Origin of the sequence: Blautia glucerasea, from assembly GCF_013304385.1 — a bacterium.
GTDB classification, from domain to species: Bacteria; Bacillota; Clostridia; order Lachnospirales; family Lachnospiraceae; genus Blautia_A; species Blautia_A ammoniilytica.
The window spans coordinates 1-51,364 of record NZ_JAAITU010000032.1 but is presented as its reverse complement, the minus strand read 5'-3'; the positions used below and the strand labels follow the sequence as shown (position 1 = coordinate 51,364).

Genomic DNA, 51,364 nt, shown 5'->3' with positions numbered 1-51,364 from the left:
ATAAATATGGGGTATTTCAAAAGTTAATCAGCATAATAATTTACTCCGCATTAGATTGTATGCCGAGCTTAGGCATGATAACCATCAATGCTCTGGCGGCGGCTGACAGCGTGATTATCCCGACACAGCCCCACTATCTCTCGGCTAAAGGTCTGGAGCTTTTGCTTCGCTCCGTATCAATGGTCAAGCGGCAAATCAACCCAAAGCTGCGGATAGACGGTATCTTAATGACTATGGTAATGCCCCGTACCAACATTTCTAAGGAAATTACGGCAACGGTCAAAAGTGCATACGGTAAGAAAATCAAGGTATTTGATACCGAGATACCTCATTCTATCCGTGCGGTGGAAGCTACCGCAGAAGGCAAAAGTATTTTTGCTTACGACAAAAGCGGCAAGGTTGCCGCAGCCTATGAGCAGTTAGGAAAGGAGGTGGCAGAGATTGGCGAGAAGCAGAGAAACCAAAATCGAGCTGACCGCATACGATGACCTTTTTCAGACGGACGAAAGCCGTGAGGAAGCAAAGCTAAGCAAGATACGGGATATTCCCATATCGGAGATTGACGAGTTTCCAGACCACCCGTTCAAGGTTTTGATGGACGAAGATATGGAACAACTTGTTGAGAGTATCAAGCGAAACGGTGTAATGACCCCTGCGACAGTTCGCTTAAAAGAGGACGGACGGTATGAGCTTATCAGTGGTCACAGGCGAAAAAAGGCTTGTGAACTTGCAGGACTTGAAACGCTGAAATGCGAGGTCAAAGAGCTTACCCGTGATGAAGCCATTATTGTTATGGTGGAAAGTAATCTCCAACGCTCTGTTATTTTGCCGAGTGAGAAAGCGTTTGCGTATAAAATGCGGTTGGAAGCTATGAAACGACAGGCAGGCAGACCCCCAAAAGAAAATGCGTCGCCATTGGCGACTAATTTATCAAAAGGGCGTTCTGATGAGGAATTAGGAGAACTTGTTGGAGAAAGCAAAGACCAGATACGCCGCTATATCCGTCTAACGGAGCTTGTTCCCGAAATCCTGCAAATGGTAGATGAAAGGCAGATTGCTTTTCGTCCTGCGGTTGAGGTTTCTTATCTGACCGAGGAACAGCAATACACCCTGCTTGAAGCAATGGAGTACAACGATGCTACCCCGTCATTGGCACAGGCTATCAAAATGAAGAAGTATAACCAAGATGGCAAGCTCACTTCCGAGGTTATCCAGTCCATTATGGAGGAAGAAAAGCCCAATCAGAAGGAAAAACCTGCTTTCCGTGACGAGAGGATAACCAAGCTCATTCCAAAGACTGTTCCCAGAGGGCAGGAAACGGATTTTGTTGTCAAGGCGTTGGAGTTTTATAACCGACACTTGCAGCGGAACAAGGCTCACGAGAGATAGCCACACACCGAGGGCGAGGTCTGCCCATTTGAGTGGATAGCCATCATTTTGGATTCCCCCTCTCCACACCTCACCCCCTAACTACTGCCAGTAACTATCCGAGAAAAGAAATACTTTAAGCTGTCCATAACGGGCAGCTTTTTTCGGTCAGTAAGGCAAAATATTCAATCCAAATTACAGGAGGTAACTATGAAAATCCCTAAATTGTTCAAAAAGGCTGCGGCTTTTGTAATGGCTGCGGTCACGGCATTATCCATAATGCCTGCGACGGCGTTTGCTGCGGGTGACATCGGGACGATTTCCTTTTCCCACACCTATGACAGCAACGGTAATGCGATGAGGTACAATTCCAGTGCGAATATCGGCGGCTATACCGCAGGCGGAACGGGAAATTATAAGTACCGTATGTTTGTGGACGGTGAGAATGCGTTTTGTATTCAGCCGGGAGTACCGCTGAAAACAGGAAACACCTTGAAAAAGGCTTCCTCTGATACTTGGAACGCCCTTTCAGCCAACCAGAAAAAGGCGGTTGGGCTTGCCCTGCTCTATGGGTATCAGGGCAACCGAAATAATCTGTCAGGAAGTGATGATGAAAAATGGCTTGCCACGCAGACCCTCGTATGGGAGTTTGTCACAGGTTGCCGTGAAGCCACAGGTTCATATAACCAGACAAGCACCACCGTTTACAGCCTACACTTCGGTTCAAATTATGCCAACAGCGGAGCAAGGGCAGTGTATGACCAGATTGTTGCGATGCTGCGTGAGCATAACACCATTCCGAGCTTTATGTCGGGTGGTAAGAATGACATCACAAAGGAGCTTGCCTACAAGGACGGAAAGTACAGCATCACATTGAATGACAGCAACGGCGTGCTTTCTGATTACAGCTTTTTAAGCTCTGACAGTAATGTGAGTGTATCGAAGTCTGGAAATAAGCTGACAATCAGCTCCACTGTAGCTATCAGCGGTTCTGTCCGCATTACGGCAAAGAGGAACAATGTGCCGACTGTCAGCAGCAGTGCAAAGCTCATTGCCTATGGCGACCCGAACTTGCAGGATTTGGTAACAGGTGTGGAGAATGCTGATACCGTGTCTGCATATATCAATATCGAAACGCCGACAGGCACGATTGCCCTCAAAAAGACTTCTGAGGACGGAGTTGTGGAGGGCATCTCTTTTACAATCAAAGGTGATAACTTCAATAAAACAGTTAAGACAGGAAAGGACGGCTCTGTCTCCGTGGAGGGATTATTCCCTGGCACTTATACGGTCACAGAACAGTCTATTGACCGTTATGAGCCGCAGAAAACCCAGACCGTCACACTTATCGGAGGAAAAACCTCTACTGTGACCTTCAGCAATACTTTGAAGCGTGGCAGTCTGGAAATCGTCAAGACTTCCGAGGACAATCTGGTGGAGGGAATGAAATTCCACCTTTATGGCACATCTTTAAGCGGCTTGCCTGTTGACGAGTATGCCGTGACTGATAAAAACGGACTGGCTAAGTTTGAAAATGTCCTTATCAGTGGCGATACCCCGTATGTGGTTGAGGAAGTGGATACCGCAGTCCGCTATGTCGTTCCTGCTTCCCAGACAGCTCCGATTGAATGGAACAAGGTCACAAAACGCAGCTTCGACAATGTGTTGAAGAAATTCCAAGTGACTGTGACAAAGACCGATGCAGAAACAGGTTCTCCGCAGGGCAATGCTTCCCTTGCAGGTGCGGTTTACGGCATCTATAAAGGTGAGGAACTGATTGACACCTACACGACTGATGAAAACGGTCAGTTTACGACCAAGTATTATATCTGTGATAATGATTGGACTGTCCGTGAAATCAGCCCGTCCGAGGGGTATCTTCTGGATACCGCAATCCACAAGGTAGGTGCAGAACCAGAGCTATACACGGTAGAGCTGAACAGTACCGCAAACGATGTGAATGAACAGGTCATCAAAGGCAATATCGCACTCATCAAGCATACGGATAACGGGGAAACCCAGATTGAAACACCCGAAGAAGGTGCGGTATTTGAAGTGTTCCTCAAATCCGCAGGCAGCTATGAAAATGCAAAGGAAACCGAGCGTGATGTGCTGACATGTGACGAGAACGGTTTTGCCCAGACAAAGGATATGCCGTATGGCATTTATACCGTCCGCCAGACCTCTGGTTGGGAGGGGCCTGAACTGATGAAAGACTTTGATGTGTTTATCAGCAAGGACGGTCAGACCTACCGCTACCTTATCAACAACGCTAACTTTGAGAGCTATATCAAAATCGTAAAGAAAGATGCAGAAACAGGCAATACAATCCCGTATGCAGGTGCAGGCTTCCAGATTTACGACCCGAATGGAAATCTTGTGACTATGACTTTCACTTATCCCGAAGTGACGACCATTGACACCTTCTATACTACGGCAGACGGCGACCTTATCACACCGCAGACATTGGAATACGGCAAAGGCTATTCCCTTGTGGAAGTACAAGCCCCGTATGGGTATGTCTTAAATTCCGAGCCTGTTTATTTTGATGTGGTGCAGGAAAATTCCGAGGAAGAAAGCGGCATTACCGTTATTGAGGTAGTACGTTCCAATATGGCACAGAAAGGCACAATTACCGTAGAAAAGTCTGGCGAGGTATTCAGCTCCGTTGCAGGCGATAAGGGATTGTATCAGCCGATTTTCTCTGTCAGCGGTCTTGAGGGTGCAGTCTATGAAATTACCGCAGCCGAGGATATTGTCACTCTGGACGGGACGGTCAGAGCAAACAAGGGCGAGGTTGTAGATACCGTTACGACAGGAAAAGACGGTACAGTAAAATCCAAAGAACTGTATCTCGGAAAATATGAGGTTAAGGAAATCACAGCTCCGTATGGAATGGTGCTGAATGAGGAAGTCCGTTCTGTTGAGCTTGTGTATGCAGGACAGAATGTTGATGTAACGGAAACGGCTACTTCTTTCTATAATGAAAGACAGCGTGTTGAAATCGACCTCATCAAGAGCCTTGCCATTGATGAAGCCTACGGCATTGGCAAGAATGGAGAAATCTTTGATGTGACCTTTGGCTTGTATGCGGCGGAGGAACTCACAGCCGCAGATGGAAAGACCATTCCTGCGGACGGTCTGATTGAGGTCATTTCCCTTGATGAAAGCGGTCACGGGAAAGCTATCAGCGACCTGCCGATGGGCAGCTATTATGTGCAGGAAATCTCGACCAACTCCGCATATATTGTCAGCGATGCAAAATACCCTGTTACTTTTGAATACGCAGGACAGGATGCCGAAACTGTCCGCATCACAGCCAATGAGGGCGAAGCTATCACAAATGACATTATTTACGGCTCTGTAAGCGGTAAGAAATCTGATGAGGACGGAAAGGCTCTGGGAGGTGCAGTTATCGGTATCTTTACGACAGGAACTACCGAGTTTACAAAGGAAAATGCGATTGCAGCTACCACATCAAAAGATGATGGTAGTTTTTCTTTTGCCAAAGTGCCGTATGGAACTTGGATAATCCGTGAAATCGAAAGCCCGAAGGGATATGTACTCTCCGAGGAAGAAATCGCCGTGACAATCGGCAAGGTGGACGAAGTTGTGGAAATCGAACTTGTCAACTACTTCATTAAGGGCAATATCGCTTTGACAAAGGTTGATGAGGATTATCCCGACAACAAGCTGTCTGGTGCGGTATTTGAGGTTTACTCCGATACTAATGGCGATGGGAAACTGGATAAAGACGATACGCTGCTTGGCGAAATGAAAGAACTTGACGGCGGCGTTTACCAGATGAGTGAACTCCGCTACGGCAAATATCTGGTAAAGGAAACCAAAGCTCCGACAGGCTTTGTGCTTGATGAAAATGTGTATTCCGTATCCGTTGAGGAGAACGGCAAGACCTACACCGTGGAAAATAAGGCGGGTGTAGGATTTATCAATGCAGCACAGAAAGGCTCTCTTAAAATCGTAAAGACTTCCTCTGACGGTAAGGTGGAGGGCTTCTCTTTCCGTGTGACAGGCGTGGACTATGACCAGACCTTTAAGACAGATAAGAACGGAGAAATCGTGATTGAGGGCTTGCGGATTGGCGACTATACCGTATCCGAAGTAAGCGACAAGGCTTCCGCAGGATATATCCTGCCTGCCGATAAACAGGCAACGGTCAAGGTGGACGCTACGGCTATCGTGCAGATGCACAATGAGTTCAGGGATACCCCGAAAACAGGCGATGACTTCAATCTGGGCTTATGGGTAAGCCTTGCAGCTCTGTCTGTTGTCGGTGCGGGCGTTCTCGGATTTGTCGGCTATAAGAACAGAAAGAAGAAAAAGGAGGACTAATTGATGGACGCTAAAACTATTATCGCAATCGTGCTTGTCGTGTTCATTGTGGGTGCGGCGGTATGGCTGAATATCCGTAACAGAAAGAATAAGTAAGTGGTTTGGGCGGCTGAAAGATGCCGCCCTTTCCTTTATGGAGGTAACAATGAGAAACCTTAAAACCATTGAAAAGAAAGTCAGGGCTGTTCTGGAAAAGAATGAGGATGCCAGAAATGACGATATGGTGCTGTATCTTGCACTTTGTAATGCCTGTCTGAAGGATGCAGGGGCAATGCCGCTTGCGGAGATAATGACGCAGCACAAATATCTCGGTCTGCCGAGCTTTGAGAGCGTCAGCAGGACACGCCGCAAGCTGCAGGCACGGTATCCAGAGCTTGCAGGGAGCCGCCCTGTTCAGAAAATGAGAGCCACGGGCGAGAAAGCTTATCGGCGTTATGCCAAAGAATAGAGAGGTGCTTATGGACGAAGAAAAACGCTCTAATCAGAACTATGAAATCATCGAGAGCTGTACTATCGGGAGTACAGAGCTTGTCATCGGTCACAATCCCAACGCACCCAACCCTTATGTGTGTTGGTACTGCAAGGGCGGCTCAAATTATTTCTGGGGTTATTACACGAATGAGCTTGATGATGCACGGCAAAAGCTGAATGAACGATACCAGTCAGAGTGCCGTATGCCCTATAATCAGCCTGCCCAGAAGCAGAAAAACGGTGATGACCGTGAGCGATAAAATAAAATATGACTGCACGACCTGTCCTTATCCCCGATATAAGGATGGGTCAGTTATTTTCTGCGATGTCTGTATCCGCAAGATTTTAGACGAGCAGAAGGAGAAAAAGGAAAGAAAGGAGCAGCCGAATGAGTAATGAAATAAAGACAAGACCTTTAACCCCGACAGAACAGAAATACACCTATGCCCAGAGCATGCAGCTTGAGGGGCAGACAGGCACTATCGGGCATCTGCGTGGTGACTTTGCCACAACGGGCTATGGCTTTTACACCACTTGGTTTGATACCAGACCCCAATGGAAATCTGACGAATTTAAGGCAGAGCTTGATACGGTCATCAATGCTTTACGGGAGGATAAAGGGCTTTTGCATAACCGCTATGATATGAGTGCGTTTGCAAGGCATTTTCCCGAAAGTGCTATCAAGGGTAACTATTGTATGGAGTACGGTTTCCGTGTGGATACGGAGAAACACGCTTTTCTGCTTCGGTGCAATCCCACCAAAGGCGACTATAATTTTTATTGCTATTGCTATGTGAAGGAATGGCTTGATAAGCATATCCAGAAAGCAGAACAAGGTATCCGATTTATTGACCCTCAATATAAAGAACTGTTCCGTATCCCCGACGGCGGAAAGGTCATTGTCACGACTTCTTGGGGAGAAAAACGGGAGTATCCCTGCCGCTTCATTGATGAATACCATACCGAAGTCGGCAGCAATCTGTACCACATCTGCGAGTTTGCCGAGCGTATGCAGAAAAACGGGGCGACCTATGAGCCGAAACCCGCGGAGCAAACGCCGCAGAAAGAACCGAAGCACAAGGATTTAGAACGATAAGGAGGATTTAGAATATGGCTGTTAATCAGAAAGCCGTCAAGGTCTTGAATAAGGTCTTGGAAGCAGGCTTTACCGATGAAAAAGCGATTGCCGCTATGACTATGGACGATATTCTTTCTATGCAGGGCATCACGGTTGGGGATATTACTCTCATCAATGACCTGCAAAAGAGCATTAAATCGAACAAGGTCATTTCTTTTCTTGGCGGTGGTGCGGAGTGAGCAAACAGGAATATTTGAAACAAAAACGATAAGGAGGTGTAGGTTGAATGGCTGCGAAGTATCAGCTAATCACAGAGCTGTATCGGCGTACAGGCGTTGCGGTTGCAAAAAATCCGCAGGCGTGGCAGGGCTTTCTGTCCTCTGCCTGCCGCAACTATAAATGCCGTTATGACGAACAGCTTTTAATATACGCCCAACGCCCCGATGCTGTCGCCGTTGCGAAGCTCGAAACTTGGAACAGGCAGTTCAAGCGTTGGGTCAATAAGGACAGCAAGGGTATTGCCGTATTTGACCCGAAAGGTCGCAGGAATACGCTGAAATACTATTTTGATGTGTCCGACACCCACGAGGGCTATTATGGCAGCCGCCCTGTTCCGATATGGCAGATGGATGAGCGATACGAGCAGGCTGTTATGGAAAGGCTCTCGGACAGGTTTGGAGATGTGGAAAGCACTGACCTTGCTTCTGCCTTAATGGAAACGGCAAAGAACGCCGTGGAGGACAATCTGCAAGACTATTTTTCTCAGTTAAAGGACTGCACGAAAGACAGCTTTTTGGAAGAACTGGACGACTTTAATATAGAAGTCATTTACAGGCGGCTGGCAGCAAACAGCGTTGCTTTTATGCTGATCAGCCGCTGCGGTCTGGATACGAATGAGTTTTTTGACCGAGAGGATTTTGCGGATATTGTAAATTTCAATACCCCTGCAATGATAAACGCCATCGGCGTTGCCACGAGCGATATTGCGGAAATGGCGTTACGGGAAATCTCACAGTCTATCCGAAATGTGCAAATGGCGGAAAAAGACCAGAATCGCACCTTTGCACAAAGAACGCAGGCTCAGTATGATAAAGGCAGACAACAACCCGAAAGGAGCGAATACAATGAGCGAAATCACTTACAGCAGACAGGGGGATTATCTTATTCCCGACCTAACATTACCGACAGAGCCAGAGCTTCCGCTTGGCAGGTACGCTTTGATGCACAGGGATTATCTGGAGAAGCACAAACGAGTGACCTATCTCAACCTGCTGACATCGGGCAGGCTGAACGGGCATCTGCACGAGGTAGAGCAGACAGCACTCCAGAGGTTGGAGCTTCTGACGAAGCAGCTCTCAGCCGAGCAGGGCGTGACAGAGGAACTGAAAGAGAAAGCTCCGATGCAGTGGGTCGGACTGATGAACAACATCCGCAGCCAAGCGGAGGAAGTGATACTGACCGAACTGATTTACAAGTAAGCGTTGCCAAAGAGGATGAGGTCAGGGTCAATCTTCCAACCGTAGATGAACAAATCGAAATGATAGCAAAAGCAGAGGACGAAAAAGCCTCTGCTTTTGCTATTTCCAAAGAAGATATTGACTCCGTACTTCAGAAAGGCAGTGGCGTTGCGGACGGAAAATACCGCATCTACCGCCAATTTCAAAAGGGCGAGGACAGACAGAAAAATATTGAGTTCCTTAAAAATGAGTATGGAACGGGCGGCGGTACGCACATCTTCCCCGATGGTTTCAGCGGTCATTCTTGGCATGACAGCAAAGGTCTTGCCATTGACCGAAACGGCACTTATACCAATCACGACCTTGTGTTGAAATGGTCACAGGTTGAAAAGCGTCTGCGTGAGCTGATTAAGGATAACCGCTATCTCAATCCGAAAGAAAAAGAGCATTATGCCGATTATCTGGAGAGCGTGTCAGCCCCTCAATATGAGATTGACACCCAGAGGAAAATAGCAAGGCAGCGTTTTATCGACGCCCACCGTGACCTGCCGCCTGCCGACAAACGGGATACCCTTGCTTTGCGGCTATCTGACTTTATCCGTGACTTGGACAGGTACGAAAAAGACCTGTTATCTGTTGTGGAACGAAGCGACCTTGCAGATGTTACCGCCGAGCAAATGGAACAGCACTTATCCGACCCCTCAACCGTTCAACAGCTCATAGACTTTCTTGCACAGGTACAATGGAAAACGACCTCAGTTTTCAGCCGCAGTAATGGGTGGAAGTTTACCGAGGAATTAAGGGAGCTGCACCCACTCCGCTACCTCTACAATGAGGGCGATGTGGTGTATATCGGTGCGGATAAATATGAGATTGCAACACTTACCGAGGAAAAGGTTTATCTGCAAAATGCCGAGTTTCCTATCTTGGGACAGGAATACAGCCGAGCCGACTTTGAAGAAAAGCTAACGGAAAATCCTGCAAATGACCATCTGAAAGTGGTCGTAACCGAGAAACAGAGGACAGAAACACCGTCCGAGAAAAAGCAGGACGGAATACAGTTTTCTATCGGTTTTTCCGAACACCCTGCCTTTTATGACAGACAGCTTAATGACCGCTATACAGATTTGAGCTTTGCTCTGGGTAATAAGCTGCTTGGTATTTTGGACGAGAAACAGCACCGTGAGCGTGAGGGCGATAAAAATATCGGGTGGTATCACAAGACCGATTTTGTTATCAAGGCTGTTATCGGCGGCGAGGAATTTAACTATGAAGGGCGGTTTGATATTGGCGATGGTGAGGGCGATTTAATTGCCCACATTAAGAATTTTTACGATTATGCCTTATCGCCAAAGGGCGAACAGCTATATGGAGATGACCGAGAAAGCCTGCTCCGTGGCAGAGATGAGTTTATCCCATTCTTGGAACAGCACACCGAGCTGATCCAAGAGGAGGAAAAGCTCCTTGATGAGATTATGGCTACCGAAAGTGATTGGTACAGGACAGCCGAGGAAGCCGAAGAAAAACCACAGGCGAATGCCGATAAAGTGAATGGCTCAGAAGCTCCTGTCATTGAAATGGAGCAATCCACAGATGACCTCATAGGCAGGGAAATCATCATAGATAACCGTAAATATCTCATTGAGAGCATTGGGAAAATCAGCGGTGATGTGTCCCTGCGTGACATCACATTCCAGAACAATGTGGGCTTTCCGATAAACCGAGTGGAGAAAATCGGCTATATCCAAAAGCTATTGGAACAGGAAAAAACCGTACCACCCGAAGAAAAAACGGAAACTCTTGCCACAGACCGTCATAATTTCCGTATTAACGATGACGCCATCGGTGTCGGCGGAGCAAAAGAAAAGTTCCGAAACAATATGGCGGCAATCAACCTGCTGCACGAGCTTGAAATCGAAAACCGCCTTGCCACACCCGAAGAACAGGAAGTCCTATCTCGATATGTCGGTTGGGGCGGTCTTTCTAAGGCATTTGATGAACACAATGCGGCGTGGGCGGAGGAATTTAAGGAGCTATATGCCAGCCTATCCCCAGAGGAATACCGTGCCGCTATGGAGTCAACGCTGACCGCTTTTTATACGCCGCCTGTTGTTATCAAGGCGATGTATGACGCACTTGACCGCCTGGGCTTTTCACAGGGCAATATCTTGGAGCCGTCCTGCGGTACAGGCAATTTCTTTGGTCTGCTTCCCGAAAGTATGCAAAACAGCAAGCTCCACGGCGTGGAAATCGACTCTCTCACAGGCAGGATTGCAAAGCAGCTCTACCAAAAAGCGAACATTGCCATTGAGGGCTTTGAGAAAACAAATCTCCCAGACGACCATTTTGATGTAGTCCTCGGTAATGTGCCTTTTGGGGAGATAAGGGTCAATGACAGCCGATACAACGCCCAGAAATTTCTCATACACGACTACTTTTTCGCAAAGGCTCTGGATAAAGTCTGTGCCGGCGGCGTTGTGATGTTCATTACCTCAAAGGGTACGATGGATAAAGCAAGTCCAGAGGTACGCAAGTATATTGCCCAGAGAGCCGAGCTTTTAGGTGCTATCCGTCTGCCAGACAACACCTTTAAGGCAAACGCAGGCACGGAGGTCACGAGCGATATTCTTATCCTGCAAAAGCGTGACCGAGTGATGGATATAGAGCCAGACTGGGTACACCTTGATACGGACGAAAACGGTGTTACGATGAACAGATATTTTGTCGAACACCCCGAAATGGTGTTGGGCGAGATAAAGATGGAAAACACACGCTTTGGTACTTTCGAGCCTGTCTGTAAAGCCCGTAAGGATATACCACTTTCCGAGCTTCTGTCTAATGCAGTTCAGAGGATAAACGGCGAAATCCCAGAGCTTGATAATAGGGTTGATGAAATCTCCGATGAGCAGGAGCTTTCCGTTCCTGCTGACCCGAATGTGCGTAACTTCTCTTTTACTCTGGTGGACGGCAGGGTTTACTTCCGAGAGAATGACCGTATGCAACCTGCTTCTGTGTCGATGACCGCAGAAAACCGTATTAAGGGACTTATCCAAATTCGTGACTGTGTGCGTAAGCTCATAGAGTATCAGACCGATGATTACCCAGAGGAAATGATACGCACCGAGCAGGAAAACCTCAACCGTCTGTATGATGTTTATACCGCAAAATACGGTCTAATCAACAGCCGAGGAAACTATCTTGCTTTTGCTTCAGATGAGAGCTACTTCCTTCTATGTTCTCTGGAGGTGCTTGATGATGAGGGCAACTTCAAACGGAAGGCAGATATGTTCACAAAGCGGACTATCAAACCCCACCGAGAAGTAACTTCGGTTGAAACTGCAAGCGAAGCCCTTGCCCTCTCTATCGGAGAGAAAGCCCGTGTTGATTTGCCTTATATGGAGCAGCTCACAGGCAAAACGCAGGCTGAGCTTGTACAGAATTTACAAGGTATTATCTTCAAAGTACCGAACTGTGAGCCTGTTTCCTATGTAGCCGCAGACGAGTATCTGTCAGGAAATGTCCGAAACAAGCTGACGGTTGCGGAGCTTGCTGCGAAGAATGACCCAGAGCTTGCAGTTAATGTGGAAGCCTTGGAAAAGGTCATTCCCAAAGACCTCTCGGCGGCGGAAATCTCTGTCCGTCTGGGTGCAACTTGGATACCGCAGGAAGATATACAGTGGTTTGTGATGGAGCTTTTAACTCCGTCAAGTTATGCTGCAGGCAGATTAAAGGTACGATACACCCCGATAAACGGAGACTGGTTCATAGAGAATAAAAGCTCCGATATGGGGAATGTAAAGGCGGACAGCACCTATGGTACGAAAAGAGCTTCCGCCTATCGCATTATTGAGGACACCTTAAATCTGCGTGACACCCGTATCTTTGATTATGTGTATGACGAACACGGCAATAAAAAAGCGGTGTTCAATGCAAAGGAAACTACGGCGGCACAGGCGAAGCAGGAAGTCATCAAGCAGGCATTTCAGGATTGGATATGGAAAGACCCAGAACGGCGAAACCGTCTTGTCCGTTATTACAACGACACTTTTAACTCTGTGCGACCCCGTGAATATGACGGAAGCCATATCACTTTCGGAGGTATCAGTCCAGAAATCACACTAAGAGCACATCAAGTCAACGCCATCGCCCATATCCTTTATGGCGGCAATACGCTCCTTGCCCATAAGGTGGGAGCAGGCAAAACCTTTGAAATGGTAGCCGCCGCACAGGAAAGCAAACGGCTCGGTTTATGTCAGAAATCTATGTTTGTTGTGCCGAATCATCTTGTCGGTCAGTGGGCTTCTGAGTATCTGCGGCTCTATCCGAGTGCAAATATCCTTGTTACAACAAAGCAGGATTTTGAAACAGGAAACCGCAAGAAGTTCTGCGGTAGGATTGCCACAGGCGACTATGATGCAGTCATTATTGGGCATTCTCAGTTTGAAAAAATTCCGATGAGCATAGAACGACAGCGGGAACAGTTGGAGAAGCAGCTTGATGATATTGAGCGTGGCATTGATGATGTGCAGGCTTCCAAAGGCGAGCAGTTCACGGTCAAACAGCTAATGAAAACCCGAAAGGCAATCAAGACGAAGCTCGAAAAGCTTAACGACACCAAGCGTAAGGATACGGTTATCGACTTTGAACAGCTCGGCGTTGACAGGCTTTTCATTGATGAGAGCCATTTTTATAAGAATTTGTACCTCTACACCAAGATGCGAAATGTAGGCGGTATCGCCCAGACCGAAGCCCAGAAATCAAGCGACCTCTTTATGAAATGCCGCTATCTGGACGAAATCACGGGCAACCGTGGCACGGTTTTCGCAACGGGTACGCCTGTCAGCAATTCAATGGTTGAGCTGTACTCCGTTCAGAGGTACTTGCAGTATGACACCCTTGCACAGAATGGTTTGCAGCATTTTGACAGTTGGGCTTCTACCTTTGGAGAAACGGTTACAGCTCTGGAATTAGCACCCGAAGGCACGAATTACCGAGCCAAGACGAGGTTTGCCAAGTTCTATAACCTGCCAGAGCTGATGCAGATGTTCCGTGAGGTGGCGGATATACAGACCGCCGATATGCTAAAGCTCCCCGTGCCAAAGGTCAATTACCACAATATTAAGACCAAGCCGAGCGAGATACAGACTGAGATGGTAGCTTCCCTTGCGAAGCGGGCTGAGAAAGTCAGGGCAAGGCTTGTCGAGCCGAACATCGACAATATGCTCAAGATAACCAATGACGGGCGGAAACTGGCTCTTGACCAGAGAATGATTGACCCGATGCTGCCAGACGACCCAGAAAGTAAAGTCAATGCCTGCGTGGATAATGTGTACCGTATCTGGGAGGAACACGCCGATACCAAAGCGACACAGCTTGTGTTCTGCGACCTGTCCACCCCGAAAAATGACGGTACTTTCAATGTTTATGACGATATGAGGGAGAAGCTGATAGCCCTTGGTATCCCTGCGGAGCAGATACGCTTTATCCACGAAGCGACCACCGATGCACAGAAAAAAGAGTTGTTCGGTAAGGTCAGAAGCGGAGAAGTCCGTGTGCTGTTCGGCTCTACTCCGAAGATGGGAGCAGGTACGAATGTGCAGGACAGGCTCATAGCAATCCATAACCTTGATTGTCCGTGGCGTCCTTCCGACCTTGAACAAAGGCAGGGACGTATTGAACGGCAGGGCAATATGTTCCCAGAGGTGGAGGTTTACCGTTATGTGACCGAGCAGACTTTTGATGCCTATCTCTATCAGTTGGTGGAGAGTAAGCAGAAATTTATCAGCCAGATAATGACGAGCAAAAGCCCTATCCGTTCTGCCGAAGATGTGGACGAGGTTGCCCTGTCCTTTGCGGAGGTTAAAATGCTTGCCACAGGCGATGCCCGTTTTAAGGAAAAGATGGATTTGGATATACAGGTTTCCAAGCTCCGAGTGTTAAAGCAGAGTTACCTTTCCGAGCATTACGACCTTGAGGACAGAGTGCTGAAATACTATCCCCAGACCATTAAGGAGTATGAGGAACGCATTGCAGGCTATGAAAATGATGTAGCTCTTGCCGAACAGCACAAGCCGCAGGGCGAGGATAAGTTCTGCCCGATGACCCTAAAAGGCGTGACCTACACCGAAAAGGCAGACGCAGGCGAAATGCTTCTTGCAATCTGCAAGGATTATCCGATGTCCGCACCTACCGAAATCGGCAGCTATCGAGGTATCCGAATGGAGATTTATTATGATACCGTCAACGCACATTACTGTATGAACCTTTGTGGAAGGGCAAAGCATAAGGTGGATTTAGGCTCCGATGCTCTCGGAAATCTGACCCGAATTGAAAACGAGCTGTCAAAGCTCCCTGCCAGACTGGAAGCTGCCAAGACCAAAAAGGCGGAAACTATCGTACAGCTTGAAACCGCAAAGGAGGAAATCAAGAAGCCTTTTGCCTTTGAAGATGAGCTGAAAGAAAAAACAGAACGGCTGAACGCTCTTAACATTGAGCTGAATCTAAATGAAAAAGATACTTCCGTTATGGATACCGAGCCAGAGCAGACAGAAGAACAGCCCGAAAGAAAATGTGCAAGTCGGGAGAGATAATGCGGTTTGCATATTTGTATTGCTGATTTCTGGGAAGTATAATAGGTGTAGATTAGTAAATGTCGGAGGTGAAAGGTGTGCTTGATAATTTCAGATTTGAAACCTTTGTTGATGTGCATAGCAACATTTTTGCTGAATATCTAAGCTCCGTTATCGCAAAGTTGCCCAAAGAAAATCCAGAATACCGTTCCATAGAGGAGAGGATAGAGGAACTCTACAAGGAGTATCCAAAAGTGATGGCAGTTTTGGATACGGAAAAGCCGAGTGATTTATCCGAGCAGGAGTGTAAGGCTTTGATAGAAGTTTTGGAGCTTCGGAACAGGCTCAGCGATATGCAGCAGGAAGCAATCTATTTCAGAGGATGCTATGACAGCGTTGGGTATCTCAAAAAGGCAGGAATTTTATAACCGAGAACGGCGGCATTGGCGTGGAGCTGATGCCGCTTTTACATAGCCGCAGAGGTGGAAAAATTCATAAAAATGTGGTATGATTTTTAAATCAGTAAGGAGGTGACAGTTTGTGAGTGTTATCTTTGGAATAAAAGAAAATAACCGTATAATTATTGCAGGCGATAAGCGAGGGTCAAGTATTGACGGGAAAACTTTGTCAGATGATTTAGACAAAGTCCTTATGATAAATGACCATTTAGCTTTTTCAAGTGCAGGTAACGCAGCTATTGAAAAGGCTATTTCAATAGATTTGAACAAGGCGACAAATAAAGATTGCCTAACTACCGATGATTTACTTGATATTATAAAAGCATTTTATAAGCGAGTAGCCGATACAAATTGTGATGCTATATTAGCCTTGCCGTTCTATTTTCTCATAGCAGGTAAAGGGCGTGACGGTAATGCAAGCCTAATATCGGGAGGTAATATCAAGGGTCGTTTAGATGCAAAAGATGTTCCAATGGCTCTTTTTCCACCTGCCGATGCAAAAATGCAGGAGTGCTGCGATTGCTTTGCAAAAAATTATAAGTTGCATAATTCAGAGTTTGTAGAAAAAACAATTAAGGAAATTGCGAATATTAGTAATTTGGTAAGCCCTACGGGTAACAAATGGATTTATAATATCGCAACAGAAAAAGGGATGCTTTTTTCATTCTAAAAGAACTATATTTTACATAGCCGAGAGGTTTTCATTTAACGAAAGCCCCTCGGCTTTTTCTATTTTTGGAGGTGATTTTATCCATTGAGAACTAACCGACCCTATGTGCAGATTGACCCAGATGTGCTTGAACGGGTACGGCAGATTGATTTGTTATCCTATCTGCGTGAGTTTGAGCCGAGCAATCTCGTTAAGGTCAAAGGCACAAGCAATGTGTACTGTACAGCAGAACACGACAGCTTAAAGATTTCCAACGGCAAATGGTATTGGTGGTCGAGAGGTTTCGGCGGCTATTCTGCCCTCGACTATCTCATCAAGGTCAAGGAATATGACTTCGTAGAAGCCGTGGAAATTCTCACGGGACAGACGATGGCGGACTGGAAGCCACCCCCTGCTCCCAAGAAAGATAAACCGAAAGTCCTGCTCCTGCCGCCAAAAAATAAGGATTGTAACCGAGTGATACAGTATCTTTTCGGGCGTGGTATTGACTATCAGCTCATACAGGAGTGTATCTCAGACGGCACGCTTTATGAGAGTGCCGATTATCACAATGCTGTTTTTATCGGCAAAGATGAAAGCGGAACACCGAAATATGCTGCCCTGCGAGGCACTCTCGGCAGCACTTTCAAGCAGGACGCATCGGGCAGCGACAAGCAGTATTCGTTCCGACTTCTGGCAAAGAAGCCTGCGGATACCGTGCATTTATTTGAAGCCGCCATTGATTTACTGTCCTACGCCACCTATCTAAAGTGTGAGGGAAAGGACTATAAATCGGAAAATCTGCTTTCTTTATCGGGCGTGTATCAGCCAAAGAAAGAGATGAAGGACAGCAAAATCCCCATAGCTCTCACAACTTTTTTGAGTGCCAATCCACAAATTAAGACCATAGTTCTGCATCTGGATAATGATAAGGTAGGCAGGCTTTGTACCGCTACTTTGAAGGAACTGTTGCAGAAAGACTACAAAATCGTTGATGATCCTCCGCCTGTCGGCAAGGACTTCAACGATTTTTTGTTGTCCTATCTGAAAATTGCAAGACCAAAGCTTAAGCGTGAAAGGAGTGATGTCCGTTGATTGTGTAGCAGTTTTTGCCCAGAAAGACACCGAAACCAAATCAAAATTTAATGCTGAGCGAGGAATGAACTATTGAAAAAGTATGATGTAACCCTTACTGCCCATTACCGAAAGACCGTTTCCGTCTATGCGGAAAGCCCCGAACAGGCAAAGGAAAAGACAAAAATTATCCTGTTCGATACCGACCTTATCAACTTTACCGATGATGGTTTTGTTTGCGGCGAAGCCGATATTACCGAGCAGAGCGAGGACGGTCTTGACGGTGCGGGCGAGAATACACTACAGGAAAATACGGATTGTTCGGACTGTCCGTACTTCTGCCCCGTGTGCGGTGAGTGTATGTATGAGGAGGACTGCGAAGAATGAGATGTCTTACCAAGCACTGAATTTGGTTAGCCAAATTCGCTTGTTAGGGGGCAGCCCCCTAATACCCCGTGAGAACAGAAAGGAGTTCAAGAATGAGTGAGTTCTTATTTTTCATTATCGGCACAATGCTCGGCGGTCTGTTCGGCGTTGTGTGTATATGCTGCTTGCAGATAAACAGACTTTCCGAGAGAAAGGAAGAGGACAATGCGAAAAAGAAATGTGCAGATACTTTTCCGTCTGACTGAGGAGGAAGCCGAACACCTTAATGAGCTTGTGCGGAAATCGGGTCGCTCAAAAGAAGCCTTTTTAAGAGAAATGGTAAGGGGCTATCAGCTCTGCGAAAAGCCCGACCCAGAGTTCTATAAAATGATGCGTGAGCTGTCCGCTATTGGCAACCGTATCAATCAGCTTGCGGTTAAGGCAAACGCCCTCGGCTTTGTGGATACCCCGATACTCCGTGAGGAAGCAAGGAAGTGGCACGAATTTCAGATTGAAATTCGCAAAAGGTATCTGCTTCCACGCAGGTCATCGTAATGGCGGTCTGCGAAATATGGGATGTGCGTGGCAGGCTCGACCACCCAATCGACTATGCCGAAAATCCCGAAAAAACCGCCAACCCTAAATACACCGAAGCCGACCTGCAGGCGATGGTCGATGTAATGGAGTACGCTACCAATAAAGAAAAGACAGAGCAGCGTTTCTTTGTCACAGGCGTAAACTGTGACCCGACCACCGCCAGAGATGAAATGATGATTACCAAAGCGGGATGGAGCGACACGAGTGAGATTGTCTGCTATCACGGCTTCCAGAGCTTCAAGCACGGTGAGGTTACGCCAGAGCAGGCACACGAGGTCGGCGTTAAACTTGCCGAGCGAATGTGGGGCGACAGGTTTCAGGTCATTGTCGCCACCCACCTAAATACCGACTGCCTGCATAATCACTTTGTCGTGAACTCTGTTTCTTTTGCGGACGGTATGCACTACCACGATAACAAAGCAAATCTGCGGCTGCTCCGTCAGCGTTCCGATGAGCTTTGCCGTGAGTATGCCCTGTCTGTCATCGAACACCCAAGCGGCAAGAAAAAGCCCTACGCCCTTTACCAAGCCGAAAAGCAGGGGCGACCCACGAGGGATAATGTTGCCAGACAGGCGGTGGATGAAGCTATCAGCAAATCATTTACGCTGAAAGACTTTGACTGCCAGTTGGCAGAAATGGGCTACCGCATAAACTTTGACCCCAACCGCAAGTATTGGACGATTATCGGCAAGGGCTGGAAAAGACCCAAGCGGCTTTATAAGCTCGGAGAGGAATACACCAATGACAGGATTATGGAGCGTATCAGCGAAAATTCCTATGCGGTCAAATTCCAGAGCTTCTCAGAGTCACAGCCACAGGTCAAGGTCTATCGGGTCAAAGGCTCATTGAAGAATGCCAGGAAAATCGGCGGCTTGCGTGGGCTGTATCTCCATTACTGCTACAAGCTCGGTATCCTTCCAAAAGGCAGAAAACAAAATTATGCACGGCTTCATTATCTTTTAAAGGACGACCTTATGAAGATGGAAGCCATCACACAGGAAACAAGGCTGCTTTGCCGCAATCACATTGATACGGCGGAGCAGCTTTGTTCATATAAAGGCTCTCTGGAAATGGAGATGTCTGCCCTGCTTCAGAAACGAAAGGAGCTTTACTCTAAATCCCGCAGAACAAGCGGCGAAGAAAAGGAAGCAGTCAAGGCAGAGCTTTCCGATATTTCGGGGCGGCTGAAAATTATCCGAAAGGAGGTCAGACTGTGCGAGGGCATTTCCGCCCGTAGTGATACCCTCAAGGAAAAATTGCAGACGATACGGGCAGACGAACACGAACAGCAAAGAAAGGAGCTGATGAAGAATGAACACAGGCGGCGAAGCGGCAGAACAAATCGTCCGAATGAGCTTGGAGGGCTTTGAGGTCGCTGCCAAAATTACAGGTGCAGGTGCGAAGAACATCACTATCCTGTTGTATTCCATTCTTAAAGAAGAAAAGAAAACCAAAGGCAAAGCAAGGCTGACAAGTATGCTCCGTTCTGGTAAGGAACTGAAAGTCTTTACCGTCAAAAGCGGCGACTTGAAAAAGTTCACTCAGGAAGCGAAAAAATACGGTGTGCTTTACTGCGTCCTCACGGACAGGAAAAACAAAGACCCCAATGCAGAGGTCGATGTCATCGCCCGTGCCGAAGACGCATCGAAAATCAGTCGTATCGTGGAACGCTTTAATCTTGCTTCGGTGGATACCGCTTCTATTGTGACGGAAGCCGAGAAATCTAAAGATGCAAAGGACGGTCAGTCAGAGCCAGATATTGGTGTGCAGGAAAAGGCGGAGAAAGACAAGCTGCTTGACGAGCTTATGGGCAAGCCCGTCCAAAAGGAGGAAAACGCCCCAAACCCCTCGGTGGCAAAGACAGAAAAATCCCCTCAGTCCGAGCCTACCTCAGAGCAGCCAAAGAAGTTCGCAGAGGGGGCTACTATGACTAAGGAGAAACCTTCTGTCAGAGAGGAACTGCGGAAAATCAAGGAGAGCCGCAAGGAGCAGGAAGCAGAGATTGGCACTTCCGCCCTGGACAAAAGCGGAGCTTCCGACAGGGCGAAAAGTGCTAACGGGAAAACGGAGCATAAACAGCCCCAGAGAAAGAAAAAGAAACCAAAATCCAAAGAAACGAGGTAAACAGCTATGAGTATTTATGATGTATTCAGCGGCGGCAACAGACCTTTTGATAAAGAGGAATGGGCTGCCGCAAAGCAGGCACAGCGGAAAGAAACCTATGAGCTGATTGACAATACCTGCTCTGAAATGATGGCAAGCGGCGACAGCTTCCGTCAGTATCTTAATGTGCAGGGTCGCTTTGACCGCTACTCCGTGGCTAACGCTATTCTGGTGTCAGCACAGATGCCCGAAGCAATGCAGCTTAAAGAGTACAGCAAATGGAAAGCGAACCGTGTCTATGTGAACAAGGACGCACAGAAAATTATTATCCTTGAGCCGAGCAAGGAATACACCCGTGAGGACGGGACAAAGGGCATCTCCTACAATGCCAAAGTGGTTTATGATATTTCCGAAACCTCGGCAAAGGACAGGCAGCAGGAACAGGAGCCGAAATCCATGCGTGAGCTTGTGTCGGCTCTGATTGATGCAAGCCCTGTACCCTGTGTACCCATCGGTGAGCTTGAACTGCCTGCCTATTATGACAGCTCTCAGCAGACCATTTTTGTTAAGAAGGGGCTTTCCGAGGAAGTGCTGTTCGTGAGTATGGCAAAAGAGGTATCGGCAGCAGTCTATGACTTTAAGCACAACGAGAGCCGTGATGCTTCCGATTTCAAATCCTTCTGCGTTGCCTATATGGTAAGCTCCCGTTACGGCGTGGATACCAGAGGGTTTGACTTTTCCAGACTTCCCAGAGAGTATGCGGAAATGGATACGCAGGCATTCAAGGGAGAGCTTGGCACGATGCGTGATGTTCTGGGCGAAATCCAGAGCGATATGTATAAGAGTATGGAAAAGAACAAGCCTGCAAAGAGCAAAGAGCAGGAACGCTAATCGGAGGTGAAGACTATGAGAGAGGAACGATACCATATCGCACTTGACAAGTACGATAAGAATATCGTCATCAACGCCTTAAACACCCTGCGTACACGGCAGTTACAGGAGGAACGCCCCACCGAGCCTGTTGACGAGCTGATAAGCAAGGTGGCACACGCTCCGACAAAAAAGGTTAAGGTCGTGCATTGCAGGTGCAATGAGGAACGATGACCAGAAAACGAGCCTAATCCTTTCTGTCTGCGGTATACTTCCTGTCGTATGGCTTGCCCTGCTGACAGCACCCTATGTCAGCGGCGGTCTTGTAGAGATTATCCGAGGTCTGCCTGTGGCGATGGGCAATCCGTTTGAAATAATGGTATGTGAGGACAGCGTAAAGACTGTCCTTATTTTTTTACTTGCCTACGCTATGGGCATCGGCGTTTATTTCTCTACACGCAGGAATTACCGCAGGCGTGAGGAACACGGCTCTGCGAAATGGGGCAACGCAGGTGCTTTGAATAAGAAGTACCGAGATAAAGACCCGTCAGCTAATAAGCTCTTGACCCAGAATGTCCGTATCGGGTTGGACGGGAAAAAGCACCGCAGGAATCTGAACATTTTAGTATGCGGTGGCTCTGGTGCGGGTAAAACAAGGTTTTTCTGCAAGCCAAATGCTATGCAGTGCAACACATCTTTTGTAATACTCGACCCAAAGGGCGAAATCGTCCGTGACATCGGCGGTCTGTTGGAAAATAAAGGCTATGAGGTGCGTGTGCTTGACCTTATCAATATGCACCGCAGCCATTGTTACAATCCTTTTGTCTATCTGCGGAATGATAACGATGTTCAGAGGTTGGTAACAAACTTGTTTAAGGCGACCACACCGAAAGGCTCACAGTCGCAAGACCCGTTCTGGGATACGGCAGCGAGTATGCTTCTTCTGGCTCTGGTGTTCTATCTGAAATATGAAGCACCGCCAGACGAGCAGAATTTCCCGATGGTTATGGAGCTGCTCCGTGCAGGCGAAGTCCGAGAGGACGATGACAGCTATGTAAGCCCTCTGGATGAGCTGTTTGACCGTCTGGAAATGGTAAACCCAGAGCATATCGCCCTTAAGTATTACAGGGATTACCACTCTGGTAGTGCAAAGACCTTAAAGAGTATCCAGATAACCCTTGCCGCAAGGCTTGAAAAATTCAATCTGGAGAGCCTTGCAGGACTGACCGCCACCGATGAGCTTGACCTGCCAAGTCTGGGAGAAAAGAAGGTCGCTCTGTTCGCTCTGATACCCGACAACGACACGAGCTTTAACTTCCTTGTCAGTATCCTTTATACCCAGCTCTTTCAACAGCTTTTTTATCTGGCAGACCACAAGTACGGCGGAAGCCTGCCTGTGCATTGCCATTTCATAATGGACGAATTTGCGAATGTTTCATTGCCTGATGACTTTGATAAAATCCTGTCTGTTATGCGTTCCAGAGGGGTATCGGTATCCATTATTCTGCAAAATCTGGCACAGCTCAAAGCCCTTTTTGAAAAGCAATGGGAAAGCATTGTCGGCAACTGCGATGAGTTTCTGTATCTGGGCGGCAACGAGCAAAGCACCCATAAATATGTGTCAGAGCTTTTGGGCAAGGAAACCATTGATACCAACACCTACGGGAAAAGCTCTGGGCGGAGTGGTAACTATTCAACAAATTATCAGATTTCGGGGCGTGAGCTGATGACCCCAGACGAAGTGCGTATGCTTGATAACCGTTACGCACTTCTTTTTGTGCGTGGAGAACGCCCCGTTATGGACTTCAAGTATGACATCTTGAAGCACCCGAATGTGAAGCTGACGGCTGACGGAGGGCAACCACCGTATATCCACGGAGAGCCTACGCAGGCTGTCGCAACCCTTGTGTTTGACAGTGATATTCCAGATAACGCCGTGAGCGTGAAAGCTGTCAGCACTTCCTATGAGCTTCTGTCCGATGAGGACTTGGAAGAAATATTCAATTTATAAGGAGGATTTACCCTATGAAACTTTTTAAGAAGAACGAGAACAAGAAAACCACGAAGCTGCCGATGACTAAAAAGGTTAAGAAAGGCTTCCGCTATTATTGTATGGCTGTTATGGCAATGACCTTTGTGCTTGGTACTTCCGTAACCGCCTTTGCTGCCAATGACCCCATTCAGGTAGTCAACAATCTGTCCGATTTCATTTTCGGTCTGGTGAGGGCTGTCGGTATGATTATGCTCGGCTTTGGTATCGTGCAGATTGGTCTTTCTCTCAAATCTCACGACCCGTCCCAGAGAGCTAACGGCTTTTTGACCCTTGCAGGCGGCGTTGTCATTACCTTTGCAAAAGAAATCTTGACTCTTATCACAGGCTAAGATAACAGACTGACACAAGACGAAAGATAACGGGAGCAGATCCGCCGAGTGCGGAACTCGCTCCCGTTATCTAATATCATCAAGGAGGTGGTCAAATGTCTGATAACTGGGTGGTACAGAATTTAGAGAACGCCCTAAACACTTGGAATGAGAAATTAGCCGAGATATGGCAGCTCGTTACCCAATCCCCAGAGAACTTTAAGGGCGGCACGATATGGAATGTCATCGTGGATATTCACGGTGCGGTGCAGGCTATCGGACTTGCCCTGCTCGTGCTGTTCTTTGTTGTGGGTGTAATGCGTACCTGCGGAAATTTTGCAGAAGTCAAGCGACCAGAGCAGGCGTTGAAGCTGTTTATCCGCTTTGCCATTGCCAAAGGTGCAGTGACCTACGGATTGGAACTGATGATGGCACTGTTTAAGATTGTGCAGGGTATGATTTCCACGATTATGAATGCCGCAGGATTTGGCTCGGCACAGCAGACGGTGTTGCCGCAGGAAATCGTGACAGCCGTTGAAGACTGCGGATTTTTTGAGAGTATCCCGCTATGGGCGGTCACGCTGATAGGCGGACTGTTTATTACGGTGCTGTCATTCATAATGATTATGTCGGTATACGGCAGGTTTTTCAAGCTGTATATCTATACTGCCATAGCACCCGTACCCCTTTCCGCTTTTGCGGGAGAGCCGAGCCAAAGCGTTGGCAAGAGTTTCATTAAGAGCTATGCCGCTGTATGCCTTGAAGGTGCGGTTATCGTGCTTGCCTGCATTATCTTTTCCCTGTTTGCTTCTTCTCCGCCCGTAGTCAATCCCGATGCGGCTGCGGTATCTATGGTGTGGAGCTATATCGGGGAGCTTGTGTTCAATATGCTCGTCCTTGTCGGTGCGGTCAAAATGGCAGACCGTGTTGTAAGAGAAATGATGGGCTTGTAAGGGAGGTGCTATGATTGGAAGTCAAGATAAATAAGGAAATCCGTAATTATACGGAGAGTATGTTTTTTGGACTGTCCCTCAGACAGTTCATTTTTTCTGTCCTCGCCTGCGGCGTGGCGGTGGGTTTGTATTTTCTTCTCCGTCCACGGTTTGGAACGGAAACGCTCAGTTGGGTTTGTATCTTAGGTGCATTCCCCTTTGCGGCTATGGGCTTTATCAAATACAACGGTATGACCGCAGAGCAGTTTGTCTGGGCGTGGATTAAATCGGAATTTCTGATGCCGAAAAAGCTAATGTTCCTGCCAGATAATCTCTATTACGAAACGATGAAGCCGACTATTGAAGCCTATGAAAAAGGATTGGCGACAGTACGGAAAAAGCAGAAAGGCAGGACATCAAAACAAAAGAAATCGAAAAAGAAAAATGCGAAACGCAGCAAGGAGGTAAACAATGCTGAGAACTCTTAAAAATCTGTTCAAGCAGGACAGGGAAAAGTTTGTTGTGCCGAAGTCGGTACAGAATGTTATCCCGATTAAGACAATCTGGGAGGACGGCATATTCCTTGTCGGCAGGAACAAGTACGCAAAGACCTTTAAATTTGAGGATATAAACTATGCCGTGGCAAGCCGTGAGGATAAGGAAGCAATGTTCCTTGAATACTCGGAGCTTCTTAATTCCCTTGACAGCGGTGCGACCACGAAAATCACTATCAACAACCGTCGCTTGAACAAAGCTGATTTTGAACAGACCATTTTAATCCCAATGGCTGATGATGGTTTAGATAAGTACCGCAAGGAATACAACAAAATGCTTCTGGATAAGGCGACAGGGGCTAGTTCCATCGTACAGGATAAGTATGTAACCGTATCTGTCTGCAAGAAGAATATCGAGGAAGCCCGAAACTACTTCGCCCGTGTGGGTGCTGACCTTATCGCCCACTTTAACCGTCTGGGGTCGAAATGTGTGGAACTGGACGCAGGCGACAAGCTGCGTATCTTCCACGACTTCTACCGAACAGGAGAAGAAACAGCGTTCCACTTCGATATTACCCAGACGATGCGGAAAGGTCACGATTTCAAGGATTTTATCTGTCCCGATACCTTTGAATTTGAGAGCGACTGCTTCAGAATGGGTGACAGATATGGGCGTGTGATTTTTCTCAGAGAGTATGCGGCATATATCAAGGACAGTATGGTGGCGGAGCTTTGTGAGTTGAACAGAAATATGATGCTGTCCGTTGACATTATCCCCGTTCCCACAGATGAAGCCGTGCGGGAGGTGGAAAACCGTCTGCTTGGTGTGGAAACCAATATCACGAATTGGCAGAGGAAGCAGAACCAGAACAACAATTTTTCTGCCGTTATTCCCTATGACTTGGAACAGCAGCGAAAGGAAAGCAAGGAATTTCTGGACGATTTGACAACCCGTGACCAGAGAATGATGTTTGCCGTGCTGACGATGGTGCATACGGCAGATTCCAAAGAGCAGCTCGACAATGATACAGAAGCTCTCTTGACTACTGCAAGAAAGCATTTGTGCCAGTTTGCGGTGCTGAAATATCAGCAGATGGACGGATTAAATACAGCTCTGCCATTTGGTGTACGGAAGATAGATGCCCTGCGTACCCTCACAACAGAGAGCCTTGCAGTGTTTATCCCGTTCCGTGTGCAGGAAATCTACCATGAAAACGGTGTGTATTACGGTCAGAATGTCATCAGCAAAAATATGATTATCGCCAACCGCAGGCAGCTCCTTAACGGCAATTCCTTTATTCTTGGTGTGTCAGGTGCAGGAAAATCCTTTACTGCAAAGGAAGAAATGACGAATATCATTCTGACCGACCCTAATGCCGATATAATCATCATTGACCCAGAGCGTGAATATTCCCCGCTTGTGAAAGCAATGCAGGGAGAGGTCATTCATATCTCTGCGACAAGCGAAAATCACATCAATGCTATGGATATGAACTCTGATTACGGTGACGGTGCAAACCCTGTCATTCTGAAATCGGAGTTTATTTTATCCCTTTGCGAACAGCTCATCGGCGGCACGAACTTGGGAGCAAAGCAGAAATCCATTATTGACCGATGTACGGCAAGCGTGTACCGCTATTATCAGCAGGGCAACTATATGGGAACGCCGCCCACCTTGCAGGACTTCCGTGAGGAGCTGTTAAAGCAGAATGAGCCAGAAGCACAGGAAATCGCCCTTGCGATTGAGCTGTTTACGGACGGTTCGCTCAACACCTTTGCAAAGCACACGAATGTTGATACCCACAGCCGCCTTATCTGCTATGACATTCTGGATTTGGGCAAGCAGTTACAGCCTATCGGTATGCTTGTGGTGCTTGACAGCATCTTAAACCGTATCACTCAGAACAGAGCCAAAGGCAGAAACACCTTTATTTTCATTGATGAAATCTATCTGCTCTTTCAGCACGAATACTCTGCCAACTTCCTCTTTACCCTCTGGAAGCGTGTGCGTAAATACGGTGCGTACTGTACGGGTATTACGCAGAATGTAGACGACCTTTTGCAGAGCCATACCGCAAGGACGATGCTTGCCAACAGCGAATTTATCATTATGCTTAACCAAGCGTCCACGGACAGACTTGAGCTTGCCAAGCTCCTTAATATCTCCGACCTTCAGATGAGTTATATCACGAATGTCGGTGCAGGGCAGGGATTACTCAAAGTTGGCAGCTCCCTTGTACCGTTTGTAAACAAGTTTCCACGCAATACCGAGCTTTACAAACTGATGACAACCAAGTTCGGTGAGGTCTAAGAAAGGAGGTCTTTTATGGCTGATATTAAATTTCGTGATACGGCTCACCGTGATTTCTTTCTGGAAAATATGATGAAATGCAGAGTGAACGACTGTTATCATAGGGCGTTTTTCTATGTGATGGGTATCGCTTCGGAAACGAGGGCGAACATCAACCAGATGTTCAATTTCAAGGAGGACTGCATCGAGCCAGAGGGTATGCACGGCGGCTGGCAGACAAGCGGAACAGTCAAGGTCTGCCATCTTGCTTTTAACCTTTGGAACGGGTATGCAGAGGAAGGGCGGGAACGGTATTTCACGCCAGAGGAGTTGTTCTGCTGTGAGTTTGCTCCCTACTTTATGGAGGGTATCAAGGTCAGATACCCCGAATATTGCAGGGAGCTTCCTGCTCCCAGAAAACAGACGGAAATTTCAAGATAAGAAAGGAAAAGCCTATGAAGAATTATAAGTCTATTATCTGTGTTGTAGCCGCCGTGTGCCTGTTAGGTACGGCGGCTTTTTGTGGCTTCCGCATTTATCATTACTATGCAGAGGTGGACGAGCAGACGGAAGCCTTTGAGGAGATTGCCGAGATGGTAGAGCAGGCTCCCACGGATGAAACCGTGCCAGACGATGCCCCTGTCAGCGAGGGGGAAGATGTGCTTGCCAAGTATCAGGAATTGTATTTACAGAATGAGGATATGGTCGGTTGGATTTCCATTGCCGGCACGACAATCAATTATCCTGTGATGCAGAGCAGGAACAATCCGAATTTTTATCTGAAGCACAATTTTGAAAAAGATTACAGCGACTTAGGTACGCCTTATGTGCAGGAGAATTGTGATATTGCCGAAAGTGACAATCTGGTTATCTACGGTCATCACATCAAGGGTGGCAAGATGTTTGGAGCGTTGGAGGATTACAAGTCCAAGAGCTTCTATGAGGAACACAAAACTATTCAGTTTGATACCCTCACAGAGCAGACAGAGTATGAAATCGTCGCTGTATTTAAGACTGTGGCGTATAGCTCCGAGGGCTTCCGATACTACGACTTTGTTGATGCGGAGAATGAGGAAGAATTTAATTCCTATGTCGGGAAGTGCAAGGAGCTTGCTTTGTATGATACAGGTGTGACCGCTGAATACGGCGACAGGCTCATTACCCTTTCCACCTGCGAATACTCCGCACAGAACGGCAGACTCGTTGTAGTGGCAAAAAAGGTTGGCTGATTTGAACGCAAATCCTCTGGGAAAGGAGGTTTTCTATGGCTGATATTAAAACCAGAGATGCGGTTAAAGGCACGATAAAGACCATAGATAAAGCCGCCATAGCCAGTGAGCGTATGAAGTCTGCCTATGTGGGGATAAAGGAAAAAGCGGAACAGGGATATTACTCTGATGAAAACTCTGCCACAGAATATGCTACGGACAGGATTTCTTTTGCGGCAGACCGTGTAAAGGACGAAGGTATCCACCAGTTCAATAAGCAGGGGCAAAAGGTAGTCAAGACAACGCAGGATAATATCGGTAAGGCAAAAGATAAAATAACAGATTTCAAGCAAAGTCGGGCTGTCAAAGCAGCGGAACAGAAAGCAGCACAGAATATGTCAGAACAACACGGCTTGCAGATCCGTCATGGGGCTGCAAGCCGTTCCGCTGCCCCCGATGTTTCCCAGACAGCAAAATCGCAGTTGATAAAGACCCGACAGCAGGGGCAAAAAATGATTAAGACCACAGCCCGAAATACAGAAAAAGCGGTGAAAGCAACTGCTAAGAGAACGGTCAAGACAACCGAAAAGGGAATTAAAACCGCACAGGCAACTTCTAAGGCGGCAATCAAAACGACGGAAACCTCAGTAAAAACAGCACAGGTAGCGGCAAAGGCTTCTGCGAAAACTGCCCAAAAGGCGGCACAGGCGGCAAAAGTCACCGCAAAGGCAACCGCCGAAGCAACGAAAGCGACGGTCAGAGCCACCATAGCTGCGGTCAAGGCGATTATTGCAGGAACAAAAGCTCTGATTTCCGCTTTAATTGCAGGTGGTTGGATTGCAGTTGTGATTATTCTCATTGTTGTCCTGCTCGGCTGTGCCGTTTCCCTGTTTGGCGGCGGAAGCGGGAGCAACGCCTATACCCCTGTCAGTGTAGAGGTGGAAGCCTATGAGCCTTTGATACAGAAATATGCCAAACAATACGGCATTCCCGAATATGTGGAGCTTATCAAGGCGGTTATGATGCAGGAGTCTGGCGGGCGTGGACTTGACCCGATGCAGGCGGCGGAAGGCAGCTTTAACACAAGGTATCCACACGAGCCGAATGGGATTAAAGACCCAGAATATTCGATTGAGTGCGGGGTACAGGAGCTGAAAGCCGCCCTTCTCTCTGCCGAGGTGGAAAACCCGATTGACATGGAGCGTATCAAGCTCGCCTTGCAGGGTTACAATTTCGGCAATGGCTATATCTCGTGGGCTAAGACCAACTATGGCGGCTATTCCTATGCCAATGCGGTGGAGTTTTCCACCATGCAGGCGGCACGGTTAGGTTGGGACAGCTATGGAGACACGCAGTATCCCGCCCATGTGCTGCGGTATTATCCATACGGGCGGGCGTTTACAAGCGGCGGTAACCAGGCGATTGTGGAGGTCGCTTTGACACAGCTCGGCAATGAGGGCGGTCAGCCTTATTGGAGTTGGTATGGCTTTGATGGGCGTGTAGAATGGTGTGCCTGCTTCGTATCGTGGTGTGCCGACCAGTGTGGTTATATCGAAAGCGGGATTATCCCGAAATTCGCAGGCTGCGTGGACGGCTCAAATTGGTTTAAGGGTAACGGACAATGGAAAGACAGAAACTACGAGCCGCAGGCAGGCGATATTATTTTCTTTGATTGGGAAGGCGACGGAGAAACCGACCATGTAGGCATTGTGGAGAAATGCGAAAACGGTGTCGTTTACACCGTGGAGGGTAATTCTGGCGATGCTTGCAGACAAAAGCAATATACGGTTGGAAGCAGCTCCATCTATGGTTACGGTGTTCCTGCCTATTAAAAATGGGCAAAAGAAAAACCAGAGGTTTATTCCTCTGGCTCTTTTGCCTTACATAGTCCGCTGACAGTTGCTTCAACTATGGACAGCTCTTTATCGTTTAGTTTGTCGAGTTCTGCGTCTAAGCGTCTGCGGACGGAACTTCTTTTGACCTCATTATCTGGGAATATGTATTCATCAACCGATACACCGAACATTGTCACAAGCTGAATGAACAGCTCCAGACTTGGCTTTTGTCCTTCATTTTCAATCGCTTGAAGATGTCTTGGGTCATAATCTAGAATACGAGCAAGCTGCTCTCTGGTCATACCTTTTGCTGTCCTTGCTTTCTTGATTGCCTGTCCTATCGGTGTAAAATCGAAGTCAAAATCATTGTTTCTTGTGTCCATAAACTCACCACCTTGTATCTGCAAAATGCTACTATTATATTTTACAGAAATGTGAGTTCTTGTAGAACGGTTTGAAATCTCTGATATTAGGATATAAAATCTCTTATTACAGGCGGTCAAAGTTCATAATTGCACACTTGATACTGTTCGTTTAAACGGCTATAATATATACAGTACACCTTAGGAGGTCAGATATGTTTGAATATATGACAGCACAGGAAGCCGCTGAAAAGTGGAATGTATCGTTAAGATGGGTACAAAGACTTTGTAAAGGAAACCGTATTGAGGGGGTTATGAATATTAACCGTGTGTGGCTTATTCCGAAAAATGCTGAAAAGCCTGCTGATGCAAGAAAAAAGTTGATGAAAAATTGAAAATTTTTCGTTAGTGTTTATTATGGAGGTGTTATATGTGAGGTACAGGATTTTAATTTCCGATGATGAAGTTGATATAGTTGAAATGCTTACAGGATTTTTTAGAAGCAAGGGCTATGAGGTCTTTTCTGCTTATAATGGAGTAGAAACCCTCAAATTAGCAGAATTACAACCAGATATAATCTTATTAGATATAAATATGCCGAAGCTTGATGGGATTGAAGTCTGCAAGAAAATTAGGGATTATGTTTCTTGCCCTATACTCTTTTTAACTGCCCGTATTGAAGAAAATGATAAGGTACAAGGATTTTCCGTAGGTGGTGATGATTATATTGTTAAGCCGTTTTCTCTTGTTGAACTTGAAGCCAGAGTGCAAGCACATTTAAGAAGAGAAGAACGACATCAAACGAATACAAAAGTTAAGTTTTCAGGAGAACTTTTAATTGACTACTCTGAAAGAACTGTTTATATACAGAACCAACCTATTGGTCTTGTAAAAAAAGAATTTGACATTGTTGAGTTATTATCTCAAAACGCAGGACAAGTTTTTGATAAAGAGAGAATTTATGAAAGAGTTTGGGGATATGACAGTGAGGGAGATAGTAGTGTTGTTGCCGAGCATATTCGCAGAATACGAACAAAAATTGCAGCATACACAAATAAATCTTATATTGAAACAGTTTGGGGGTGTGGATATAAGTGGATAAGATAAAGAAAATGTGGTGTAACCTGTCATTGCGAAAAAGTATAATACTTTATATCTCAGCGTTTGTAATTCTTGCCATTCTATTAAGTGCAGGAACAGCTACTTTGTGCAATAATGCTACAAAAACGATTGAAAGCAAATATCCCCCAACAGGAGAAAAATATTATTTAACAAATGAAAATGGAGAAAGACTCGGTGATGGCAATTATATTGGAGTTGCACCTGTTGCAATGTCTGAAAAAGACCAACGGTTACTTTCAATATGTGAAGTTGCCCCAATAATTGCAACTCCAATTTATTCAGCGTTATGTATCATTACGGCGACCTTGTTATTCTATAGAAACAAGTTAAAAAAACCACTTACAGAATTAAAAGCCGCTTCTGAAATGATTTCTAATAATAATTTAGACTTCTCAATTAAATATGACAGCAAAGATGAATTAGGAGAATTGTGTTCATCATTTGAAACAATGCGTTTTACCCTTGCTAATAATTTCTCTGAAATGTGGCGGCAAATGGAAGAACGAAAACAACTCAATGCTGCGTTTGCTCACGATTTACGTACTCCACTTACCGTATTAAAAGGGTATAATGAAATTTTACAGTCCAACCATGACCCAATAACCAAAAGCACCGCTGCAACAATGGGAAAACATATTTTCCGTTTGGAAAGATATGTTGATAGTATGAGCCACTTGCGTCGTTTAGAAGATGCTCAACCCATAAGTGACAAGTCTAATATAAGCGGTTATGTGACCGCAATAGCTGATAGTGCAAGAATTTTGTGTGAGCAAAGTGGAAAAACTCTTTCTATTCAAAATAACATTTCCGATATTCCTATTGGCATTGATTATACTTTTGTTTCACAAGTGAATAATAATTTGATTTCAAACGCAATCCGATACGCAACATCAAAGGTAAACATCACTTACACAAGTAATAATGATGGCTTTTATCTCTCTGTTTCAGACAATGGATGTGGCTTTTCAAAAAATATTTTAAGCAAAGCAACCAATCCATATTTTACGGAAGAAGAAAATCACTCTGAGCATTTCGGACTTGGGCTGTATATCTGTAAAATTTTATGCGAACATCACGGTGGTTATCTGAAAATTGAAAATTGCTCAATCGGAGCAAAAGTGACTGCTTTTTTCAAATCTCTCGATTAGTAGATAAAAAGTAGAAAATTGCATTCTATACTCTCTATGTAAACACATGGAGAGTATTTTTTTGCTCCCTAAGACGAAAGGAGTTTTTGATATGGAACTTAAAGCAATTCAACTAACAAAGCAATATGGCTCAAAAACAGCCGTAAACCATTTGAACCTCTCATTATCAAATGGCGTTTACGGTTTGCTTGGTGCAAATGGTGCGGGAAAAACTACCCTTATGCGGTTACTCTGCGATATTCAGACACCGACCTCTGGGAAAATTACTTTGGACGGGAAAAACATATCTGTACTCGGGGAGAAGTACCGTAATTTATTGGGATATTTACCGCAACAGTTTGGATATTATCCAGACTTTACAGCTTGGGATTTCCTTATGTATGTTGCGGCATTAAAAGGACTGAGTGAAAAACAAGCTCATAAGAAAGCAACAGAATTGTTGGAAGCTGTTGACTTAGCAGAGAAAAGAAACCTCAAAATCAAAACTTTCTCTGGTGGTATGAAACAACGTTTAGGTATTGCACAGGCGATGTTGAATAATCCACGCATCTTAATTTTAGATGAGCCGACAGCAGGTCTTGATCCAAAAGAGCGTGTCCGTTTTCGTAATCTGATTAGTGCATTTTCTAAAGATAGAATAGTTATTCTCTCTACGCACATTGTTTCTGATGTCGAGTTTATTGCTGAGGACATTATTATGATGAAAGACGGTCAGATTCTCCATTTTGGAAAAACGCAGGAAATTACCACAGAAATTGACGGACAGGTATGGGAATGTACAGTTCCGACCAGTCGTGCGGAGCAATATTCTGAAACTCTGAATATAAGCAATTTGCGAAACATTGAAAATAATTGTACGGTTCTGCGTGTGATTTCTGAACAGTCGCCTATGGAAAATGCGATAAAGGTAGAACCTACATTAGAGGATTTGTATCTATTCTATTTTAAAGGAGTGAACGAATAATGAAAAATCTAATCAAGTTTGAATTACGAAAAATATTGACAAAACGCTTTGCGGTTATTTCTGTTGCTGCCATATTACTATTGTCCTTGATACTGTCTTTTTCCACGCTTCACAGTATGTACGCATTTGACGGAAACGGTACAGAGGAAACTGGAAAAGCTGCGGTTGAAATTGATAAGCAAATTGCATTGAAGTATGAGGGAAAGTTAACTGACAATAAAGTACAGCAGATGATGTCTGAGTTTAAGCCTACTCAAGATTTACATGGAATGAACGCAAAATACATTTATCAAAATGCTTTGCAGTCTTCTGTATTCTCCCATTTTGCTGATATAGATGGTAGTTGGAACGGGTTAAGCGTAGCTGATGTATTTGGCGATAAAGAAATAAAAGTTGGGTATGTAAACGGTTGGCTTAGTACAAGCCAAAATATGGCGAAGATTTTTATTGTCCTTTCATTAGTAATTATTTTGCTAATTGCTCCTGTTTTCTCTGGCGAGTATGGTGGAGTGGATAACATTATTTTGACAAGTAAATACGGAAAGACAAAATGTGCCACGGCAAAAGTATTAGCAAGTTTACTTTCAGCCGTTTTCATAACGACTTTGGTTGTTATTTTCAATTTGCTTATTGCGGTTGCTATTTATGGAACAGAGGGGCTGGACTGCTCTATCCTTTTTGCTCCAATAGATTTTTTAGAAGGGTATATTCCATTTAATATTACTTGCGGAACAGTATTAAAGTATCAAATCCTGTTGGCGTTTATGAGTGCAATCAGTGTAACAGGAATAGTTTTAATTCTGTCTGCTGTTTGTAAAAGTCAAATGATAGCGTTTGTAATTTCAGCAGCTATTTATGTGATACCGATAATGCTTCCTATCTCTGAAACAAGTGCATTATATCGAATTATTGTGCTGATGCCCCTTTTCTATTCACAGTATATTTCCATAATGTCTGTTGAACAAATGCACAATGGTATGCTTTATGCAGTATGGTCTATTCCTGTTGCGATTGCTTTAGTAGTAATAGGTTCAATCATTTCCCATAAGGCATTTTCAAAACATCAAGTAAGATAAGCTTTAAAATCAATATGAAGCAAGCCCATCAAATAAAAAAACGGTGCTTTGGTGGGCAGTATAAACATGCCCAGATGAAAATTTAACTTCCCTCTGAACCCGTTTTCGAGTTTGGAGGGATTTTTTATGCGATGGTCGCATATGACCGCAATGCTGCTCATCAGAAGCAGCTACTATTTACGGAGTGTCACAGTGGAGTGAAGATTATCTTTTAGAAAAAATCATCACTTACTCGTGGCACTCTTACATTTTACAAGCAGAGATTACATCTCTTGATTATAGATATGTTTACGCTCATTGCCGTAGAGGTCTTAGTACCTTTGCGGCTTTTTGTTTGTCGAAAAATGTCTTAACACAAAACAAGGCTATTTCTTGCGTTGGTTGCCGTTCACCGCCTGCCAATCTGGATTTTAAAAAAAATTCAGATTGGAGGAAACAATATGGCATACAACAAAGCCAAAGAAGAAAAGAAATGGCGGCTCTGGAAAGAAGCCGAGGAAAAGCAGTTGCGGAACTTAGGCGTTACTGAGGACGATATAGAACAGCTCCGTATTCACGATTGGGCGATTTTTAATTCAGACAGACGGTATTATCAGCGAGTGCAGGAAACAGGTACATATCTTGACGAGCTTGCTGAAGATACTACACAGCCCGAAGTCAAAACGGTTGAGGATTTTCTGGACAGCATCGAAAATCAGCACCTCTATCAAGTTTTGATTAAGGTGGACAGGCTTACATTGCAGATTGCTTTGATGAAGATACAAGGATATTCAACCCGTGAAATTGCGGTGTATCTGGATATTACTGAAAAAGCTGTTTACAGAAGAATGGATAGGCTCAAAGAAAAATTAAAAAAGTTTTTTGAGTAGAGGGGAAAATTGAATATTCCCACGGGCTACAGGGTGAGAGGACAAAAAACTCTTGCCCTGTTTTCCTTTGTGTGGCGAAAACGGGATTGCTCCTTGACAAATGAATACCCATTCGCCAAATACTTTCTCTTTGTGATTGTGATGAGCATAAGCGTGTGCAGCGGTACGCCACGACCTGCCAAGCGGCAGCGAGCGATTGAAAGGTGGTGAGCCTATCTTTACCGACTCAAAATATCGGGCAGCTCCCGATTTCGCCATAACCCACAAAGAGGATAATGATACTCCCGTCCAGTCACAGCCCGAGCGTGAAAAAACCGTCGCAGGCAATGAGGGCGGCTCTGTCAGAACGACAGTTGGGGTGGAACTCCCGTGGTGTCAGTTCGCTGCTGACCATTTGGCGACTTCCCATATCATTTCGGGGTGTCGAGGACAAATTGAAATGCTTCTATCATATCAGCCAAACGAAAGGAGGTCATAAGAACAGAGATATTGTTAATATTCTTCCGACCTTAAATACTTCCTTTTGTTTGGCTGCCTACATAGGCAGAACTAATCTGCCTGAATCCAGATGGGAGGTCAAACACAATGGAAAGAATTATTAAGCGTGGCGACATTTACTACGCAGAGCTTAACCCCGTTATCGGCTCAGAACAAGGCGGCACAAGACCTGTACTTATCATTTCCAATGATATAGGAAACAAGCACAGTCCGACGGTAATCATTGCAGCAATTACGAGCCGAGTACACACAAAAGCAAAGTTGCCCACACATACCGCAGTAAGTAATTATGAAGGGCTTGACAAGGACTCTATTATCCTGCTTGAGCAGATACGGACGATTGATAAGCAGAGGTTAAAACAGTATATGGGAATGATGCCCGATAACATAATGGCAAGAGTTGACAAGGCTCTTGCCATTAGTGTTGCACTTAAAAAAATATGAAAAAATGTGTAAAGCAGGTATGAGGGATATATTTGCACATTGGTAAAATGGCGGCTGTATTTTTATAATTTAGAGGTACAGCCGTTTTAGCTTTAGCGGAGGTATTCGTTTATGGGAAATGAAAATTTTATTCAAAATACAGAACTGAAAAACGAACAGTTGAAAGATGAAACCGAAATATTCAATTCTTTTATCAATGTTATGGTGCAGATAGTTGAAAAATACGGAAAGACTGTTTTGCAGGAGTTGGATTGTGCTGCGTAGGTTACGCAGCCATACATATCACATTTCCCTATAAATTTATGGAGGTGGTACGATGAACAGAGAAGGAAAGAAATGTGTCCTATATCCGAGAGTAAGTACTGAAATGCAGGTGGACGGATATAGCCTTGAAGGGCAGAAGAATAGCCTGAAACGATTTGCTGACAGGGAGGAAATGGAGATTGTTGGTATATATGAAGATGCGGGGAAATCGGGAAAATCTATTGAGGGGAGACCTGCTTTTAAGAAGATGCTTTCCGATATAAAGAACGGATTGGAGATAGATTATATTCTGGTCTATAAACTTTCACGATTTGGAAGAAACGCAGCAGATATTCTAAATTCATTGGAGTTTGTGCAGTCGTATGGAATAAATCTTATTTGTATTGAGGAAGGTATTGACTCATCACAGACAAGCGGAAAACTTTTAATTTCTGTATTATCTGCGGTTGCAGAAATTGAAAGAGAAAATATCATTGAACAGACAATGAATGGACGGAGAGAAAAAGCACGACAAGGTGGGTGGAATGGTGGATTTGCACCATACGGATATTATCTGAAAGACAATCAGCTCTTGATAGAAGAAACGGAAGCTGAAGCAATCAGAATTATATTTGATAAATTTGCTAATTCTGATATAGGACTTGGCGGAGTAGCAAAATATCTTAATCTTCAAGGTATAAAGAAGATACCCCGTCAGAATGGCACATTGGAAACTTGGAGCAGTCATTTTATACGGTTGATATTAGACAATCCTGTTTATTGTGGAAAGATTGCTTATGGCAGAAGAACACGAGAAAAGGTAAAAGGTACAAAAAATGAATATAAGCAGGTTCATGCAGAGGATTACATTCTAGAAGATGGACAACACGAGGGAATTATCAGCGAGGAATTGTGGCAAAAGGTTCACGCAAAGCGTATGGCAACAGGAATTAAACAGCCATCCAAAATCGGTAAGGATAGGTCACACCTTTTGACGGGGATATTAAAGTGTCCCCTTTGTGGAAGTTCAATGTATACGAACAAACACGCTTGGACAAATAAAGACGGCACATACAAAGAGGTTTACTATTATATTTGTGGTAGAAATAAGCAGGAGCGAGGACATCATTGTGATTATAAAGCATCGCTAAGAAAAACAGATATTGAGCCACTTGTAATTGAAGCTGTTAAGGAATTGGTAAGCGATAAGTATTTTGCAAAAGAGATTGAAAAGCGTATTGGCGTACAGACCGATACAACAGCTATTGATAAGGAACTTGCCAATTACGAGAGTAAGCTGAAAGAAGTAGATTTGAATAAAGCCCGTCTGGAACGAGAGATTGATAATCTGCCTATTGATGCTCGTTTCAGAGAAAGAAAAATTCACGATATGACTTTAAGACTTGATGCCTTGTATGATACGATTGTAGAGTTGGAAGAACGGATTGAAGATGCAAAGCTGAGAAAAAGTTCTATCGAAATGGAAACAATCACTCTGGACAATATTTACAAGCTTATGCTGAATTTCGGAAAGCTCTATGATATAATAAGTGACGAGGAAAAGAAAAGCCTTATTACTTATCTCATAAAAGAAATTCAGATATATCCAAATGGGGAGTCAGAGCAGCCTTTGAAGTCGATAGAGTTTAATTTCCCAATATATCGGGATGGTCAAGAGGTAAGGCGGCTCTTGTGGGAAAAAGGTAATACCGTTGAAACGGTTGTTCTTTTGTCCCAACAAAAAACCAGATGATTATATTAATGTCACGATTGAACTTGATGATGTGGATATAACATCTGCAGAGACTAAGTCAACATACGATGAGATAAAGAAAGTGCAATTGTGGAGGCATTGAAGCATTTTAAGATGAATAGTTAATAAAGAGAGGTGCAGATGCTATGCCAGGTATACTCGTGGTTGAAGATGATGAAAATTTAAATCGTGGAATTACATTTTCACTGAAAAAATCCGGATATGAGGTTTTTTCAGCAGAATCAGTGAAAAAAGCGAAAAGAATTGCAAGTGATAATAATGTGGATGTTACCATTTGTGATGTGAATCTTCCGGATGGGAATGGACTGGAATTTGTAAGGTGGATGAGATGCAATTATAATACATACATTATTTGTCTTACAGCACTAGACCAGGAGATGGATCAGGTCATGGGATATGAAGCAGGGGCAGATGATTATATTACAAAGCCGTTTAGTCTTTCGGTACTTCTTTTGAAAATAGAAGCACATTTCCGCCGCAGACAGGAGAAAACGGAAGCCGGAAAGATGATTTCGGGAGATATCGTATTTATCGCAGGAGAAATGAAAGTCCTGATAAAGTGTCGTGAAATCAGTCTGACAAAAACGGAGTTGAAAATGCTGACTTTTTTTCTTCAGAATCCGAAACAGATTCTTTCAAAAACACAAATATTGGAAAATGTGTTTGATCTGGAAGGGGATTTTGTGGATGAAAATACAATCGCTGTCAATATCAGAAGACTCCGTGAGAAAATCGAAGACAATCCGGCTGCACCGGTCTATATAAAGAATATCAGAGGTCTTGGGTATATATGGAATCAGGAGGTAAGGCAGTGACAAAGAGATATCGCAAGAAGATTACAGTAGTGCTCTCCTTGGTATTACCTGTCATATTATTGTTTGCAATATTAAATTGCTTTACCACGTATGTGTTTTATGAAGATTATAAATATAAAATGAATCTTATGACAGAGATTGCTGCAAAGGAAGAATTTTCCGGGCTGGATGCTGTTTCGGAATTGCTTAAGGATAAGGATATTGAAACTAACGAACAGGGAAGGCGATTATTGGAGCAATATGGATACTGGGGGAATAAAGGGAATGCATTTTATTCGCAATTCCGGCATCAGGTTATGGTGACCGGTGCTGTAAGCACTGTGATATGCGTGCTTCTTTTGACTTTTTTACTTTATTGGAAGAAAAAAGAAGATGCGTGTCATCAGAAAATTTTAGACCAGTTGGAAGAAATTCTGATCAGATTCCGTGAAAATAAATTTGATGATTTACTGAAAACGGAAAATCATGCAGAACTGGAAAAATTGAATGACCAGCTTGAAGCAATCGGACATCATATTCAGTTGATAAAGGAAGAAGCAAGGGCAGAAAAGGAGAACACGAAAGAAATGGTTTCTGATATTTCTCACCAGTTAAAGACACCGGTTGCAGCTTTGGATACATGTTTTAGTGTGCTGATGCAGAATGACTTAAGTGCCACAGAACAGGAGGAGTTTCGTATCCGTTGTCGGAGTGCTCTGGATGGACTGGAGACATTATTGCAGTCGCTTCTTGAAATATCCAAGATGGAAACTGGACTGATTCAGATTAATAAGAAAAAACTTCCGCTTATGGATACTGTCATATCTGCTGTGAACCGCACTTATCCTAAAGCGGATGAGAAAGAAATTGAATTCGTTTTTGACTATGAAAAAGAGCTGGAAACATGCACGATTATGCAGGATAAAAGGTGGCTTGGTGAAGCTGTGATCAACGTTCTGGATAATGCGGTCAAGTACAGTCCGTGTGGTTCAAAAATATTTATCCGGTTACAAAAAAGAAACGATCTTGTAAGAATGGAAATTGAGGATCAGGGAATTGGTATTCCGCAGAATGAGTATCACAAAATTTTTCAACGATTTTACAGAGGAAGTTCCAAGGAGGTCATGGAAAAGAGTGGTACAGGAATCGGACTTTTTCTATCGAGAGAAATTATCGAAAAACACGCAGGTACGATTACGGTAACCTCCGGCAAAAAGAAAAAAGGAAGCACGTTTGTGATTCAATTACCATATGTTGGTTAAATTTTAAGTGAGCAGAAATCTTACAATTTTGTAAGACTTCTGCTCGTTTTTTGAAAGTGAAATGAAAGATTATCCTGCTACAATCAGCATGTAGGTTGAAAAATAATATATAAACAGGCGGAGAAAGTGTATTTAAATGTACGCCTTACAGAATTAAAAAAGGAGACAACACATGAGTGTGATATTAAAAACCAATCAGCTTTGTAAGTTTTATGGCGCGGGTGAGAATCAGGTCAAAGCGGTCAATCAGGTGGACATTCAGATTGAGCAGGGAGAATTTGTCGCAATTGTTGGAAAGTCAGGTTCCGGTAAAAGTACATTACTTCATATGCTTGGAGGGCTAGACACCCCGACAAAAGGCAGTGTTACTTTAGCAGGGAAAGATTTATACAGGATGAAGGAAGATGCCCTTGCTGTTTTCCGCAGAAGAAAAATCGGATTTGTTTTTCAGGCATTTAATCTGGTTTCATCTGTTAATGTCTGGGAAAATATTGTACTGCCACTGGGGCTGGATGGAAGAAAAGTGGATGAAGCGTATGTAAATGATATTATTGCAACTCTGGGGATTGAAAACCGGATTTATAATCTGCCAAATCAGTTATCCGGAGGACAGCAGCAGAGAGTAGCAATTGCAAGAGCACTGGTGAATCGTCCGGAAATTATATTTGCAGATGAGCCGACAGGAAATCTTGATTCTAAGACCAGTGATGAGGTAATCGCTCTGCTTAAGATGACAGCAAAAAAATATGGACAGACAATTGTAATGATTACCCATGATGACGAAATTGCACAGGTCGCTGACCGTATTCTGGTGATTGAGGACGGACAGGTGGTGGATTTCAGATGAAGACAATAAGCAGGATTGCATATAGCAATGACAAAAGGAACAGGACAAGAAGTATACTGATCATGATGGCAATCTGTCTGACCACGATGTTGCTTGTTATCATCAGTACTGTGGGAAATGGGGTAATTCATTTACAGAAAAGTCAGGCGGCAGGATCATATGGAAGCAATTATGGTCTATTTGTTTCCGCAGACGGATCGCAGTTAAAAGAAGTAAACCGCCGTGCGGAAATAGATGCTACAGGCACTATGTGCACCGAAGGTATTATAAAAGGCAACGAAAACGGTGGTTTTGTCTGCATGGATGAGACTGCAAGAAAAATGCTTCCCTATAATAAGGAATATGAGTTAAAGGAAGGAAAGTATCCGGGGGGAACGCAGGAAATTGCCGCAGGAAGAGCATTTTTTAGTGAAATGGGATATGATGATGTAAAGGTCGGAGATACGGTTACACTGGATTATCGCGCAGGGATGCAGTCAGAATATAAGCCGGAAGAATTTGTTGTCAGCGGAATCCTATATGATCGGGATGAGTATACCATCGAGGCATCTTATGTTGCTTTCGGGTCACAGGAGTTTTATGATGAGCACGTCGCAGAGAATGACAGACAGTATAATATTTATTTTACTTTAAATGATTCTGCAAATGTATCTATGAATAATATTGATTCGGTTATAAAGCAGATTGCAGCAGCTTGTGGGATCGAAGAAAAAAACGTTATAGTCAATGATCTCTATTTGCAATGGGTCTTGCAGCCGAGTTATGAAACGATTGCGGTATGCGGGGTTTTGATTCTTGCAATTGTACTTTTCTCTGTTGTGGTCATTTATAATATTTTTCAGGTCGGTATTGCCAACAAGATACAGGAGTATGGAAAAATCAAGGCTCTGGGAGCGACAAAAAAGCAGATGAAACAACTGATCTTCAGAGAGGGTATGTTTTTGACAATTTCTTCAATACCAGTTGGATTGCTTCTTGGTTTTCTGATTGCAAAATGCGGTTTTAACTGGCTGGTAGAACATGGGAACCTTGTATCAACCCAAACTGGCTCTATGGGAGTTCAAAATCAGCAGGTGCCTCTGTTTTCCCTGCCTGTTATGCTTCTCTGTATTTTCGTATCATTTCTTACCGTTGCTTTGGCACTGCGTAAACCAATGAAAATTGTTTCACGGATTTCACCTATCGAAGCAACACGGTATTTAGAAAATGCAGAAACACAAAAAAAAGGAAAACGAAATGGCAGAAAAAATGTCACCGTGTTTTCTATGGCAATGGCAAATGTAACGGGTAATCTCAAAAGAACTATTGGTACTATCCTCACAATGGGTTTTTCTTGCGTATTGTTTGTGATTATCTCTAATTATGTGGGAAATATTGACACGGAGCATGAAGCACGTCTTTCCGTTAATCATGGACAATTTGAACTGCAGCTTGACTATTCTGCTGAGTATGATGAAAGATATCCGGAGAATAATCTGGATACGATTCTGACGGATGATCCATTGAATGATTCGCTGATTGAAGAAATCAAAAGCATTCCGGGAGTAACAGATGTCATGACGAGAGAGATTGTCTCTGTAAATCTGAACGGAACAAGATTTCCGGCTGATATTGTGAGTAAAAATGATTTTGATTTTATGCGCCAGGACGGGGATATTGGCTCTATGGACTATGATCAGGCGGTAAAGAATGGTGATATTTTCTTTGGCTGGTCAACGTGGATGGAACAAGATGGATATGCTCCGGGTGAATCCATTGCATTTGACTTTGAGAATGGAAGTGGAACCTATACCTATCAGGGAAAGATTGCAGGATCTTTTGTAAGTGCGGACACTTATCTTGTCATTCCGGAAGGTGTATATCGTTCCATGAATCCGAGAGGAACAGCCTATGGCTATCTGTGGGTGGACTGTGATAAAAAAGATGTGGCATCTGTAGAACAAAGTCTGAATACTTTGATTTCTAATACTTCGCATATAAAAATGGATACTTATCATGCACAGTTACAATCTGCCGAATTTGCAAGCAGCATGATGAAGCTTGGCTGTTATCTGTTTATGGCTATTGTAGGACTCATCGGGTTTATGAATATGGCGAATACCATGATCATGAATATTACGACAAAAAAGCAGGAATATGGTATATTACAGGCTGTGGGTATGACAAATAAACAATTAAATTTATGCCTGCAGTTACAGGGACTGATTTTTACGGTTGGCACCATATGTGTAGCACTTGCCGTTGGTCTGCCACTTGGCTACGCGCTCTTTGCCTATGCAAAGCATAATGGAATATTTGGAATGAATATCTATCATGTTCCAATCGTACCAATTTTTATTATGATTTTTTTGGTCGGTCTGTTGCAGATTGTACTTTCCTGCGTTTTAAGCAGTAATCTGAAAAAGGAAACGCTGGTAGAAAGAATAAGATATCAGGGATAGCAAGTAATATGTAATGAACTAGGTCTTAACGAAGAGGAGAAATAGATAACTTCAATTTTGTATGTATGATAAATCTAAACAGTATTTTAGCAACATTTCCTGAGTGGGGGCAGAAAGTGCCCCCACTTTCACTATTTGGGGGCGAAAAGCGCCACCATATATCATAAATGATGGGTTCAAGGGGAAAATCCCTTGCTAGAACAGCATTTGGATGGAGACATCTCTAATGCGTATCTAGCCGTCAACCTAAGAAGTATCAAGGCAGCCAAAACAGCAGATTAATCATGCAACATTTCCTACTGGTTAATTAAATTGAATAGAAATTAAATACTGTTCAATTGAGTAATCTATATGAATCTGATATGCTGAGTATTGAGTGGATTGTCAGCAGCTGCCGGGGGAATGGTAGGCAAGAGACTTGGCAGGAAAGAATATATTTATTGTTACGTGTTCTGATTCCGCCATTCTCGAGGAGAAATACCATAAATATTTTTAAAGGCACGGGAAAAATGGAGCTGGTTTTCATATCCCACAGCAGAACTAATGTCTGCAATAGACAAGGATGTCAGCTTTAATAATTCGGTAGCCTTTACCATACGGTAGTTCATAAGAAATTCCTGCGGAGAGCGGCCAATTGAGTTGCGGAAGATTTTTCCAAAATAGCTCCGGTTGATGCCGCATACTGCAGCGATATCTTCTATTGAAATGTTATTCTGAAAATTCTGTTCAATATAATTGATGGCTTCTTTTATATAATAATCACTCATGCGTCCACTGGAGACTAGCCTAGTAGATTTGGCTGACTGCAGCAGATAGTCTATAAATAGATACAGATGGCCAATGAGATGAAAAGAAGATTCATTAGGATGATTTACGATATAATTCATTTCATCAGCAAGTTTTTCACGCAATTCTTTGGAGTGGGAATGATAAACAGGTGCATTCTTACACAAATCTGTGACACCTAAAGCCTCTTTTATGCGCAAGCCATCAAATTCAATCCACATATATTCCCACGGAAGCCGTTCATCTGCAATGTAGGTGTTAATCTGACCTGGAAAAATCATAAATCCCTGTCCGCTTTTTACGGAATAAGTCTGTGTTATGCCTTTTGCATCGTCTGCCATAAGTGTTCCGGTTCCGGAAAGAATGTAGTGGAACAGGTAGTGATTGCGTGTTGCAGGACCAAAAGAATGGCCAGGGTCACATTTTTCATATCCAAATTGATACATACACAAATCGATAAAGTTCTCATTTGGAAAAATATTAAATAATATACTGCTCATAAAATGCTCCTTATATGCTTTATATACCAAAATGCGATATCAACATCTATTATAACATAAAATATTGCATTTTGGTATAAAATATAAAAAATGCTGATATTTTAGGTCGCATAAAGGTATGTTATAATTGGGTTATCAATAGAAAAGCGGCTATCTTACAGAAAAGGAGAGAGGAATATGGCAAAAAGAAGTATTTTTCGTGGTCTTGCGGCTGTGCTTGCATTTGGCATGTGCATAACAGGATTTACCGGATGCAGTGGTAAAAAAAGCACAGACGGAAAAACCGAGATTGAAGTGGTTTCCTATAAACCGGAAGCAGTTAAGGCATTTGAAAGAATTGCAGAGAGGTTTAATGAAGCACATGATGACATTCATCTGACGATTTCATCGCCAAATGAAGCAATGACTATTTTAAAGACACGTTTTATCCGGGAGGATTATCCGGATATCATTGCAATCGGAGGAGATATCAACTATTCCAACTTTTTAGATGCAGACCTGTTTGAAGATATTTCCGATTTGGATGAGGTTCAGACGGTAAAGCAGGCATATCTGGATATGGACAAGGAACTGGAATTTATTCCAAAGGATGGTACGTATGCTCTTCCATATGTGGCAAATGCGGCAGGAATTTTATATAACAAAGATATATTTGAGGAAAATGGCTGGAAGGTTCCGACCACCTGGCAGGAATTTACCACACTATGTGATGAAATAAAGCAAAGCGGAGTGCTTCCATTGTATCTGGGCTTCAAAGATACATGGACATGTCTGGCTCCTTGGAATGCACTGGCGGTCGGACTTACTGATTCAGATACTTGCAACCAGGTAAATATGGGAAATACCACATTTGCTGATACGTATGGACCAGTAGCAGAAAAGATGCGGGCGCTTTTGGATTATGCAGAAAAAAATCCGTATGCATACGGTTATAACGATGCATGCACAGCATTTGCCCGTGGGGAATCTGTCATGTTTCCCATTGGAAGTTATGCAATCCCACAGATCAAATCGGTCAATCCGGATATGAATATCGGTTCTTTTACATTTCCGGCAAATGATTTGGAATCAGATAATGTTTTAAATTCAGGAATTGATCTGCAGTTCTCTGTGATGAAAGCATGTAAAAATAAAGAAGCAGCATATGAAGTTTTAAAATATCTGTATGAAGATGAGACTATTCAGGTTTATCTGGATGATCAGGGTGGGATTGCCTGCAAAGAAGGAAATTTTGCAATTCCGGAAACCCTTGAGGATATGCGTCTTTATATTGAAGATAACCGCATGGCAGATTATCAGGATCATCATTATCCAAGTGAAATGAGCGTGGATGCCATGATACAGACATTCTTACTGGATGAAAGTGATAATGCACAGGAAAAGTTCCTGAAAAAATTTGATTCCGACTGGAAGCGCTACAACCGGGATTTGATTCGGAAAGTACAGGTTTATCAGAAAGAACAGGAGGATGCACAATGAAGAAGAAAATGTCAAACAGGGATAAAACATTTTGGGCAGTTATTATACCAGTTCTGATCTTGTTTTTTACATTCAATACACTTCCAATGATCAAAGGCGTGATCTACAGCTTTACTAATTACAAAGGATATGGAACCTACGATTATGTTGGCATCCGGAACTATGCAGATCTCTTTACCGATATCCGTGTGGGCAAAAGCTATCTGTTTACATTTAAATATGCACTGGCAGGAACTGTACTGGTAAATGTACTAAGCCTGATCATGGCAGTGGGATTAAACGGTGCAATCCGTTTCAAAAGTGCATTGCGTGGGCTTTATTTTGTACCGAATATTTTAGGCGGACTTGTTATCGGTTATATTTTCAGTTTTATTTTTACTTATATTCTTCCAACTGTGGGAACGGTGTTTCATATTGGATTTTTACAGAATAGTATTCTTGCAAGTGAAAAACATGCATGGATCGGTGTACTGATCGTGGGTGTATGGCAGGCAGTTGCCATGAATACCATTATTTATATTTCTGGCCTGCAGACCGTTCCGGAGGAAGTTTACGAGGCAAGTATGCTTGATGGGGCAAGTAAATGGAAACAGTTCTGGAAAGTAACCTTTCCGCTGGTTATGCCTTTTGTAACGATTAATCTGGTATTGAGCACAAAGAATTTTCTCATGGTATTCGATCAGATCATGTCATTGACTAAGGGAGGCCCGGCACAAAGCACCGAATCCATCTCTTATCTGATTTATAAAAATGGTATGGATGGTGGACAGTTTGGATTCCAGAGTGCAAATGCAGTCATTTTCTTTATAGTGATCGTGGCAATTTCAATTTTCCAGATGACGATCATGAATAAGAAGGAGGAGCAGTTATGATAAAAGAAAAAAAGAAAACAAACTGGGTACTTACGATTATTCTGATTTTGGGAACTGTTACAGTATTATTTCCGCTGTATATGGCAGTAATCATTGCATTTAAGAATCCCAGTGAAATGACCAACGATGTGGCAGGGGCACTATCCTTCCCAAAACAGTGGAGCTTTGATAATTTCCGCCAGGCAATGGAAGTAACTGATTTCTGGCACTCTCTTGGAAACAGTTTACTGATTACACTGGTAACGATTGTGCTGGCTATATTGATCCATTCAATTGCAGGCTTTGTGATTGGGCGCGGCATGGCAAGAAGAAAAAGCTTTCGTTTTATCTATTTGTATATTGTCAGTGGTATGTTTGTTCCTTTTTCTATTTTGATGATGCCGCTGGTAAAGCAGACGGCGCAAATGGGACTTGGAAACCGTGCTGGTGTTATCCTGCTGTACCTGGTATTTTATATGCCTATGAATGTCCTGCTTTACAGTGGATATTTAAAAAATATTCCGATAGCACTTGAGGAGGCTGCAGATATTGACGGAGCCAGCACATGGATCACTTATTGGAAAGTTGTATTTCCAATGATGATGCCAATGCATGCAACAGTTGCAATCCTGACAGCTCTTGGAACCTGGAATGATGTTATGACACCGCTTGTGATCATGTCCGGAACCGGACAGAATACACTGCCGCTTGCACAGCTTAATTTCCAGACACAGTTTGGAACTAATTACAATCTGGCATTTGCTTCGTATATTCTGGCATTGATTCCAATTCTGATTTTTTATGTGATTTGTCAGAAGCAGATTTTAAATGGCGTGGCAAATGGTGCAGTCAAAGGATAAAGAAAAAGAATAAAATGAGGTGATTCCTATGGCAATTATATACAATTCGAATAAAAAGATATTTACCCTGCATACGGCTCACACAACCTATCAGATGCAGGTCGATTCACTGGGATATCTGCTGCATCTATACTACGGAGATAAAATAAACGGTTTCATGGATTATCTTTTAACCTATGCAGACCACGGGTTTTCCGGAAATCCTTATGCAGCTGGCATGAATCGTACCTATTCGCTGGATGTGCTGCCACAGGAGTATCCTTCCCTTGGAACAGGGGATTACCGTAATATTGCTTTGAATGTAAAAAGCTGCAAAGGTGTTGAAAGTGCTGATTTGCTTTTCAAAAGCTATGAGATCCGAAATGGTAAATACCAGTTACAGGGACTTCCGGCTGTCTGGGCAGCTGAAAGTGAAGCACAGACTCTGGAAATTGTTCTTGCAGATGAAAATGCAAAGGTTGAGGTGCATCTGCTGTATGGAGTGCTGGAAGAAAATGATGTTATTACCAGAAGTGTACAGATTAAAAATATAGGAACTGAGCAGATTACCATTGAAAAAGCAGCGGCGGCCTGCCTGGATTTTGTACAGGGAGATTTTGACGTCCTGCGGTTTTATGGAAAGCATGCCATGGAGCGGAGTTTAGAGCGCACTCCACTGGGACATGGAACCACTTCTTTTGGCAGCCGCAGGGGAACATCCAGCCATCAGTATAATCCGGCAGTGATTCTGGCTGAAAAAGGGACAACGGAAGTGGCAGGCAGCTGCTATGGAATGTTGTTTGTATACAGTGGGAATTTCTCCTGTGAGGCAGAAAAAGACCAGTTTAACCAGACACGCCTGCTTCTTGGATTAAATGATGAATTGTTTTCATATCCGCTTGCTGGGGGAGAAACATTTACAGTACCGGAAGTTATTTTATCCTATTCAGCAAAGGGCCTGTCTGTATTGTCACAGCAATATCATAACTGCATCCGCAATCATTTATGCCGAAGCAAATATGCTCATGTGTCGCGACCGGTTCTGATCAATAGCTGGGAGGCAGCATATTTCGATTTTACCGGGGATACGATCGTGGATCTTGCTAAAGAAGCTGCTTCCCTTGGAATTGATATGGTAGTGATGGATGATGGCTGGTTCGGGAAAAGAAATGATGACAATTCTTCCCTGGGTGACTGGAAGGTTAATGAAAAGAAGCTGCAGGGCAGCCTGGCAGATCTGATTAACCGGGTGCATGATCAGGGCGTGAAATTTGGCATTTGGATTGAGCCAGAGATGGTTAATGAAGACAGTGACCTTTACCGGACACATCCGGACTGGGCAATTCAGATTCCGGGAAAAAAGCCGGTGCGCTCCAGAAATCAGTTAGTGCTTGATTTTTCCAGAAAAGAAGTGAGAGACTGTATATTTGACCAGATTTGTAATGTGTTGGATCAGGGAAAAATCGATTATGTAAAATGGGATATGAACCGTAGCATGTCAGATGTATATGCCGGAAATCTTTCCTATGATTATGTGATTGGTATTTATGACTTTCTGGATCGTCTGTGCAGCCGGTATCCGGATCTTCTTCTGGAGGGATGCAGTGGTGGCGGCGGCAGATTTGATGCGGGAATGCTTTATTATTCCCCACAAATCTGGTGCAGTGACAATACTGATGCAATCAATCGCACAAGAATCCAGTATGGAACTTCGTTTTTCTATCCAGTTTCCGCAATGGGAGCACACGTTTCAGCAGTGCCGAATCATCAGACCGGACGTGTGACAAGCTTCCATACCCGTGGAGTGACGGCAATGGCGGGAACCTTCGGTTACGAATTGAACCCGGCACTATTATCCGATGAAGAAAAGCAGCAGATCAGAGAGCAGGTCCTTACTTACAAAAAGTATGAAATGCTTATTAACGAGGGAACTTACTGGCGGTTGTCCGATCCGTTTAAAGATGAGATTGCGGCATGGATGTGGGTATCAGAAGAACAGACTCGTGCATTGGTAGGTGTGGTGCGTCTTATGGCAGAGGCAAATCAGGCAACCGTTTATGTACGCTTGCATGGATTAAAGCCGGATGCCATTTATCTGGAAGAACAAAGCGGAAAACAGTATTTTGGTGCAGCGCTTATGCATGCAGGAATTCCGCTTCCACCGTTTATCCGGGAATATGAGGCGTATCAGTTTTCTTTTACGGAATTGAAAGAGACTGGAAATAAAAATAATATGTAATTTTAGGTGATTGCGCATCTGACTCATTACTTTACATGATGAGCCAGATGTGCTATTTTTTATGTACTAGGAAATTCCGTTGGAATTTCCTAGTACATAAAAAAGCCCTACCGGGCAGGAGCGCACTGTGGCGGAAGGGTAGATGTCGCTTAAGGCGACCCGCCACAGGCGGAGAATCCTGCTTTGCAGGATTCTCAGACTGTAGACAAAGCCCTGCTTTTGCAGGGTTTTGCTATTGTTGGAACCGCTTTTCTGATATAATAAATATCAGAAGGGCGGTGTTTTTTATGATG

Annotated in this window: 46 protein-coding genes; 44 read left to right on the top strand and 2 right to left on the bottom strand. The window is 44.2% G+C overall.

Features of this window, described 5'->3' with window-relative positions; genetic code table 11:
- From G5B11_RS12585 to G5B11_RS12460, 27 genes are all read left to right on the top strand, one after another.
- The coding region (locus G5B11_RS12585; protein WP_173728451.1) for a ParA family protein at positions 1-488 on the top strand (488 nt) is incomplete at its 5' end.
- The gene (locus G5B11_RS12580) at positions 442-1,389 is read left to right on the top strand and encodes a ParB/RepB/Spo0J family partition protein (RefSeq protein ID WP_038671851.1); all 948 of its coding nucleotides are present in this window, start codon (positions 442-444) and stop codon (positions 1,387-1,389) included. The genes G5B11_RS12585 and G5B11_RS12580, both read left to right, overlap by 47 nt.
- Positions 1,390-1,578: 189 nt before the next feature.
- Positions 1,579-5,721, top strand: a complete 4,143-nt coding sequence (locus tag G5B11_RS12575; RefSeq protein ID WP_173728449.1) for a SpaA isopeptide-forming pilin-related protein — start codon at positions 1,579-1,581, stop codon at positions 5,719-5,721.
- A gap of 145 nt (positions 5,722-5,866) precedes the next feature.
- Positions 5,867-6,169, top strand: a complete 303-nt coding sequence (locus G5B11_RS12570) for a hypothetical protein (RefSeq protein ID WP_015522621.1) — start codon at positions 5,867-5,869, stop codon at positions 6,167-6,169.
- A 10-nt stretch (positions 6,170-6,179) separates the two neighbouring features.
- Positions 6,180-6,452 (top strand): hypothetical protein, encoded by a 273-nt coding sequence (locus tag G5B11_RS12565; protein ID WP_015522620.1) that lies wholly within the window; start codon positions 6,180-6,182, stop codon positions 6,450-6,452.
- 128 nt (positions 6,453-6,580) lie between these two features.
- Complete coding sequence (locus G5B11_RS12560) at positions 6,581-7,288, top strand: hypothetical protein (RefSeq protein ID WP_038671857.1); 708 nt, start codon at positions 6,581-6,583, stop codon at positions 7,286-7,288.
- Positions 7,289-7,302: 14 nt separating this feature from the next.
- Positions 7,303-7,509 (top strand): hypothetical protein, encoded by a 207-nt coding sequence (locus G5B11_RS12555; RefSeq protein ID WP_025577652.1) that lies wholly within the window; start codon positions 7,303-7,305, stop codon positions 7,507-7,509.
- A 786-nt stretch (positions 7,510-8,295) separates the two neighbouring features.
- A complete protein-coding gene (locus G5B11_RS19135) occupies positions 8,296-8,748 on the top strand; it encodes a TnpV protein (RefSeq protein WP_306800752.1) in 453 nt (150 codons plus the stop codon).
- A 59-nt stretch (positions 8,749-8,807) separates the two neighbouring features.
- On the top strand, positions 8,808-15,317 hold the full coding sequence (locus G5B11_RS12550) for an LPD25 domain-containing protein (RefSeq protein WP_330603134.1): 6,510 nt from the start codon (positions 8,808-8,810) through the stop codon (positions 15,315-15,317).
- A 77-nt stretch (positions 15,318-15,394) separates the two neighbouring features.
- Positions 15,395-15,724, top strand: a complete 330-nt coding sequence (locus tag G5B11_RS12545; protein WP_242859652.1) for a DUF6664 family protein — start codon at positions 15,395-15,397, stop codon at positions 15,722-15,724.
- Positions 15,725-15,836: 112 nt separating this feature from the next.
- Positions 15,837-16,424: a proteasome subunit gene (locus G5B11_RS12540; RefSeq protein ID WP_015560128.1), complete on the top strand. Its 588-nt coding sequence runs from the start codon at positions 15,837-15,839 to the stop codon at positions 16,422-16,424.
- An 84-nt stretch (positions 16,425-16,508) separates the two neighbouring features.
- Positions 16,509-17,498: a DUF3991 and TOPRIM domain-containing protein gene (locus G5B11_RS12535; protein WP_025577659.1), complete on the top strand. Its 990-nt coding sequence runs from the start codon at positions 16,509-16,511 to the stop codon at positions 17,496-17,498.
- Positions 17,499-17,570: 72 nt separating this feature from the next.
- Positions 17,571-17,864 carry a hypothetical protein gene (locus G5B11_RS12530; protein WP_025577661.1) on the top strand — a complete coding sequence of 98 codons (294 nt, stop codon included), beginning with the start codon at positions 17,571-17,573 and terminating at the stop codon, positions 17,862-17,864.
- A 92-nt stretch (positions 17,865-17,956) separates the two neighbouring features.
- Positions 17,957-18,109 carry a DUF3789 domain-containing protein gene (locus G5B11_RS12525; RefSeq protein ID WP_173728445.1) on the top strand — a complete coding sequence of 51 codons (153 nt, stop codon included), beginning with the start codon at positions 17,957-17,959 and terminating at the stop codon, positions 18,107-18,109.
- Positions 18,069-18,398 (top strand): plasmid mobilization protein, encoded by a 330-nt coding sequence (locus tag G5B11_RS12520; RefSeq protein ID WP_173728443.1) that lies wholly within the window; start codon positions 18,069-18,071, stop codon positions 18,396-18,398. The genes G5B11_RS12525 and G5B11_RS12520 overlap by 41 nt, the downstream gene beginning before the upstream one ends.
- Positions 18,398-19,810 carry a relaxase/mobilization nuclease domain-containing protein gene (locus G5B11_RS12515; protein ID WP_173728441.1) on the top strand — a complete coding sequence of 471 codons (1,413 nt, stop codon included), beginning with the start codon at positions 18,398-18,400 and terminating at the stop codon, positions 19,808-19,810. The genes G5B11_RS12520 and G5B11_RS12515 overlap by 1 nt, the downstream gene beginning before the upstream one ends.
- Positions 19,752-20,564 carry a PcfB family protein gene (locus tag G5B11_RS12510; RefSeq protein WP_173728439.1) on the top strand — a complete coding sequence of 271 codons (813 nt, stop codon included), beginning with the start codon at positions 19,752-19,754 and terminating at the stop codon, positions 20,562-20,564. The genes G5B11_RS12515 and G5B11_RS12510 overlap by 59 nt, the downstream gene beginning before the upstream one ends.
- Positions 20,565-20,570: 6 nt before the next feature.
- Positions 20,571-21,434, top strand: a complete 864-nt coding sequence (locus G5B11_RS12505; RefSeq protein WP_173728437.1) for a hypothetical protein — start codon at positions 20,571-20,573, stop codon at positions 21,432-21,434.
- Between the two features lie 15 nt (positions 21,435-21,449).
- Positions 21,450-21,647: a hypothetical protein gene (locus G5B11_RS12500; RefSeq protein WP_006857246.1), complete on the top strand. Its 198-nt coding sequence runs from the start codon at positions 21,450-21,452 to the stop codon at positions 21,645-21,647.
- On the top strand, positions 21,634-23,424 hold the full coding sequence (locus tag G5B11_RS12495) for a VirD4-like conjugal transfer protein, CD1115 family (RefSeq protein ID WP_006857247.1): 1,791 nt from the start codon (positions 21,634-21,636) through the stop codon (positions 23,422-23,424). Before G5B11_RS12500 ends, G5B11_RS12495 begins: the two co-directional genes overlap by 14 nt.
- A gap of 14 nt (positions 23,425-23,438) precedes the next feature.
- Positions 23,439-23,795, top strand: a complete 357-nt coding sequence (locus G5B11_RS12490) for a glutamyl-tRNA amidotransferase subunit A (RefSeq protein ID WP_008703428.1) — start codon at positions 23,439-23,441, stop codon at positions 23,793-23,795.
- 95 nt (positions 23,796-23,890) lie between these two features.
- The gene (locus G5B11_RS12485; RefSeq protein WP_055156384.1) at positions 23,891-24,727 is read left to right on the top strand and encodes a hypothetical protein; all 837 of its coding nucleotides are present in this window, start codon (positions 23,891-23,893) and stop codon (positions 24,725-24,727) included.
- A gap of 14 nt (positions 24,728-24,741) precedes the next feature.
- On the top strand, positions 24,742-25,194 hold the full coding sequence (locus G5B11_RS12480) for a PrgI family protein (protein ID WP_144016328.1): 453 nt from the start codon (positions 24,742-24,744) through the stop codon (positions 25,192-25,194).
- Positions 25,178-27,511 carry a VirB4-like conjugal transfer ATPase, CD1110 family gene (locus G5B11_RS12475; protein WP_173728435.1) on the top strand — a complete coding sequence of 778 codons (2,334 nt, stop codon included), beginning with the start codon at positions 25,178-25,180 and terminating at the stop codon, positions 27,509-27,511. Before G5B11_RS12480 ends, G5B11_RS12475 begins: the two co-directional genes overlap by 17 nt.
- A gap of 15 nt (positions 27,512-27,526) precedes the next feature.
- Positions 27,527-27,931 carry a DUF6075 family protein gene (locus G5B11_RS12470; protein WP_015560136.1) on the top strand — a complete coding sequence of 135 codons (405 nt, stop codon included), beginning with the start codon at positions 27,527-27,529 and terminating at the stop codon, positions 27,929-27,931.
- Between the two features lie 14 nt (positions 27,932-27,945).
- Complete coding sequence (gene srtB / locus G5B11_RS12465; protein ID WP_173728432.1) at positions 27,946-28,719, top strand: class B sortase; 774 nt, start codon at positions 27,946-27,948, stop codon at positions 28,717-28,719.
- Positions 28,720-28,754: 35 nt separating this feature from the next.
- The gene (locus G5B11_RS12460; protein ID WP_173728430.1) at positions 28,755-30,530 is read left to right on the top strand and encodes a lysozyme family protein; all 1,776 of its coding nucleotides are present in this window, start codon (positions 28,755-28,757) and stop codon (positions 30,528-30,530) included.
- 26 nt (positions 30,531-30,556) lie between these two features.
- Here G5B11_RS12460 and G5B11_RS12455 read toward each other — a convergent pair whose 3' ends face one another.
- On the bottom strand, positions 30,557-30,916 hold the full coding sequence (locus G5B11_RS12455) for a helix-turn-helix transcriptional regulator (RefSeq protein WP_055260437.1): 360 nt from the start codon (positions 30,914-30,916) through the stop codon (positions 30,557-30,559).
- A gap of 194 nt (positions 30,917-31,110) precedes the next feature.
- Between G5B11_RS12455 and G5B11_RS12450 the strand changes: the two genes are divergently transcribed.
- The 13 genes from G5B11_RS12450 to G5B11_RS12390 all read left to right on the top strand — a co-directional run bounded on the left by G5B11_RS12450 (position 31,111) and on the right by G5B11_RS12390 (position 44,377).
- The gene (locus G5B11_RS12450; RefSeq protein WP_015560140.1) at positions 31,111-31,290 is read left to right on the top strand and encodes a helix-turn-helix domain-containing protein; all 180 of its coding nucleotides are present in this window, start codon (positions 31,111-31,113) and stop codon (positions 31,288-31,290) included.
- 37 nt (positions 31,291-31,327) lie between these two features.
- The gene (locus G5B11_RS12445; protein WP_055260436.1) at positions 31,328-32,002 is read left to right on the top strand and encodes a response regulator transcription factor; all 675 of its coding nucleotides are present in this window, start codon (positions 31,328-31,330) and stop codon (positions 32,000-32,002) included.
- Positions 31,990-33,165: a sensor histidine kinase gene (locus G5B11_RS12440; protein ID WP_236875636.1), complete on the top strand. Its 1,176-nt coding sequence runs from the start codon at positions 31,990-31,992 to the stop codon at positions 33,163-33,165. Before G5B11_RS12445 ends, G5B11_RS12440 begins: the two co-directional genes overlap by 13 nt.
- Before the next feature lie 91 nt (positions 33,166-33,256).
- Positions 33,257-34,129, top strand: a complete 873-nt coding sequence (locus G5B11_RS12435) for an ABC transporter ATP-binding protein (protein WP_021932294.1) — start codon at positions 33,257-33,259, stop codon at positions 34,127-34,129.
- The gene (locus G5B11_RS12430; protein WP_144016323.1) at positions 34,129-35,205 is read left to right on the top strand and encodes an ABC transporter permease; all 1,077 of its coding nucleotides are present in this window, start codon (positions 34,129-34,131) and stop codon (positions 35,203-35,205) included. Before G5B11_RS12435 ends, G5B11_RS12430 begins: the two co-directional genes overlap by 1 nt.
- Before the next feature lie 440 nt (positions 35,206-35,645).
- Positions 35,646-36,074, top strand: coding sequence for an RNA polymerase sigma factor (locus G5B11_RS12425; RefSeq protein WP_015560143.1), 429 nt, complete (start codon positions 35,646-35,648; stop codon positions 36,072-36,074).
- 585 nt (positions 36,075-36,659) lie between these two features.
- Positions 36,660-37,016, top strand: coding sequence for a type II toxin-antitoxin system PemK/MazF family toxin (locus G5B11_RS12420; RefSeq protein WP_173728428.1), 357 nt, complete (start codon positions 36,660-36,662; stop codon positions 37,014-37,016).
- Between the two features lie 111 nt (positions 37,017-37,127).
- Positions 37,128-37,280, top strand: a complete 153-nt coding sequence (locus G5B11_RS12415) for a hypothetical protein (RefSeq protein ID WP_015522582.1) — start codon at positions 37,128-37,130, stop codon at positions 37,278-37,280.
- A 52-nt stretch (positions 37,281-37,332) separates the two neighbouring features.
- Positions 37,333-39,012 carry a recombinase family protein gene (locus tag G5B11_RS12410; protein WP_173728426.1) on the top strand — a complete coding sequence of 560 codons (1,680 nt, stop codon included), beginning with the start codon at positions 37,333-37,335 and terminating at the stop codon, positions 39,010-39,012.
- Positions 39,013-39,158: 146 nt separating this feature from the next.
- A complete protein-coding gene (locus tag G5B11_RS12405) occupies positions 39,159-39,848 on the top strand; it encodes a response regulator transcription factor (RefSeq protein WP_173728424.1) in 690 nt (229 codons plus the stop codon).
- Positions 39,824-41,089 carry a sensor histidine kinase gene (locus G5B11_RS12400; protein WP_008706583.1) on the top strand — a complete coding sequence of 422 codons (1,266 nt, stop codon included), beginning with the start codon at positions 39,824-39,826 and terminating at the stop codon, positions 41,087-41,089. The genes G5B11_RS12405 and G5B11_RS12400 overlap by 25 nt, the downstream gene beginning before the upstream one ends.
- Before the next feature lie 172 nt (positions 41,090-41,261).
- Positions 41,262-41,936 (top strand): ABC transporter ATP-binding protein, encoded by a 675-nt coding sequence (locus G5B11_RS12395; protein WP_173728422.1) that lies wholly within the window; start codon positions 41,262-41,264, stop codon positions 41,934-41,936.
- Positions 41,933-44,377: an ABC transporter permease gene (locus G5B11_RS12390; protein ID WP_173728420.1), complete on the top strand. Its 2,445-nt coding sequence runs from the start codon at positions 41,933-41,935 to the stop codon at positions 44,375-44,377. The genes G5B11_RS12395 and G5B11_RS12390 overlap by 4 nt, the downstream gene beginning before the upstream one ends.
- A gap of 443 nt (positions 44,378-44,820) precedes the next feature.
- On the opposite strand, the gene G5B11_RS12385 is transcribed toward G5B11_RS12390, so the two are convergent.
- On the bottom strand, positions 44,821-45,663 hold the full coding sequence (locus tag G5B11_RS12385; protein WP_173728418.1) for an AraC family transcriptional regulator: 843 nt from the start codon (positions 45,661-45,663) through the stop codon (positions 44,821-44,823).
- Positions 45,664-45,840: 177 nt separating this feature from the next.
- On the opposite strand from G5B11_RS12385, the gene G5B11_RS12380 reads away from it, so the two are divergent.
- From G5B11_RS12380 to G5B11_RS12365, 4 genes are read left to right on the top strand one after another with little or no spacing between them, the layout of a single operon-like run.
- A complete protein-coding gene (locus G5B11_RS12380) occupies positions 45,841-47,142 on the top strand; it encodes an ABC transporter substrate-binding protein (RefSeq protein ID WP_173728416.1) in 1,302 nt (433 codons plus the stop codon).
- Positions 47,139-48,014 (top strand): carbohydrate ABC transporter permease, encoded by an 876-nt coding sequence (locus tag G5B11_RS12375; RefSeq protein WP_158422819.1) that lies wholly within the window; start codon positions 47,139-47,141, stop codon positions 48,012-48,014. Before G5B11_RS12380 ends, G5B11_RS12375 begins: the two co-directional genes overlap by 4 nt.
- Positions 48,011-48,853, top strand: coding sequence for a carbohydrate ABC transporter permease (locus G5B11_RS12370; protein ID WP_173728414.1), 843 nt, complete (start codon positions 48,011-48,013; stop codon positions 48,851-48,853). The genes G5B11_RS12375 and G5B11_RS12370 overlap by 4 nt, the downstream gene beginning before the upstream one ends.
- A gap of 28 nt (positions 48,854-48,881) precedes the next feature.
- Positions 48,882-51,071 carry an alpha-galactosidase gene (locus tag G5B11_RS12365; protein ID WP_173728412.1) on the top strand — a complete coding sequence of 730 codons (2,190 nt, stop codon included), beginning with the start codon at positions 48,882-48,884 and terminating at the stop codon, positions 51,069-51,071.
- Positions 51,072-51,364 lie beyond the last annotated feature (293 nt).

Bases quoted from the DNA above. Each gene is read 5' to 3' on its own strand.
- G5B11_RS12575 (WP_173728449.1), top strand. From the start codon at position 1,579: ATGAAAATCCCTAAATTGTTCAAAAAGGCTGCGGCTTTTGTAATGGCT.
- G5B11_RS12570 (WP_015522621.1), top strand. From the start codon at position 5,867: ATGAGAAACCTTAAAACCATTGAAAAGAAAGTCAGGGCTGTTCTGGAA.
- G5B11_RS12565 (WP_015522620.1), top strand. From the start codon at position 6,180: ATGGACGAAGAAAAACGCTCTAATCAGAACTATGAAATCATCGAGAGC.
- G5B11_RS12560 (WP_038671857.1), top strand. From the start codon at position 6,581: ATGAGTAATGAAATAAAGACAAGACCTTTAACCCCGACAGAACAGAAA.
- G5B11_RS12555 (WP_025577652.1), top strand. From the start codon at position 7,303: ATGGCTGTTAATCAGAAAGCCGTCAAGGTCTTGAATAAGGTCTTGGAA.
- G5B11_RS19135 (WP_306800752.1), top strand. From the start codon at position 8,296: ATGTGCAAATGGCGGAAAAAGACCAGAATCGCACCTTTGCACAAAGAA.
- G5B11_RS12550 (WP_330603134.1), top strand. From the start codon at position 8,808: ATGATAGCAAAAGCAGAGGACGAAAAAGCCTCTGCTTTTGCTATTTCC.
- G5B11_RS12525 (WP_173728445.1), top strand. From the start codon at position 17,957: ATGAGTGAGTTCTTATTTTTCATTATCGGCACAATGCTCGGCGGTCTG.
- G5B11_RS12520 (WP_173728443.1), top strand. From the start codon at position 18,069: ATGCGAAAAAGAAATGTGCAGATACTTTTCCGTCTGACTGAGGAGGAA.
- G5B11_RS12515 (WP_173728441.1), top strand. From the start codon at position 18,398: ATGGCGGTCTGCGAAATATGGGATGTGCGTGGCAGGCTCGACCACCCA.
- G5B11_RS12510 (WP_173728439.1), top strand. From the start codon at position 19,752: ATGAACACAGGCGGCGAAGCGGCAGAACAAATCGTCCGAATGAGCTTG.
- G5B11_RS12505 (WP_173728437.1), top strand. From the start codon at position 20,571: ATGAGTATTTATGATGTATTCAGCGGCGGCAACAGACCTTTTGATAAA.
- G5B11_RS12500 (WP_006857246.1), top strand. From the start codon at position 21,450: ATGAGAGAGGAACGATACCATATCGCACTTGACAAGTACGATAAGAAT.
- G5B11_RS12495 (WP_006857247.1), top strand. From the start codon at position 21,634: ATGAGGAACGATGACCAGAAAACGAGCCTAATCCTTTCTGTCTGCGGT.
- G5B11_RS12490 (WP_008703428.1), top strand. From the start codon at position 23,439: ATGAAACTTTTTAAGAAGAACGAGAACAAGAAAACCACGAAGCTGCCG.
- G5B11_RS12485 (WP_055156384.1), top strand. From the start codon at position 23,891: ATGTCTGATAACTGGGTGGTACAGAATTTAGAGAACGCCCTAAACACT.
- G5B11_RS12475 (WP_173728435.1), top strand. From the start codon at position 25,178: ATGCTGAGAACTCTTAAAAATCTGTTCAAGCAGGACAGGGAAAAGTTT.
- G5B11_RS12470 (WP_015560136.1), top strand. From the start codon at position 27,527: ATGGCTGATATTAAATTTCGTGATACGGCTCACCGTGATTTCTTTCTG.
- srtB (WP_173728432.1), top strand. From the start codon at position 27,946: ATGAAGAATTATAAGTCTATTATCTGTGTTGTAGCCGCCGTGTGCCTG.
- G5B11_RS12460 (WP_173728430.1), top strand. From the start codon at position 28,755: ATGGCTGATATTAAAACCAGAGATGCGGTTAAAGGCACGATAAAGACC.
- G5B11_RS12455 (WP_055260437.1), bottom strand. From the start codon at position 30,916: ATGGACACAAGAAACAATGATTTTGACTTCGATTTTACACCGATAGGA.
- G5B11_RS12450 (WP_015560140.1), top strand. From the start codon at position 31,111: ATGTTTGAATATATGACAGCACAGGAAGCCGCTGAAAAGTGGAATGTA.
- G5B11_RS12435 (WP_021932294.1), top strand. From the start codon at position 33,257: ATGGAACTTAAAGCAATTCAACTAACAAAGCAATATGGCTCAAAAACA.
- G5B11_RS12430 (WP_144016323.1), top strand. From the start codon at position 34,129: ATGAAAAATCTAATCAAGTTTGAATTACGAAAAATATTGACAAAACGC.
- G5B11_RS12425 (WP_015560143.1), top strand. From the start codon at position 35,646: ATGGCATACAACAAAGCCAAAGAAGAAAAGAAATGGCGGCTCTGGAAA.
- G5B11_RS12420 (WP_173728428.1), top strand. From the start codon at position 36,660: ATGGAAAGAATTATTAAGCGTGGCGACATTTACTACGCAGAGCTTAAC.
- G5B11_RS12415 (WP_015522582.1), top strand. From the start codon at position 37,128: ATGGGAAATGAAAATTTTATTCAAAATACAGAACTGAAAAACGAACAG.
- G5B11_RS12410 (WP_173728426.1), top strand. From the start codon at position 37,333: ATGAACAGAGAAGGAAAGAAATGTGTCCTATATCCGAGAGTAAGTACT.
- G5B11_RS12405 (WP_173728424.1), top strand. From the start codon at position 39,159: ATGCCAGGTATACTCGTGGTTGAAGATGATGAAAATTTAAATCGTGGA.
- G5B11_RS12400 (WP_008706583.1), top strand. From the start codon at position 39,824: ATGGAATCAGGAGGTAAGGCAGTGACAAAGAGATATCGCAAGAAGATT.
- G5B11_RS12395 (WP_173728422.1), top strand. From the start codon at position 41,262: ATGAGTGTGATATTAAAAACCAATCAGCTTTGTAAGTTTTATGGCGCG.
- G5B11_RS12390 (WP_173728420.1), top strand. From the start codon at position 41,933: ATGAAGACAATAAGCAGGATTGCATATAGCAATGACAAAAGGAACAGG.
- G5B11_RS12385 (WP_173728418.1), bottom strand. From the start codon at position 45,663: ATGAGCAGTATATTATTTAATATTTTTCCAAATGAGAACTTTATCGAT.
- G5B11_RS12380 (WP_173728416.1), top strand. From the start codon at position 45,841: ATGGCAAAAAGAAGTATTTTTCGTGGTCTTGCGGCTGTGCTTGCATTT.
- G5B11_RS12375 (WP_158422819.1), top strand. From the start codon at position 47,139: ATGAAGAAGAAAATGTCAAACAGGGATAAAACATTTTGGGCAGTTATT.
- G5B11_RS12370 (WP_173728414.1), top strand. From the start codon at position 48,011: ATGATAAAAGAAAAAAAGAAAACAAACTGGGTACTTACGATTATTCTG.
- G5B11_RS12365 (WP_173728412.1), top strand. From the start codon at position 48,882: ATGGCAATTATATACAATTCGAATAAAAAGATATTTACCCTGCATACG.